This window comes from Klebsiella sp. SWET4 (assembly GCF_024296565.1).
Taxonomy (GTDB): Bacteria; Pseudomonadota; Gammaproteobacteria; order Enterobacterales; family Enterobacteriaceae; genus Klebsiella; species Klebsiella variicola.
The window spans coordinates 1,012,014-1,065,707 of record NZ_JANCOB010000001.1; the positions used below are offsets into that span (position 1 = coordinate 1,012,014).

Consider the following 53,694-nt stretch of genomic DNA (forward strand, 5'->3'; position numbering starts at 1 on the left):
GCAAACTCCTCTTGTTAGCAGACTGTACTGAGGCTAGCTGCTTTATGCGCAACGTGCTTTACCATTAAGAGCCGGATGGCGATTGATTAAGGCGAACCACCAGATAGACGCAGGTCTCCGCGGATTCATTGATAAAGCGACAATCGTTGGGCGGGCCAAGCTCCAGACAATCCCCCTTCTGCATCTCATGACGGGTAGTCCCTTCGACGAACACCAGCTCGCCCTGCTGCAGCCAGATCAGCTGGCGGGCGAGCGCATAGGAAGAGGCCGGCATGGGCACATCGCTGCCGGGCGGCAGCTCAATCTGCACCAGATCTATCGGCAGATCGCTGCGCGGCGAGACGTGGCGGCGGAGATAGTGGCTTTGCGGGTCGTGCCACACCGGCTGGCTGGCAAAGCGCAGCAGCTTACCCTCCTGCATTTCCGCCCGGGCGATCAGCGTCGACATACTGATGCCGAAGGCGCCGGAAAGACGGCCCAGCATCGAGGCCGTCGGGCTGCTTTCGCCGCGCTCGATTTTATGGATCATCGCCCGCGAGGCGCCAGCCCGTTCGGCGAGGTCGTTCAGCGACCAACCGCGGGACTCACGCTCAATGCGGATGCGCGCACTGATGCGCTGATTGAGGTTGTCTTCTATAGTATTCATAACGTAATACTATAGTGTGCACCCACCCATTACACAACTGCTCGTCGGGCCGCGTGCTTACCGGGTCATCCGTAAAAATTATGCGGAAAACGGATGACAGCGCGATGTTCATTATTGTAATAATATCGTACTACTATAGTGTACAAAAAACTGAGGTTTGCTATGTCCATCCGCCCTGCCATTAAAGACGACTGTGCAGCGATCGCCGAAATCTATAACCACGCCGTCGTGCATACCGCCGCCATCTGGAATGATAAAACCGTGGATACCGACAACCGTATCGCGTGGTTTGAAGCCCGCCAGCTGGCCGGCTTTCCGGTGCTGGTGAACGAGGAAAACGGCGTCATCACCGGCTATTCCTCGTTTGGCGACTGGCGCGCGTTTGACGGTTTCCGCCACACCGTGGAGCATTCGGTGTACGTTCACCCCGATCATCAGGGGAAAGGGCTGGGTCGCAAACTGCTGGTTGCGCTGATCGCCGAAGCGCGTCGGCTGAATAAACATGTGATGGTCGCCGGTATTGAATCGCAGAACCACGCTTCGCTGCATCTGCATGAAACGCTGGGCTTTATCACCACCGGGCAGATGCCGCAGGTAGGAACCAAATTTGGTCGCTGGCTGGATCTCACCTTTATGCAGCTGCAGCTGGATGAGCGTCAGGACCCGGACGGCAAGGCATGAATGCATCGCTCACCCTCGCCTGTCTGGTCGCCGCCGGCGTTGGTCTCGTGGTGCAGAATACCCTGATGGTGCGCATCACCCAGTCGGCGTCGACGATCCTTATCGCCATGCTGCTCAATTCGCTGGTGGGGATCGTTATTTTCGTGACGATGTTACTGCTGCGCCAGGGCGTCGCCGGCTTTCAGGAGCTGGCCCTGAGCGTGAAGTGGTGGACGCTGATCCCCGGCCTGCTGGGGTCCTTTTTCGTCTTCGCCAGCATCAGCGGCTATCAGACCGTGGGCGCGGCCACCACCATTGCGGTACTGGTCGCCAGCCAGCTGGTTGGCGGGTTGATCATGGATTTAGTTCGCGCCCACGGCGTGCCGGTGCGGGCGCTGATCGGGCCGGTATGCGGCGCGGTGATGCTGGTGGTGGGCGCCTGGCTGGTGGCCAGGCGCCAGTTCTGAGCGCATCTTCAGAGGATCGCGCCGCCTTTCGTCAGCTGCTCGCGGCGTGCGTCCTGCTCTTCCTGATGCTGTCGCCCATGGTGGGCGATGGCAGTGCGCAGGCGCTGCTGCTGGGTATAGCGTTCCTCACGACTGAGTTGTGGATCATCGCTCAGGGCGATCAGCAGCTCATTCATATGAGTGATAACGCCCTCGGCAAGGGTGTCATCGACTTTGACGATAACCTCATCCAGATGTGCCATCCGGTTCTCCTTTCGCTTAATTCAGCTTCGCTTTGGAAAAATCGCTCCCCATCATGCTCACGCGGTAGCCGCTGACGTTGCTACGGGTGGCATAGAAGGTCTTGCCGGTCGCCAGGGTGATCCACGGCGCCTGCTGGTAGAAGATCTCTTGCGCCTGTTCATAGAGTTTGGCACGCGCCTGCGGATCGCTCACCAGCAGCGCTTTCTTCACCAGCGCGTCATAGGACTTATCGCACCAGCGAGCGGCGTTGGAGCCGGTCTGGATATTATCACAGCTGAGCAGCGTGCCGGCAAAGTTGTCCGGGTCGCCGTTGTCCGACATCCAGCCATACAGGGCGCTGTCGTGCTCCCCTTTGCGCATACCGGCAAGGTATTCGCCCCATTCGTAGCTGACAATCTTCGCTTTGACGCCCACTTTAGCCCAGTCGTTTTGGATCATTTCGGCGATCCGCTTCGAGTTCGGGTTGTACGGACGCTGGACCGGCATCGACCACAGGGTTACTTCCGCTCCTTGCTCCAGACCCGCCTGCTTGAGCAGCGCTTTGGCTTTCTGCGGATCGTAATCATAGTCCGGGAGATCTTTCTTATACCCGAGCATCGTCGACGGGATCGGTGATTTCGCCACGCTGCCGGAATCAAGGAATACCGCCTTGACGATCGCCTGCTTGTCGGTGGCATAGTTTAATGCCTGGCGCACCAGCACATTATCAAACGGTTTTTTCTCCGTGTTGAACGCCAGATAGCCGACGTTCAGCGCCTCAACCGCATGCAGCGCCAGATCTTTATTGCCCTTAATCACCGGGAACTGAACCGGCGAAGGCGCAGGAATAATCTGGCACTCGTTGGTCTGCAGTTTCGCCAGACGGGTCTCGACGTTCGGCGTAATGGAGAAGATCAGGTGCTTAGTCGGCACCTCGCCTTCCCAGTAGTGGGGATTGGCGATATAGCGGATTTGGGAATCCACTTTATACTGCTGCAGGGCATACGGCCCGGTACCGACAGGCCAGTTATCAACATTCTCCGGCGTCCCTTTCTTCAGCATCGCCTCGCCATACTCCGCCGACAGAATAGAGGCGAAGTCCATGCCCCAGTCGGCAAGAAACGCCGCGTTCGGCTCGTTAAGCACGAACTGGACGTGATAGTCATCGACCTTTTTCACCGACTTAATCAACTTATCGAGGCCCACGTCGTGGAAGTACTCATAGTTCCCCTGCGACACCTTGTGATAGGGATGCTGAGGATCCATCTGGCGCAGCACGGAAAACAGGACGTCGTCGGCGTTAAAATCGCGGGTTGGTTTGAAGAATTTGTTGCTGTTGAACTTCACCCCCTGACGCAGAGTAAAGGTCCAGGTTTTGCCATCCTCAGAGACGTGCCACTCGGTGGCCAGCGACGGGATCGGCGTGTTCTTCACCGGGTCAAAGGTGACCAGGCGGTTATACAGCACCTGCGAGCTGGCGACGAACGACGGGCCGGAGCTGGCGATTTGCGGATTAAAGGACTCCGGAGAGGCTTCTGAGCAGTAGACCAGTGTGTCATTGCCTGCGGCCCAGGCGGTGCCGGCCGGCAGCAGTGCGCTCAGCAGCAGCGCCAGCGTGGTTTTCCCTGTAGACATGGTTATAAGTCCTGATTATTGATTATAAGAACCGTAATATCAGCACAGGCGCCCGCCCCCGGCAAATAATCAATGGCTATCACCTTATGCAAATCACGCTGAAATCGCTGGTTTAATCGGCGTAGCGCTGTTTTTTACGCCAGCAAGTGTCGGGATGTTGTGAGCCACACATAATTCCTGCAAAAAAATGTGCGATAACCGCCCTGCTCACGCTCACCATCAGTAGTGCCCGGTACACTGGGGGAACCGCAGAACAAGAGGTTTCCACCATGACAATCACCTGCAATCTGTACATTGACGGCCAGTGGCACGATGCCGAAGGCCGCCGCACCTTTACCCGACGCCACCCGGCCCACGACGACGTCGCCTCGGTGGCTGCGGCCGCCAGTCTCGCCGACAGCAAACGCTGCGTCGAAGCCGCGGCCAAAGCCTTCCCGCTGTGGCGTGATACCTCTCCGGCGGAACGACGCCGTTTACTGCTCGACGCGGCGGAACATATGCTGTTGCGGGAGGCTAAATTTATCGCCGCCATGGCGGCGGAGACCGGCGCGACTGCGCACTGGGCCGGCTTTAACGTTCATCTGGCGGCCGATATCCTGCGTGAAGCGGCGGCGCTGACCACCCAAATTGAAGGGCAAATTATTCCTTCCAACGTGCCGGGCAACCTGGCGATGGGCGTCCGCCAGGGGGCGGGGGTGGTACTGGGCATGGCGCCGTGGAACGCACCGCTGATTCTGGCTACCCGGGCGCTGGCAACGCCGCTGGCCTGCGGCAACGCAGTGATCCTCAAGGGCGCGGAGCTGTCGCCGGCCACTCAGGGACTGATTATCGACGCCCTTGACGCGGCGGGCTTCCCACCGGGGGTGGTGAACTATCTTACCTGTGCGCCTGAAGATGCGCCGGCGCTGGTGGAATCGCTGATCGCCCACCCGGCGGTGCGGCGCGTTAACTTTACCGGATCCACGCCGGTGGGGCGGATTATCGCCCGCACCTGCGGGCAATATCTTAAACCGGCGGTGCTGGAGCTCGGCGGTAAAGCGCCGCTGCTGGTGCTGGACGATGCTGATATCGAGCAAGCGGCGGCGGGCGCGGTTTTTGGCGCCTTCGCGAATGCCGGCCAGATCTGCATGTCCACCGAGCGCATTATTGTCGACAACGCCGTAGCGGAGGTGTTTATCCCGCTGCTGGCCAGGCGCGCCGCCGCCCTGCCCGCCAGCCTGACGGGGCCGGTGGTTGATATGAACACCATCACCCGCTGCAACGCCTTAATCGACGATGCGTTAGCCAAAGGCGCTCGCCTGCTAACCGGTGGTAAAGCCAGCGATACCCACATGGCGCCGACCTTGCTGGACGGCGTGACCCGCGAGATGCGGCTGTGGAACGAAGAGTCCTTCGGCCCGGTAAAAGCGATTATTCGGGTTAAGAATGAAGAAGAGGCGCTGACGGTGGCCAACGACAGTGAATACGGTCTTTCCGCTGCGGTCTACAGCCGCGACAGCGCCAGAGCGTGGAACGTGGCGCAACGTCTGCAAACGGGCATTTGCCATATCAATGGCCCAACGGTGCATGATGAAGCGCAAATGCCGTTTGGCGGCTGCAAATCCTCGGGCTATGGCCGCTTTGGGGGGCGGGCCGGCATCGCGGAATTCACCGAGCTGCGCTGGATAACACTCCAGACCCAGCCCCGCGAACTCCCTTTCTGAACCGGTATTCTTTTAACCCTGGCTGGCGATGATCTGCGCCAGCCCTTGCGGATTCTCCCACGCCATCGAGTGTCCCCCGCGGGGCACAATCCCGACCGGGATCCCTTGCGCCTCAGCCAGGTCAATATCGGCATAAGGCAGGGAGAGCTCACCGACGATGAGCCTTTTTTGACAGTGCAGCTGGCAGAGCTGACTAAACCAGGGGGTATCGCTGCCACGCATCAGGCTGCTGGCGGCCCGCCAGACGGCCCAGGGCGCGCTGTTTTGCAAACAGCCAGCCCATGGCGAGCGCTCCTCAGCCAGCATTCTGGCATAGCCTTCGGCAATAAAGGCCGCCTCTGTCTGCGCCGCAATGCGCCTGCTGTACTCACCGCCGCCGGCAAACAGATTGGGTTCAGAGACCAGCAGCGTGGTCACGCGCTCGCCCAACAGCCCCGCCGCTTCGATGGCGATGCTTCCTCCCATGCTATGACCGAACAGCGCGAAGCGCTGCAGACGCAGGTGGTTAAGTAGCTGCTCCACGACCCGCGCTTGAATATGTATGTTGTAACTAAAGTCGTGCGGTTTATCGCTGTAGCCGAAGCCTGGCAGATCGATGAGTATTTTACGCCGTCCGTTCAGCGCAGGATCGCTGGCGACGCGGGGATAATCGTAGGATGACGCACAGCCGAGACCGTGGATAAACACCACCGGGAGGCCATCTCCCGGAAGATCGAGCCAACGCAGCGTGGCGCCTGCGACGGAAGAAAAGAAACCGTTCACCTGTATGCCTCCATGATAAGGTTACTGGTTTTTTATACAGTAACCTTACCCTTTCCGCCACCCTTTTCTGCCGTCCGGCATCTGAGGGTTAAAACAGCGAGACGAGCAGCGCCATCGGAAAGCTGAACGGCCAGGTGGCGCCGATCAACAGGGCCGCCAGCAGGCGGATCACCCGGCTCTCTTTGGTCAAAAACCAGCTAATCACGGCGCATATCACGCCCATAATGGCGTAAAACACCAGCATTTTTTGATATAACGTCATTCTTACTCTTCCTTCCCTGAGGGGCGTTCCATGGTGGGATGATTATCTGCCATGACGTCGTGATTCAGAGATACCTGTATAACAAATTCTGAAACGGGCTGAATATTGAGAATAAAGCCTGATTCGTCTTAATCCGATAGCGCAACCGCAGGTGCCGTACTATACCTTTATGGACTTACTCATTAAGGTGGCGTTATGGATGTCTCCAGCAAAACCGTCATTCTGATTAATGTCTGCGCCGCGTGCGTACTTATCAGCCTGCTGTCCGTGAGATTTGGCTGGTTTTAATGATTTTACTCAGCAACGAAACCTAAAAAAGCAGCCCCCAGGGGCTGCTTTTTTACGCGCGAACACGGGCAATATTATAAAGGTTATAAGCGACAGGTGCTGCCTGGCCTGCCGCAATAACCTTATTAAGCTCCGGGTTATAGTGCGGCAGAAAATTCATCTGTTCGCTATCCCATTCGGCGGCAGCGCAGACGGCCTGCCCCACTCCCGCGCTCTCACAGCCCTGAATGCGTTTTGCCGGGGCGTTACCATAGCTCAGCGTCACAGCGCCGATAGCCAGCAGAATAAAAGCCAAAATTTTCACAACGACATCAACGTTAAAACCTAATATGCGCTAAATGATCGCATGAGCAGCGACGGAAAGTCAAACCCGGGAGCACCCGCAACCCGCCTGCAGCCCGCATTTTGGCCGGACTCACGGAATATTTAATATTCAGAACAAATATCATGCAATAACAGCAAATATTAAATCCTTATTTATAGTCGTGAAATAATTTCGGTTCAGGGCAATTCCATCGGTCTGATAAAGATAATATGTCTCCGTTCTCAGGGGGAAAAGATTGTCGCCGCATTCACCAAAAATGCGATATTCCGCGCAGGGCCTCCATCTTAATACGATAAAAGGCCGCTACAAGCCGTTGTTACATAACCCCTTCATTGTGGATCTCGCGGTTAATCGCCAAAAATAGCGCTAAATGACAACAAATATCATTTGCCTTCCATTCAGATAATACTTACATTCATAACTATTAGTAATGTTTTGGCGCCAGGGCGCTTTTTATATTTCGAGGTGGATATGTCCGGAATCATCACGCTGGTCATCGCGCTGATCCTGCTGGTCGCGGCGGTGTATAATCTTATTTCCTATATTCGTGACCGTCGTAGCGCCAGTTTACCGAGCAAAAAAACCAAGCGCTGAATGGCGGCCAGCGATGCGTTTCCTGATGGTCATTCGGTCTTCATCCCGCGATGCGGCGGGCATAAAAAAGCCCCTGCCAACAGGCAGAGGCCAGTATACGGTCGCGAACCGCGACGCTGTCGCCTCACCCGCCGGGCGCGACGCGCCCAGGGTGACTGGCGGACCCCATCCGGCGCTTATCTCCGGCACTCACATTGGCTTAGCTCTTGAAGGGGCATCAGAATAATCTCATATCCCCCTCGCAGAGTTTTGACAATTTTTGCCATTGTGACTATTAGCGAACTAACACAACCGTCGCGCAATCATCGCCAGCCACTAAAGGGTCAATGCTTTAGCCATGCTTAACCATGACATGGCGGACCACCGTGTAATCCTCAAGGCCATACATCGACATGTCCTTTCCGTAGCCCGACAGTTTCTGGCCGCCGTGCGGCATTTCGCTCACCAGCATAAAGTGGGTGTTGACCCAGGTGCAGCCATACTGCAGCCTGGCACTAAGCCGGTGGGCACGGCCTACATCTTTCGTCCATACTGAGGACGCCAGACCATACTGGGAATCATTCGCCCAGCTCAGGGCCTGCGCTTCATCGCTGAAAGGCGTCACACTGACCACCGGGCCAAACACTTCGCGCTGCACAATGGCGTCTTCCTGCCGGGCGCCGGCAAGCAGCGTCGGCTGGAAGTAATAGCCCGCGCCGTCAGCCCGGCGACCGCCGGTGACCACCTTAATATGCGGCAGTGCCTTTGCGGCTTCCACTGCGGCGCTAACCCTTTCAAGATGCGCCAGCGAGCTCAGCGGTCCCAGCTCGGTAGAGGCATCCTCTGGCGCGCCCATTTTCAGGCTGGCCACCGCCGCCCCAAGTTTCTCCACCAGTTGGTCGTAAATCCCCTGCTGAGCGTAGATCCGGCAGGCAGCCGTGCAGTCCTGGCCGGCGTTATAGAAACCGAAGGTTCGTACCCCATCGACTACCGCATCGATATCCGCGTCGTCAAACACAATCACCGGCGCCTTGCCGCCCAGCTCCATGTGGGTGCGTTTGATCGACGAGGCGGTATGGCTGATGATATGGGCCCCGGTGGCAATCGACCCGGTCAGCGACACCATTCGCACTTTGGCATGCGAGGTCAGCGGGTCGCCTACCGTTTTGCCGCGGCCAAACAGCACGTTGATCACCCCTTCGGGGAAGATATCTTTTGCCAGCTCCGCCAGCTTCAGCGCCGTCAGGGGGGTGATCTCCGAGGGTTTTATCACCACGCAATTGCCTGCCGCCAGCGCCGGGGCCAGCTTCCAGGCCGCCATCATCAGGGGATAATTCCAGGGGGCGATAGAGGCCACCACGCCCACCGGGTCGCGGCGGATCATTGAGGTATGCCCTTCGAGATACTCTCCGGCGGCCATTCCCGGCAGGCAGCGGGCGGCGCCGGCGAAGAAGCGGAAGACGTCCGCAATGGCCGGCATCTCATCGTTAATCACGCAGTGCAACGGCTTGCCACAGTTCAGCGACTCCAGCTGCGCCAGGGTCTCCGCCTGCGCCGCGATGGCGTCCGCCAGCTTCAGCAAGCATTCCGAGCGCGTTTTCGGCGTTGTCTGGCTCCAGGCATCGAACGCCCGATCCGCCGCCTCAACGGCGGCATCGACCTGGGCCGCTGTCGCTTCGGCAATCTCCAGGATCACATCGCCGGTCGCAGGGTTGTATACCGGCACCTTTTCGCCTTCACCTGCCACTAACTTACCGTTTATCAAAAGGTTGTGTTGCATAGCATTATCCTGTTTCATGGTTTTATTTCCCGTTTCCGGCGTCGTTATCGCCGTCGCGGGTGAGCCACCAGGCCCCTAAGATTGGTATCGTCGTTACCAGCATCACCAACAGCGCGACAACGTTGGTGACGGGCACATCGCGCGGCCGCCCCAGCTGATTCAGTAACCACAGCGGCAATGTTCGCTCATGCCCCGCGGTAAAAGTGGTGACGATAATTTCATCAAACGACAGGGCGAAGGCCAGCATTCCCCCCGCCAGCAGCGCCGATCCCAGATTGGGCAACACCACGTAGCGAAAGGTCTGCCAGCCGGTCGCGCCCAGGTCCATCGAGGCTTCCACCAGGCTCCACGAGGTCCGACGAAAGCGGGCAATGACGTTGTTAAAGACCACCACCACACAAAAGGTCGCGTGCCCCACCACAATGGTCAGTAGCCCCGGCTCGAGACCGACGGCTTTAAACGCCGTCAGCAGCGCCAGGCCGGTAATGATCCCCGGCAGGGCGATCGGTAACAGCAGCAGTAGCGATACCGCATTCTTACCAAAAAAAGTGCTGCGCCACAGGGCACCTGCAGCCAGCGTGCCAAGTACTAAGGCAATGGCCGTCGACAGGGCGGCAATTTTAAGTGACAACGTCACGGATTCGAGAATATCGCTACGCCCTGCTGCCTCGCTAAACCAGCGTAGCGTCAGCCCCTGCGGCGGAAAGCTGAAGGCCGCATCCTCCGTATTAAAAGCATAGATGGCAATGATCAGCAGCGGGAAGTGGAGGAACACCACGCCGCCCCAGGTCGCCAGTTGCAGATACCAGGGTGCGCGTTCAGAGTGCATCGAAGGCTCCCAGACGTTTCACGAACGCCAGATAAAGGGCAATCAGCACGATCGGCACGAGGGTGAACGCCGCCGCCATCGGCATATTGCCTATCGCCCCCTGCTGCGAGTAGACCATGTTGCCGATAAAGTACCCCGGCGGCCCGACCAGCTGCGGCACGATAAAGTCGCCCAGCGTCAGCGAGAAGGTGAAAATCGATCCGGCGGCAATACCAGGGATAGCCAGCGGCAGAACCACATAGCGGAAGGTCTGTCGTGGCCCGGCGCCAAGATCGGCCGACGCCTGCAGCAAGGAGCCCGGAATGCGCTCCAGCGCCGCCTGCACCGGCAGGATCATAAACGGCAGCCAGATGTAGACGAACACCAGAAAGCGTCCCAGCCCGGAGGTGGACAAGGTGTTGCCGCCGATCGCCGGGACGGTCAGAAGCGCATTCAGCGCCCCTTCCAGTCCAAGATGGCCCAGAAACCACTGCGCCACACCATCTTTGGCCAGCAGCAGTACCCACGCGTAGGCTTTGACGATATAGCTGGCCCACATCGGCAGCATCACCGCGATATAAAAGAAAGCCTTCATTTTGCCGCTGGTATAGCGAGCCATGTACCAGGCCATCGGCAGCGCCAGCATGGCGCTGGCGAGCGTCACACTCAGGGCCATTACCAGGGTACGGACAATAATGTCGTAATTGGCGGGATTGAACAGCGCCCGCAGGTTGGCCAGCGTAAAGTCGCTGGTCACCGACATGGTGAAGTCGTCAAAGGTATAAATACTCTGCCACAGCAGGGTCAGGAGCGATCCCAGATAGACGATACCAAACCACATCAGCGGCCCGATCAGCAGTAAAAACAGGCCCAATGCTGGCCGACGCCAGAAGATCCCGGATACGCGCCCGGCCTGCGCAGGAATCATCGCCATGGTCATCTCAGCCTCCGCTTTCCAGCGGGGTCATCGCCGACCGCGACCATGACGCCAGTACCGTTTGCCCCATTCGCGGGGCGCTGGCTGCCGCCGTGCCATCGATATTCGCCTGGCTGACCAGCAGCTTGTCCCCCTCCGCCAGCCTGAGCTCAATCCGCGTCGCCGCCCCCTGATACTGTACCGCCTGCACTACGCCCTGAACCTGAACCTCGCCGCCGCCCTGCAGGCGAACATGCTCCGGACGCAGCGACCAGCTGCCCGGCATGCCGCACAATCGCCGGGCCGCCTCGGCTTCAAAAACGTTGGCGGTGCCGACAAAGCCAGCGACAAACGCGGTCTTCGGATGCAGATAGAGATCCTGCGGCGCATCCACCTGTTCGATGCGCCCATTGTTAAACACCGCCACGCGGTCTGACATCGACAACGCTTCGCTCTGGTCGTGGGTCACGAAGATAAAAGTTATCCCCAGCGACTGCTGCAGCTTTTTCAGCTCCACCTGCATCTGCTCGCGCAGCTTCAAATCCAGCGCACCCAGCGGCTCATCGAGCAGCAGCACCCGCGGCTGGTTCACCAGCGCCCGGGCAATAGCGACCCGCTGCCGCTGGCCGCCGGAGAGCTGAGAAGGCTTACGATGATGAGCAAAGCCAAGGGCCACCTTTTCCAGCGCTTCCTGGGCGCGGGCATGGCGCGCTTTCTTCGCCATGCCTTTGACCATCAGACCGTAGGCGACGTTGTCGAGGATCGACATATGGGGAAACAGCGCATAGTCCTGGAACACCGTATTCACATCCCGCTGCCAGGGCGGCAGTTCGCTGGCCGGCTGACCGAAAATACGAATGGTGCCGCCGGAGAGCTGCTCGAAACCGGCAATCAGCCGCAGGCAGGTGGTCTTGCCCGAGCCGGATGGCCCCAGCATTGAGAAAAATTCCCCATCGCGAATGCCTATGCTAACCCCATCTACGGCCCGCACATCGCCGTACAGGCGCGATACATTCTGAAACTCGACCGCGTACGTCATTGTCTGCCTCCCGTCCTTAGCGGCCGCCCATTATCGCAATATAGTCCTGAGTCCATCTGCTGTAGGGTACGTATTTCCCGCCTTCGGCAACCGGCGTTTTCCAGAAATGGATCCGGGTAAACTGGTCATAGCCGTTGGTTTCACAGCCTTTGTCACCGAGCAGCGCGCTGGCTTTACACCCCTCTGGCACCACCGGGAGCGAGCCGAACCACGCCGCCACATCGCCCTGCACCTTCGGCGTGAGCGACCAGTTCATCCATTTGTAGGCGCAGACCGGATGCTTCGCTTCGCTGTGCAACATGGTGGTATCCGCCCAGCCGGTCACCCCCTCCTTCGGAAACACGGTGGCGATGGGCTGGCCTTCAGCCTTCAGGCCGTTGGCCTGATAGGGCCACGAGCTGGAGGCGGCCACCCCTTCGTTTTTGAAGTCGTTCATCTGTACGGTGGCGTCATGCCAGTAGCGATGGATCAGCGGCTGCTGGTCGCGCAGTACTTTCAGCACCGCGTTATACTGGGTTTCGGTCAGTTGATAGGGATCTTCGATCCCCAGCTGCGGCTGGGTGGCTTTGACAAACAGCGCGGCGTCAGCGATATAGATCGGGCCATCATAGGCCTGCACGCGTCCCTGATTGGTTTTGCCGTCCGGCAGGTTCTGTTTAACGAAGACCACGCCCCAGCTGTCCGGCGGCGTCGGGAATACGCGGGTGTTGTACATCAGCAGGTTCGGCCCCCACTGATACGGCGTGCCGTAGGCTTTACCGCCGACGTTAAACCATGCCCCTTGCGCAATGCGTGGGTCGAGGGTGCGCCAGCCGGCAATCAGCGCGGTGTTAATCGGCTGAACGCGTTTGCCCATGATCAGACGCAGCGAGGCATCGCCCGACGCGGTCACCAGATCGTAGCCCCCCTTGGCCATCAGGCTGACCATCTCGTCAGAGGTAGCGGCGGTTTTGACATTAACCTGACACCCGGTCTCTTTTTCAAACTGGGTGACCCAGTCGTACTGCTTGTCAGTCTGGCCGCGTTCGATATACCCCGGCCAGGCAATAATATCGAGCCGCCCTTCCGGTTTATCCAGCGAGGTGAGTGGCTCCGCCGCCTGCACGGTCAAACAGGCCATACTCAGCACATAAAGGCTGCAACGGGCAAATTTTTTGCTCATCAGGTGTTACTCCTGTCACAAGGTAATTAGCGGCAGCCGTGCCGTAAAAATATCTCCTGAAATAAGGGTAGTCAGCGGATTAACGCCCCCTGGGGAATTTATTCAGGTTGTGACCCGGGACGCATTACGCAAAAATCGCCAACACAAGCAGGACTTTATGGATTATAGACAACGAGTTAGAGAAAAAGGAGGGGTATGCGTATTTCCTATGATGAGCGCCGGTAAAATAATGACCGGCCTCAATAAAAACTCACCCGCGTTTATTTTTGTCGAGAGTTTATGGCGACGGAAAATAGCCTGAGTCGTCAGGTAAGCTGCTCACGAATAAGTTCACCCAACCGCCTCACCCCCTGCTCTTCGCGTTCCCCCCAGCCCCAGGCGGTATTAAAACGGAAAAACGAGGTCCAGCTGGCGGAGGTGGAGAACATTTTTCCTGGGGCAATGCTGATGTGAGAGGCCAGCGCCCGGGCGCTTAGCTCACTGGCGTCGGCCCCTTCCGGCAGTTCAATCCACAGAAAGTAGCCGCTGTCGCTGTGGTGGACGATAACCTCCGGCGGCAGATGGCGCAGCAGCGCCTGCCAGGCCAGCTGTTTACGCTCCGCCAGCTGGCGGCGCAAACGGCGCAGGTGGGCGTCATAGCGCTTGGTGGACAGATAATCCACCAGGGCTAGCTGCATCGGCGAGCTGGTGGAGAGCGTACTCATCAGCTGCAGTTGCTGGATCCGCCGCGCCTGTTTGCCGGCCGCCACCCAGCCGATACGAAACCCGGGCACCAGACATTTTGAAAACGAGCTGCAGTGCAGCGTCATATCCTGATGGTCCCAGTATTTCGCCGGGAGCGGTTTCTCGCGACCAAAGTAAAGCTCGCTGTAGACATCATCTTCTATCAGCATCACGTTATAGCGCGCCAGCAGCGCCACCAGCGCCGCTTTTTTTTCGGGGCTAAGGGTGAAGCCGAGCGGGTTTTGTCCGTTAGTCATTAGCCAGCAGGCCTTGACCGGGTAATTTTGCAGGGCCGCTTCCAGCGCCGTCAGGTCAATGCCCTCTTTGACGTCGGTCGCCACCGACAGCGCCTTCAGGCGCAGCCTCTCCAGCGCCTGCAGGGCGCCGTAGAAACAGGGGTTTTCCACCACCACCCAGTCGCCCGGCTCGGTCACCGCCTGCAGACTGAGGTTAAGCGCCTCCAGCGCCCCGGCGGTAATCACTATCTCATCCGGCGAGATGTTCATCCCCTGCAAGGCATAGCGTCGGGCAATGGCATGCCGCAGCTCGGCATTGCCCGGCGGCAGGTTCTCAATGACGCTCATGGCGGTGGCGGTTTTGCTCACCTGCGCCAGCGAGCGGTTAAGTTGCTGCAGCGGGAAGAGACGCGGGTCCGGAAAGGCCGAGGCAAAGGGCAGCATCGACGCCTGGCGGCTGGCCTGTAGCACCTCAAAGATATAGGTATTGATATCGACAGCTTCATCGCGGGTCACCTGGGCAGGCGGCGCCGGCTGTCTAAGCTTCACCGGCTGAGGGGCGACATAATAACCCGACTGCGGACGGGCGACGATGCGCCCCTGGCTTTCCAGCAGCTGATAGGCATGGCTGACGGTCATAAAGCTCATGCCGCTGCTGATCACCTGCTCGCGCAGCGACGGCAGCCGATCGCCAGGCAACCAGACGCCAAGCGCGATCTGTTCGGTCAGCTGTTGCGCCAGCTGTTGATACTTTTTCATTGCGGCCGTCCCCGTACGATAACCTCCCATTATCATATATCAGTTATAAAAAAATCATAGTTTGCTGTAACTGTTATATCTGCAGCGGCAGTCGCGTCCCGTCACAGCACGGGATAGGTTTAAAATATCACCACCCAGAATAGTGAGATTAACGCAAACCAGAAGATAATCATCACGCCGAGCGTAATGCACAAACTCTGTAATCCTTTTTCAGACATGGGCATTCCTTTTTATTTATTCCCGAGCGCATACAGTACAAATTACCCACGGAGTCGACAATTTATTATTATTTAATTTACGATTAACCCGCTCAGCGTTTTTACTTATTCTCATACTAATGCGTGAGAATAAATGACGCTAAAACTCGTTGTGCATTTTCGCAAGAATTAATACAGCACCGTGTGATATTCGGGATATATTATTCCGGCCAGAAACAGTGCCGTGCCGGCGGCCGAGTCCGCCGATCAACCGCTCCCGGGATAACGGCCAAATCTCCGCTGGTCTGTTGGTTAAGCGACCCACCCCATCGGTATTTATTCGTGCCGGCCGATGATTGGGACGCGAGGTGAAAAATCATAACAGCGGCCAACTGTTATGATAAAAAATGGCGCGACTGCCTCTGCCCCCCAGCCACCACCCTGCCTAAAATTGCGCTGAATCAATTTTGTAGTGGAGTCCTGCATGTTCGGTCTTGATGCATTCCATCTTGCGCGAATTCAATTCGCCTTTACGGTCTCATTTCATATTATCTTTCCCGCCATTACTATTGGGCTGGCCAGCTACCTGGCGGTACTCGAAGGTCTGTGGCTAAAAAGCAAAAATCCCACCTGGCGTTCGCTGTACCACTTCTGGTCGAAAATCTTCGCCGTCAACTTCGGCATGGGGGTGGTTTCCGGGCTGGTGATGGCCTATCAGTTCGGCACCAACTGGAGCGGTTTCTCTCAGTTCGCGGGGAGCATTACCGGCCCCCTGCTGACCTATGAAGTCCTGACAGCGTTCTTTCTGGAAGCGGGCTTTCTCGGGGTGATGCTCTTCGGCTGGAACCGCGTAGGGCCGGGGCTGCATTTTTTCGCCACCTGCATGGTGGCGCTGGGCACCATCATCTCGACCTTCTGGATCCTCGCCTCCAACAGCTGGATGCAGACCCCGCAGGGGTTTGAGATCGTTGACGGCCAGGTGGTGCCCGTCGACTGGCTGGCAGTGATCTTTAACCCGTCGTTCCCCTACCGCTTACTGCATATGACAGTGGCGGCGTTTCTCAGTAGCGCGCTGTTTGTCGGCGCCTCGGCGGCCTGGCATCTGCTGCGCGGCAATCAGTCGCCGGCGATCCGTAAGATGTTCTCGATGGCGCTCTGGATGACGCTGCTGGTCGCCCCCGTCCAGGCGCTGATCGGCGATATGCATGGTCTGAATACCCTGAAACACCAGCCGGCGAAAATAGCCGCCATTGAGGGCCACTGGGAAAACCCGCCGGGCGAGGCAACGCCGTTGCTGCTGTTTGGCTGGCCTGATATGGCGCAGGAGCGCACCCGCTACGGGCTTGAGATCCCGGCCCTGGGCAGCCTGATCCTCACCCACAGCCTTGATAAACAGGTGCCGGCGTTGAAGGAGTTCGCTCCTGAGGATCGCCCGAACGCTACCGTGGTGTTCTGGTCGTTTCGCCTGATGGCCGGTCTTGGCATGCTAATGCTCCTGCTCGGCGTACTGGCCCTGTGGCTGCGTCGCGGCGGCCGACTGTACCATTCCCGGCCATTTCTGCGCTTTGCGCTATGGATGGGCCCTTCAGGACTGATTGCTATTCTCGCTGGCTGGGTAACCACCGAAGTGGGCCGTCAGCCATGGGTGGTGTATGGCGTTCAGCGCACTGCAGACGCCGTTTCCGCCCACGGCGATCTGCATATGTCGGTCAGTTTATTGACCTTTATCGTGGTCTACAGCGCCGTCTTCGGCGTCGGCTACAGCTATATGCTGCGCCTGATTCGCAAGGGGCCGCAGGAGGTGCAGCCCGCGACAACCGGTACGCCAGCCCGCCCGCTGTCCGCCGCCACTGAAGGTTATCTGCAGAAGGAGTCCCGCTAATGGGTATCGAATTATCGGTGATCTGGTTCGTGATTATCGTCTTTGCCACGCTGATGTACATTGTCATGGATGGCTTTGATCTGGGCATCGGGATGTTGTTCGGCACAGTACGGGGCAGCACCGAGCGCGACGTAATGGTCAACAGCGTCGCCCCGGTGTGGGATGGCAATGAGACCTGGCTGGTACTGGGCGGCGCTGGTCTGTTTGGCGCTTTTCCCCTCGCCTACGCGGTGATAATCGACGCCCTGTCGATCCCCCTGACCCTGATGCTGATCGGCCTGATTTTTCGCGGCGTCGCCTTTGAGTTTCGCTTCCAGGCCACCCCGTCGCACCGACCCTTCTGGGACCGTGCCTTTTTTGGCGGTTCCTTGCTGGCGACCTTCAGCCAGGGCGTGGTGGTCGGGGCGGTGATCAACGGTTTCACCGTCAGCGGTCGCGCCTTCAGCGGCGGCATGTTTGACTGGCTGACCCCGTTCAGCCTGTTTTGCGGACTCGGGCTGTGCGTGGCCTATGCGCTGCTCGGCGCCACCTGGCTGGTGATGAAAAGCGAAGGCGCGCTGCAGCAGCGCATGCGAAGCGCATCGCGGCAGCTGCTGGTTGCCCTGCTGGCGGTGTTTGCCGTCATCAGCCTGTGGACTCCGCTGGCGCACCCGGCAATTGCCGCCCGCTGGTTCAGCCTGCCGAATCTCTATTTCCTGTTACCGGTGCCGCTGCTGGTGATCCTCATCAGCGGCTGGCTGTGGGGCACGCTGCATCAGCGCGACCGCCATGTTTCGCCCTTCACGCTGACGCTGGGCCTGGTCTTTCTCGGCTTTAGCGGACTGGGGATCAGCATCTGGCCGCATATTATCCCGCCGGCCATCACGCTGTGGCAGGCTGCCGCTCCCCCGCAAAGCCAGGGCTTTATGCTGGTGGGCGCACTGCTGATTATTCCGGTCATTCTTGGCTACACCTGCTGGAGCTATTACGTGTTCCGCGGCAAAGTTCAGCCCGGGGAGGGATATCACTGATGCATACTGCCTGGCCTAAACGTCTGCTGTGGCTGATCGCGCTCTGGGGAGGCAGCGTACTGACGCTGGCCGCCATCAGCCTGCTGTTTCGCCTGCTGATGACGGCAGCAGGCCTTAAAGTTTGAACCAGGATGCAGAGCAATCCGAATCTGGACTTCTCCATCTTGTCTTCACTTTTGCCTGCTGAAATACGCGGACACATCAGAAGAAAGGATATTGCTATGAAGAAGTTAGCTTTACTGTCCGCCGTGATGACGCTGGGAATATCGTCATGGGCGTTCGCTGCCGACAACCCGCCACCGCCGCCAGAAAAAGGCGCGCAGCATCAGGGTAAACCGCTGGCGAAAAACGGCCAACACGATGGTAAGCAAGCGCAACACAACGGCAAGCAGCCACAACGAGATGGCAAACAGCCGCAGCATGATGGCAAACAGCCGCAGCATGATGGCAAACAGCCGCAGCATGGTGGCAAGCAGCCGCAGCGTGACGGCAAGCAGCCGCCAAAAGGCGGCGAGCACAGCGGGAAACCGCTGCCGCCAAAAGCATAACCCCTCAGGCCTGGCCTTCTGCGCCAGGCTTTTTTTCACCTTCTTTCAGCTGACATTGACAAACTCTTGCCCTTCTTTGAGAAGCCGAGAAAAAAACCTGCACAACGCCTGGCATAGTAAGCCCACCCCATTGATTCGCAGAGTAAAGGTATGTTGAGGAGAAGCATGAGCGCGCTGCTGTTGCTGTGCGCGCTGTTTTCAGGACATCTGCTGGCCCACCGCCAGGGGCACGATTACTTTCCTGTGCAGAGCCTCGAACAGCAGCTGCTGCACGAGGCGGACAGCGACGAGCTTCGCAGCCAGTGCGAGGAGGCCGCCGCCGATCTGAACGAGCATCACCGCTGGCAGGATGCCCGCAAACCGCGGGCGCCGCATTGCCCGTAGCGTCGCGCTGGATCAGGCTCCTTTCCGTTTCGGCAGGGTCTTCATCAGCTCATCCGGGCTGACGGAGGCGACGATGCTCCCGGGAAGCGGCATTTTGAGGATGTGGTTTTTAATCTTCCCGACGACATGCATTTCGCACGGGCGACAGTCAAACTTCAGGGTCAGCACTTCATCGCCGTGGATCAGCTGCATCGGCGTGGCTTTCCAGCTCTTGATGGAGCCTTTCGCCTGTTTCGGACAAAGATTAAACGCAAACCGCAGGCAGTGTTTGGTGATCATCACCGGCACATCGCCCTTCTCTTCGTGCGCTTCATAGGCGGCGTCAATCAGCTGCACGCCATAGCGCTGGTAAAAGGCCCGCGCCTTATGGTTATAGACGTTGGCGAGGAAGGAGAGATGGGTCTCCGGATAGACCGGCGGCGGTACGGAGACCGGCTTGCGGGTGCCGCGTTGCCAGGCGTTGAGGCGCGCTTCGTCCAGCATTTCAGCCGTTTCACGACGCAGCTGGTTGAGCAGGCTGTTGGGGATAAACAGCGGCGGCAGGTTGACCTGCACGTCGCGTGGGTAGTAAATGGTCTGCCCCAGTTTTGTGACACCGTCACGCAAATTGGCCAGCGCTTTTTCTGCCTGATTGGCTTCGGCGAACGCTCCGTCGAGAGTATGGGTCACGCTGACGCCATCTTCACAGGTCATGGTCAGAACCAGCTGTTCCTGCCAGCCGCTCAGCGTAACGTCCACGGCGATGCGGCGTTCGCTGGAGGTCTTCAGCAGCGCCTGCTGCCAGTTGTGATCGAGGTTACGGTTGAGCGCCTGGTGCGGACGCGCTTTGTGCAGATCCGCCGGCATCTCGTTCGGCCACACCCGATAGCGATTTTCGCCGGTTTTCTCCACCGTATTGGCACGGAAGCCCACCACTTCACGCTTGATCATCACGTTAAGGCCATCGCCGTTGGTTAACGGTTCGCTCACTTCGACATCAAGATGGTCTTTCCCCACCTTCAAGACTTCGCCCACCGGCAGCCCGATAAATTTCGGCGAATCAAACGCGCCGATATCGCCTTTGCGGGCATTGACGAAGTAGTCGGTACTGCCGCGGTGGAAGGTTTTATCGGTAGACGGAATAAAAAAGTGCTCGGTGCGCCCTGCCGAGGCGCGCGCCAGGTCGCCGCGGTCTTCGATAATGGCATCCAGCATTTGACGGTAGTGCGCAGTGATGTTTTTCACATAACTCATGTCTTTGTAACGGCCTTCAATTTTGAAGGAACGTACCCCGGCGTCGATCAGCGCCGCCAGGTTGGCGGTCTGATCGTTGTCCTTCATCGACAGGAGATGTTTTTCATAGGCCACCACCCGTCCCTGATCGTCTTTCAGGGTATACGGCAGGCGGCAAGCCTGCGAGCAGTCGCCCCGGTTGGCGCTACGTCCGGTCTGGGCGTGCGAAATGTTGCACTGCCCGGAATAGGCCACGCACAGCGCGCCATGAATAAAGAATTCAATGGTGGCGTCGGTATGCTCGTAAATGGCTTTGATCTGACTGAGATTCAGTTCACGCGCCAGCACAATCTGGCTGAAGCCGGCGTCGGAGAGAAATTTTGCTTTTTCCACGCTGCGGATATCACACTGGGTGCTGGCGTGCAGCTCAATCGGCGGCAGATCCAGCTCCATGATCCCCATATCCTGCACAATCAGCGCGTCAACGCCCGCCTCATAAAGATCGGTAATCAGCCGCTGCGCCGGCTCCAGCTCATCATCATGCAGAATGGTGTTCAGCGTGACAAAGATTTTGGCGCCATAGCGATGGGCAAAAGGCACCAGACCGGCGATGTCGCTCAGGCTGTTGCTGGCATTGTGACGAGCGCCAAAGTCAGGCCCACCGATATAAACGGCGTCGGCGCCGTGGAGGATCGCTTCGCGAGCGATACCGGCGTCGCGGGCAGGACTAAGAAGTTCAAGACGATGATTGTGCAGGCGCATACGCGTGTTGTTATCCAGTATAAGGGGGTCGAAATGGCGGCTATTGTAGTCAGAACCGGGCACAGACGAAAACCTTTTCCACCGTCGCGCGACGACGAATTTTCATTTTTCAGCAAAGTATTGACGGAAAAGATAGTTCCTTCACATCCTCGCGCAGCGTACTGTCATCTCGTATTCCGGATTTTCCTCGTCACGTTGTGAGTGGTTATCATCAGTCATCTTGTCTGGCCGCGGGTTCGCCCGCGGTTTTTTCTTTTGGATAATGGATAAGAGAATGGAAATGGGCCGCCTGAACGCCGCGGTTACGATACGCATGCGCCTCATCGCCGGCGAAGCGCCGTCCCTCCCCTGGCTGCAGTAAATGCCACTCCCCCTGTAAACAGAGATCCAGGGCACCGCTAATCACCACCACATGTTCAATCACCCCTTTCTCATGCGGCGTCGATTCGCTCAACGCACCGGGGGCAAGGGTTATCGAAAAATGGTCAAAGCGCAGCTCCGGGTCCCACGGGAAGACCGGGGTCACCACCATCGCCTGCTGCTGCGGATCAAAAGCGGAAGGCGCTGCGCTGGCGTCCGGAACGATAAACGCCGAAAACGGCACGTTCAGTCCGGTGGCAATCTTCCACAGCGTCGCCACCGTCGGGCTCGATTCATTACGCTCAATCTGCCCCAGCATGGCTTTCGACACCCCCGTCTCTTCTGCCAGACGCGAGAGACTCCAGCCACGCTGCTGGCGCAGGGTTTTGAGCGTTGCCGCCAGATGTTGCGCAATATTCATCCTACCTCCTGACTTGTACAGGCAAGAGTATATCCCCATTTGCCTGATTCTACAGGGCGTTTCTCGGCATATCACCGTGAGAACAGGTGTCTTACGCTCTCCACATCCGCACCTTGTACGCTATAACGCACAGTGATAGAGTATTTGTATGTTATAACGCACAAGAGAATCCTATGCGCTCGTTTACCCTTCCTCTTCCCACTCTGTTGGCGGGTTTCGTCGCTGTACTGGTGGGCTACGCCAGTTCAGCCGCCATTATCTGGCAGGCTGCTGCGTCTGCTGGCGCTACCCCCGGGCAGATCGCCGGCTGGATGACGGCCCTTGGCCTCGCCATGGGTATCAGCACCCTTGCGCTGAGCGGCTGGCGTAAAGTTCCTGTGCTCACCGCCTGGTCAACGCCGGGCGCCGCGCTGCTGGTCAGCGGTCTACAGGGAGTCACCCTCGCCGAGGCCGTGGGGGTGTTTATCTTCGCCAACGCGCTGATCGTCCTTTGCGGCGTGACGGGCCTGTTTGCCCGGCTGATGAAGATCATTCCCCATTCACTGGCCGCCGCGATGCTGGCCGGGATCCTGCTGCGTTTCGGTTTGCAGGCCTTCGCCGGCTTGCAGGACCATCTGCTGCTGTGCGGCGGCATGCTCGCCGCCTGGCTTCTCTGTAAAGCGCTGTGGCCCCGCTTCGCGGTAGTCGCCGCGCTGGTGGTGGGGGCGCTGATCGCGGCTGCCGCCGGGGACGTCGCCAGGACGGCCGTACCGCTGGCCTTCGCGGCACCGGAGTGGATCGCGCCGCAGTTTACCCCGGCGCTGCTGCTCAGTGTCGGCCTGCCGTTTTTCCTCGTCACCATGGCCTCGCAGAACGCCCCCGGGTTCGCCACGCTGCAGGCATCCGGCTACACCGTACCGGTATCGGCGCTGCTCGTCGCCTGTGGAGGTCTGGCGTTGGTGCTGGCGCCGTTTGGGGTCTACTCCATCTGCATCGCGGCGATCACCGCTGCGATTTGCCAGAGTCCGGAGGCGCACCCGGATCCGCAACAGCGCTGGCTGGCGGCCATGGCCGCAGGCGGTTTTTATCTGCTGGCAGGTCTGTTCGGCGGATCGATCACCGCCCTGATGTCGGCTTTACCCGCGGCGTGGATCCAGATGCTGGCCGGCCTGGCGCTGCTTGGCACCATCGGCGGCAGCCTGTTTCAGGCGGTACATCAGGCCAGTGAGCGCGATGCGGCGGTGCTGACCTTCCTGGTCACCGCCAGCGGCGTGACGCTGGCGGGAATTGGTTCGGCCTTCTGGGGCGTGGTGCTTGGTGGGGTAAGCTATGGCGTGTTATCCGCGCTGCGCCGCCCTTAGCTGGGACGGCGTCAGGCCGGTGGCCGCTTTCACCCGATGGCTGAAATGGCTGGCGGAGCTGAAGCCGCAGGCCAGCGCAATCTCCGTTAACGGCAGCGCGCTGTGGCAGAGCAGATTTTGCGCCCTGGCCATTCGCTGCTGCATCACATATTGATGCGGGGCCATATTCAACGACTGGCGGAACATGCGGGCAAAATGGAACTCACTGAGTCCCGCCTGCTGCGCCAGGTCGGCCAGGGTCAGCGGCTGATCGAGGTGGGCATCGATCCAGGCCAGCACGTGACGCTTCACGCCCGGCGCCAGCCCTCCGGTGACCGTCGGCAAACGCCACTGCACGGTGGAATAGTGCTGGATCAGATGGGTGAGCAGTAAGCTGCTGGCGGCGCTGAGGGTCAACTGGTTCGCCGGCTGTCGCCAGTCATTGGCCAGTAAAAACTGGCGGTACACCGCGGTGATTTTGTCATCGCTGGCGAAGGTTTTTTCCTGCAGGGTGAAGTTTGCCGGGCTACGATCCCACACCTCTTCGCCGACGCGGCGCAGGTGCTCATCGGTACAGTAGAGATGCACAAAAGACAGATCGCCGCGGATATCCCAGACGCTCTCATCGCCTTTCGGCATCAGACAAAAGCGATCCGGGCCGCCGCCATTTTTCCAGCCGTGCGGCGTCTTTTGATAGCTTTCATAGCCATCGGCGACGTACAGGCTCAACGTATGGTGATCGCTGCGCACCGTCACGGTATCGCAATTGTTGTACCAGGCGGCCAGTTGAATTCCGGAATTCAGCTCCACCGTGCCCCGCAGCACCGCGTTCTGTCGCCGTAATGTTTCAAACGTCCCGTAACCCATTGCCTTCACGCATCTGCCCGTAAAAGCTCTAGTCTAGGGAGACTCCGGCGCGGTTTCCAGTCCTCACCGCAGGCGAATGACAAATAAGCGCAAGAATTTGCAAGCCGACAACAAGCGGGTGAAAGCTGCCGGTTGCGACAGGCGGCATACTCCTCCCTTCAACAAGCAGAGGAGAGTCAGGGTGAACGCATTACTTTATGCACTCGTTGTCGTGATCTGGGGTACAACGTGGATTGCGATTTTTTTACAACAAGGGCCGGTGGCGGCGCCGGTATCCATTTTTTGGCGCTTTGCCGTGGCCAGCATCACGATGCTGACGATTCTGCTTGTCACGCGACGGCTACGGCCGCTGGGCGCGAAAGATCACTTTTGCTGCCTGCTGCAGGGCTGCTGCGTCTTCTGCTTTAATTTCTGGTGTTTTTATACCGCCGCGGCCTGGATCAACACCGGTCTGGAATCGGTGATCTTTTCCATGGCCGTACTGTTTAACGCCATTAACAGCTTTCTTTTTTTTCGCCAGCAGCCGCCGGGCCGCTTCTGGGCCGCCGCCGCGCTGGGCCTCGCCGGTATCGTCACCCTGTTCTGGGATGACCTGCTGGCCAATGGGCTAAACGCCTCGCTGCTGTGGGGGATCGGTCTGAGCGCCCTGGGCACCTACGGCTTTTCACTGGGCAATATGTTCAGCATTCGCCACCAGCGGCGAGGGCTGGAAACCCTCACCACCAACAGTTGGGCGATGCTCTACGGGACGCTGGTGATGGGCGCGATCGCCCTGCTACGTGGCGATAATTTTATGCCGGAGTGGACCGTCAGCTACCTCGGCGCCCTGCTTTACCTGGCGCTGTTCGGCTCGGTCATTGCCTTTGGGGCCTATTTCACTCTTGTGGGGCGCATTGGCGCCAGCAAAGCCGCCTACAGTACGCTGCTGTTTCCGCTGGTCGCATTATCCATTTCCACCGTCTATGAAGGGTATGTCTGGCACAGCAACGCCGTGATCGGGCTGGCGCTGATCCTGCTGGGTAACCTGGTGATGTTTGCCAAACCGGAACAGCTGCTGCTGCGCCGAAGGCTGGCCTGAGGAGACAGAAGAGAAACAGCGCCGTCGTCAGACGGCGCTGGCACGATTAACGCTGAGAGGGATCGAATTTGACGGCGTCGACCGCCATATCATCGATCACCTGCTTCAGGGTATCGACGGTCAGCGGCGTATTCTCATTCGCCAGGGTTTTGCCTTCCCCTTTACGAACGACCTTGATGACCGGCTTATTGGTGCTGGCGTCAATGACCTCCGCCTCAAAGTACAGATCGGTGTCCATGGTACGATGGCCGGTGGCGGCCTGGGTGCCGGCGACAATCATAGCGACCGGGATCACTTCATAGAACTGCAGCCCCTCTTTGCTGGAATCCACCCCGGTGATCGCCCCGCGGAAGATGAGGCTGCGCTTGCCGGCGGTAGTGGCCAGCGGTTTACGCTCGGAAATAGCCTGTTTCAGCTCTTTGTTGGTGTAGTTAAGAATATCCTGCAGCGCCTTTTCCCCTACCTGGGTGGTCGGCTTCGGTACCGGATAGTAGGTCACCGGGTGATAAACGATATTGTCATAGTTGGCTGGATTGAAGTTCGGATCGATCCAGCGCAGCTCCGGCTTGCCGGAGGCAGAGGTCGTTTCTTTCAGGTTGGAATAATCTTTTAAGAAGCCCGAATACTGATTCGGTTGCGCCACTTTCGCCGCACAGCCGGTCAACGCCAATATTCCCGCCAGAGCGGCGACTTTCAGTAAAACGCGAGTACGCATAGAGAGATCCCTGTAAATGCAGTTTTTTTTCGGCAGACGTTATAGCAAATAGGACCCACTAGTTTTGTGACAAAAAAAGGGCTTCGTCAAGGAAGATTTATAAATATTGATAGGATGAACATTACGTTATTAAATAATCACTTAAAAAGCGTATTGCGCGGTTTTCCAGGCTCATTTTCGCCGCAACGGATCTCTGTCTTGCCCACGCTTTGGCGGGGAATGCGGCGCGGGCCATGCTCAGCTTCCCACGCCGCCGCGTATCAGGCAGGCTTGCGCGCCAACAGGGTGGCGAAGCGCAATTTGATGCGATTGCCGTTGGCGTCGGTGCGATGCAGCTCGCCGACGTCCTCATTGTATTTCAGCAGCTCCCAGCCCTGGTAATAATCACGAAGCTCATCGGGTTTAAAGGCAAACGGGAAGCCGACGGTGCAGGGATAATCTTCGGTATCCATTGCCGCCACAATCAGGTTATAGCCGCCGGCGGCGGTGCAGCGCTGCATATTGGCGATCAGGCCCGGGATGGTGTCAGGCTCCAGGAACATCATCACCACGGTGGAGAGGATCAGGTCATATTCCCCATCAAAGGTCAGGCTATTGAGGTCTGTTACCGCGGTGCGGAGATTTTCCAGCGCCTCGGCAGCGCGAATACTTTCCAGATTATTGATGCTCACCGGATTTTTATCCCACGCCGTCACCGTGAATCCGTTCGCCGCCAGATAAAGGCTGTTACGCCCGTTGCCACAGCCCAAATCCAGCGCCCGCCCCGGCGGCACCACTGTCGCAGCATGCAGCACCTCGGAATGGGTGCGTGTCAGGCCATATTTATCACTAAAATAATCCGCGTCACGCGTTGTCATGATCCTTCCTTCTTATTCAGGAGTGTTTCCCGGTCGACCTGTACCAGCAGTTTCCCGCTCACCAACAGCAAAATTGTGCGCAGTAACAGCAGGCCGACAACCAGATTGCTAAAAATAAACAGCGGCATTGCCAGATGGTGAAAAAAGCCGTCCGCCCTGGCCTGGCCGAGATGCAGGCCGGTGGTGGCCAGTGCGGAAATACCGAACGAGAAGCTCCAGAAGGAAGCATTGAACGGCTGGCGAAGATACCAGGGCATCAGGCGCAGCATGAACAGTAGCTGCAGCAGGCCGTAACCAAACAGCAGCTTCGCGAAGGTATCCGCTTCCCCACCGTTGACGCTGAGCCAGGCGCTGCAGGCCACCAGCGCAGGCGCCAGTTGGATCCCCAGCGAGGTGCGCAACGGCGTCGGCAGCTCGCCCGCGCTGCGCAGACGCTGGAGGATCGCCGGCTCGAGGCTCAGCCAGGAGAAGACCCCGGCGCCGAGGAACACCAGCCCGGCGTCGGTAAATCCCAGCGCGCCGCAGGCCATCGCGCTAATGAAATTATTGGCCACCGTGGGCAGATAGAGCCCCGGCGTGGTGGCCTCGTGAGGATGCGTCCCCCGCCACAAGCCGCCACTTTGCCAGGCGGCATAGGCAAGCTGCAGCGCCACCCCCGGCACAAACAATCCCAGCGCCAGCGGTCGCCACCAGGGCACCAGCCCGATCGCCACCAGCAGCGTAGTGGCCGGAAACAGGCTGACAAAGCTGCTGCTGACCGGATGACGCATCTCCCGTAGCACGCTCGCCGGAAAGCGAATTGCCCGGCTGATAAACGCCATGCTGAGCAGCGCCCACATCGCAATCGCCAGCATCACCAGACCATCGCCGATACTGCGGCTAACCGGCCAGAGCGTGCTGGCGTAGCGCCAGGCGAAGCCCATTCCGATGGTGCCGAGCACCATACCAAAATAGCCTGCCGGCAGGTTCAGCGTCTGCCGCGGCGTTTGCTTACTCTTCATTTTGTTGATGATATCAATTTAATTTGAAGTTGCATTTTAAAGGAACCTTATCCCGCGCGCTACGGCGATCTTTGCTATGTTTATGTTAACCATAAGTAATGAGGATCGGGAATGCGTAAATACCGTCTCAGCGAACAGACCCGGCAGTATTGTTACCAGGAAGAGGCTGGCAAACAGAGCGTGACCCTGCGCCAGATAGTGGCGCTTATCGATTTCGCTGACGTCAAAGCAGGCAGCGAAGGCGGTTGGGTGGACGCGGAAAGCGCTCTCAGCCAACAGGGAGAGTGCTGGATCTACGATGCCAACAGCGTGGTTTTCGCCGGGGCAAGTATCCGCGACGACGCTCGCTTAACCGGGCCCTGCGTGGTCAGCCACGAGGCCGCCATCGGCGGACGGGCATGCATTCATGCCTCGCACATTAGCCATCACGCGCAGATAAGTGACAACGTCACGGTTAATCATAGTCTGGTGCGCGGTTACTGTCGCCTCGCCGACGAGGCGCGTCTCCTGCCGCACTGCCAGGTGATTGCCGCCCGCGGTCTGACCGCCGATCGTGACAAAGTCCTGCAGATTTATCAGCGAGCCACCGTTAGCGCCTCGCGTATTCTTCATCAGGCGCAAATCTACGGCGATGCCTTTGTCGAGCACGCTTTTGTCGAACATCGGGCAGAAGTGTTCGACCAGGCAAGACTGGAGGGGAACGAAGAAAACGACGTCTGGGTGTGCGATAACGCCCGGGTTTATGGTCATGCGCGACTGATCGCCGGTCGCGGAGAGGATGCCATTCCCACCGTGCGCTACAGTTCGCAGGTGGCGGAGAATGCGGTAATTGAAGGCAACTGCCTGTTAAAGCACCGGGCGATGGTCGGGGGCGAGGCGCAGCTGCGCGGTGGTCCGATTCTGCTCGACGACGATGTGCTGATCCAGGGGCGGACAGTCATCATCGGCGATGTGATCGTTGAGCACCAGGTCTCCATCAATGACGAGGTGCAGATTGCCGCACAGGAGGGAGAGGCCATTCATCTGCGCGGCCCGAAAACGCTTGACGGCCAGCAGCACATCACCCGCACGCCGCTGTTAGGCGCCCTCTAGCGCCTCGTCGCGGTCAATAATGCGCGCGTAAATATTCTGATCGTCATAGCTGCCGTTCAGATACTCAGCCTGCCTGAGGCAACCTTCAAGAACGAACCCATTGCGCAACGCCACCTGGTTACTGCGGGTATTGGCCACCCGGCATTTGATCACAAGCCGGCGCACCAGCCCGCTGCGGGCATAATGGTGGATAAAGGCCTGCAGGGAGCGGGAAAGCAGCCCCTGCCCCTGGTGATCTTCATCGATCCAGTAGCCGATATAGGCCGTTTTGTTCTGCGGCTCGATCTGGTTGAACGACAGGACGCCCACGAGTCGATGGTCGAGAAACAGCAAAAACATTTTGGCGTAATCCCGCTGATGCAGAATCACGTTACCCTGCACATGGCGGCGGGTCTCCTCTTCGCTGTTTACTTCGGCGGGCCAGTTGAGCGATTGCTGCAGCCAGTGGCGGTTTTTCACCACCAGCTGGTGCAGATCGCTGACGTAGCGCTCATCAATCGCGATAAGCGTCAGTGCGTCGGTCACCGGGATCGTCTCAGGTACTGCGGGAATGTCTGTAGTCATGGGGCTCTCTACTGGCCCGCAGGCGTTGCCTGCGGGCCGCGGCTGTCACGGGATTATTTCATGATCCGGTCGTCAACGTAGTTACGTTTATCCGGCGCCGGCGGGAAGTACTGATAGAGCCAGGTTTCGCTGATGGCTTCGCCCTGACAGCGCAGGAACAGGCGCATCTCCACCGGGTCGGTCGAGTCGGAGGTCGGATACCAGTCGAAGAGGATCCGGTAGCCATCGAACGGCTCGACGTAGAGGATCTCAATCTGCTTCGCTTCCCCGCTGGAGAGGGTGATCACCGGTTCAATACCGCGCGGCGCGGCGGCCTTCAGATCGCCGCCGACAAAATCGATGGCAAAACGACGCGCCCACTTATCCGGATAGTGCTCGCCCGGCGCCCAGCCTTCCGGGAAGCCCCCCATCCCGGTGCGGGTGGCGAGCACACGCGCCAGCGGGGTGCTCACCGGCGGCTGCGCGCTCCAGTAGAGACGGTAGCGGAAGTCCAGTTCGTCGCCCGCCTTCACCGCTTTTTCCGGCTGCCAGAAGCAGACGATATTATCCAGCGTTTCGCCGGTGGTCGGGATCTCCATCAGGCTGACCGCCCCTTTCCCCCACTGGTTACGCGGCTCAACCCACAGGCTGGGGCGCTTGTTATACCAGCCCATCACGTCCTGGTAATGGGAGAAATCGCGGTCCAGCTGCAGCAGACCGAAGCCGCGCGGGTTCTTGTCCTGGAAGGCGTTGAACTGCAGCTTCTGCGGGTTATTCAGCGGCCGGCAGACCCATTCGCCGTTCCCCAGCCACATCGACAGCCGATCGGAGTCGTGGATCTGCGGGTGGATGGTATCGCACATCCGGCGCTCGTTGTTGCCGCAGCTGAACATACTGGTCATCGGCGCGATACCCAGCTGTTTGATGTCCTTGCGGGCATAAAGGTGATTTTCCACGTCCATGATGACCTGGGTATCCTGGCAATGGATGGTGAACTTGTAGGCCCCGGTGATGCTCGGGCTATCCAGCAGCGCATAAACGGTAAAGACCGTGGCGTCCCCTTTAACCGTTTCGAACCAGAAGGAGGTGAAATCAGGGAACTCTTCCGGGGTATCGGTAAAGGTGTCTATCGCCAGCCCACGAGCCGACAAGCCGTACTGGTAGGTGCTGTCTACCGCGCGGAAATAACTGGCGCCAAGGAACGCCACGATATCGCGGCGCGCCAGCTCCGGCGCTTTAAACACCCGGAATCCGGCGAAGCCGAGGTCGGACTGCCCTTCCAGCTGGCGGGTGTCGACCCCGGCGTCATTGTACTTAAACAGCTCAGGGCGGAAATGGATCTCGCGCGCCTGCTGAGTGGCGGCGTCAAGAGAGAACATCCGCACGCGGCGACGGAACCCCATCCCGACATGGAAAAACTGGATGTCCAGTTTGCGTTCTTCGATGTTGTTCCATAGCGAGTGGTTGGCGTCATACTGGATGCTGTTATAAGCCTGCGGAGTCAGATTGGCCAGCGTCGGCGGCAGATCGCGCGGGGCGCCGCCCCATGGCTGGCGCGCCAGATCGTGGGCCATCGCCTGCAGCACGGTGTAATCGAAACGACGCGTTTGCCCGTCGGCAATACCCGCGTCTTCGGCAAAAGCGGCCTGACTGAATAAGGAAGCGACTCCTGACGTCCCGCATACGGCGGCAACAGCCATGGAAGATTTAAGAAAACGTCTGCGGTTCATGCCTGAGAAAGCGTCCTTCTGCACGGGTGAATTGATTCGCAACGCGTCATCACGCTGCGTGATAAATTCCGCCCACTCTAGACAAAAACGATTAATAATCCAATTGTTGCCCGCAGAAAAAAGGTAAAAAAGCCCTGTCTACCGGAACAACCCGTTTTTTTACTTTTCCTTCGACGTGCGGCCGGGGAAAGAACAGACTGCCGGCCGCATTTTCGCCTGACCATTGAGCGGATAGCTCTTCCTCGCTGCGGTATATTCATCACACCTATGCCCCGCCCCCTGCGTTTTTTTTAGGCACGATTAGCGCAAATTTCCGCCACATCCGGTGCTAACTTTTCACCGGTAACCGCTATATTTCTTCATGTTAGCGGCCAACACGGGAGAGCCGTTCGGGCTGTCCCGCCACGCTCTCCAGGGAATTCATTCAGGAGTCATGCCATGCAAGTGAAAGCAGCCGTCACGCTGGGCTACCAGCAACCTTTCGTCATCAAGGATGTCGACGTCTCCCTTCCGGGGAAGGATGAGATATTAGTGAAAATTGTCGCCACCGGGGTCTGTCATACCGACGCGGTGATGCGCGATAACCCGGGAGTGGTGCCTATGCCTGCCATCCTCGGCCATGAAGGCGCCGGGATCGTCGCCAGCGTCGGGGAGGCAGTCAGCGGTATCAGAGTCGGAGACCACGTGGTGCTCAGCTATGCCGCCTGCCACCATTGCGAAAATTGTTTAAGCAACCACCCTTCAGCTTGCGAAGATTTTAATACGCTTAATTTTGGCGGCCGACGCGAGGATGGCACCACCCCCTATCGGCTGGGCGATCAGGATCTGTCCCTGTTCTTTGGCCAGTCGTCCTTCAGCCAGTATGTGGTCACCCGCGCCAGCAACGCCGTGGTGGTCGACCCGGAGGTCGATCTCACCCTGCTCGGCCCGCTGGGCTGCGGCATCCAGACCGGCAGCGGGACGGTGCTCAACCGCCTGAAACCGGTGATTGGGGAATCGATTGTGGTTTTTGGCTGCGGCGCCGTGGGGCTCAGCGCCATCATGGCGGCGAAATTAACCGGCTGCTCTCAGATCATCGCTGTCGATATTCATGCCAGTCGCCTCGCCCTGGCGGGCGAACTGGGCGCCACCCATCAGATCAATGGCAAGGAACAGGATGCCGTGGCCCTGATCAAACAGATCACCGGCAAAGGCGCTCACTACGCGGTGGAAACCACCGGCGTATCGGCCATCGTGCTGCAGGCCGTGCACGCGGTGAAACCATTAGGTACGGTGGCCATCGTCGGCTTTACCGGGGATATCACCTTTAACGTGCAGAACGATCTGATGGCGGAGGGCAAGTCGCTGGTCGGGGTGATTGAAGGCGATGCCGTCCCGGCGCTGTTTATTCCACTGCTGGTGCAGCAGTACAAGCAGGGGAAATTCCCTATCGATAAGCTTATCGTTCGCTATCCGCTGGCCGATATCAACCAGGCTTTCGCCGATTCGGCGTCTGGCAAGGTGATAAAGCCCGTGGTTGTGATGTGAGTGAATGCCGCCACCAACCGGTGGCGGCAGTTGCTCAGCCGCACCTCAGCGCATTTACTCCAGCGTCACGTGATGCTTCATCACCCGGCGAAACAGCGCCAGCCGGGCGCGCATAAAGCGATTTTCCACTTTAAAGCCGGCACGCTTATGCAGGCCAATGCGCAACAGACGATCCCGTCCGCGCAGGCACGCTGGCCAGCGTACCGCGCCGGCAAGCGCCTGGTCGCCGCTGGCGACGCGGGCAAACTGGGCCCAATAGTCAGCCACCTGAGCGGCGAAGGCCAGATCCGCTTCGCTGGCATACTGACACACCGGGTCGGTCAACCGCAGGTTATCAAACACGTAGGGCACCTCGTTGCCATGCCAGGCGCCGTGCGGATAGGTGTCATGCTCCGCCTCCGCAACATAATCAAACCAGTAGCGCCAGCACGGCTGCCCCACGCGCTGCTGCGCCTGCATCACCACATAGCCGAGGGTGGTGAAGGCCATGTCGCGGCACACTTCCCGCCCCAGCGCCTCATCGCCCTTCACGCCGGGATAAAGGAGTTTGATCAGCCCCAGTCCCAGGCGGCGCTCACGGCGCAGCTTCTGGATCTGCCCGGCGATATCGACGCCAAACACTGCCATCACGCTGGCTTCATCGCTGTTGGAGCCGATCATCACCGGCATTGGATGCTGGCGCCCGGCAAAAAAGGTCTCCAGCATCGGTTGCGGCAGCACCGCGTCGCCGACGATGGGGGCCGGCCCTGTGTTCAGCGGCGCGGTGAGCGACCAGAAGGCCTCCGCCGGGATCGCCCGCAATTCCTCAGCGCTGGCTTGCGGTAAGGCAAAGTGTTCCGCCAGCAGGCGGCCTTTCTCCAGCGCCTTCTCTCGCGGCAGGTCGGGTAACGTATACCCGCTCTGAATAATCGCTTTATGGAACAACCCTTTCGCTTTCGGCGAGGCCATCAGCGACAGCACGCTGCGCGCCCCGGCGGATTCGCCAAACAGCGTGACGTTGGCGGCATCCCCGCCGAAGGCGTGGATATTCTCCTGAACCCACTGCAGGGCGGCAATCTGATCGAGCAGCGCGAAATTATAGAGACGTTCGCCCGCCTCTTCTTCCAGCGCCGGATGGGCGAAAAAGCCGAGATGGCCCAGCCGGTAGTTGACCGTCACCACCACCACATCGCGGCTGGCTAACGCTTTGCCATCGTAAGGCGGCAGGCTGCCGGCGCCGATGGTAAACCCGCCGCCGTGCAGCCAGACCATCACCGGCAGCGGCTGCGCCGCAGCAGCAGGTGCCCAGATATTGAGATATAAGCAGTCTTCGCTGAAAGCGCCGGGATCGCCGCCGCCGAGCTCACGGCAGTAGTCAATGTCCTGCCAGCTGGCGGCGGAAAAGGCGTCGGCCTGGCGGACGCCCTGCCAGCGGGCAGGAGGCTGCGGCGCGCGCCAGCGCAGCGGGCCCACAGGCGGCGCGGCATACGGAATGCCGCGCCAGATATGGATCCCCTGCTCTGCGCTCCCGGATACGGTTCCCTGGCGGGTTTTCGCCAACGGTTTCGACGGATGTTGCATAACCTGCTCCCTGTAAGGCTGATGCCAGCAGGGTACTGATTTTACAGCAGACCGCAACGTCGTTTGCTGCGCTCCTCCGCCTGTCGGTACAGGGCAAACTCATCCTCCACCGGGCAGCCCAGCGCCGTCTCAAAGGCTTCGCGGCTGGCATTCCCGTGGCTGCGCGCCTGCGTTTCGTTGCCCAGATTAGACTGAAAAATGCCCGCCGCGCTGACCGGTAAAAAATCTTCATAAATAATCGGCTGGGCGACCACCCACCCGCGCTCAATCAGCGGCTGCGGATCGTCCCCCGGGCGAAACGCCTGGCGATGCGCCTCGCCGGCGGGCGTCAGGCGGTAGCGAAACCAGGCCAACCCCTGCTGACGGAGCAGAAATTCGCTGTCGGGGAATTCGCGGAATACCTCCTGCAGATGCAGCTGATGGCTGAGATTGTCCTTTCCTGTCCCTGCCGCCTGCAGCAGTCGGTCGTACAGTGCGCGTCCTTTTGGCGTTAGCGCAATGCCGCGTTGCTCAATTTCGCCAAAGCGGGCGCTGTGGGTGCCTTTATGCTCACCGGCGAACATCACCGGCTCCTCAAGCGCCTTAAAGCTGGTCTGCCGCAGGAGGATCGGGACCTCCCGGCGCGGTGGCCCTTCAATCAGCGCTTTGGGTTCAATACCACACTCGGGCATCAGGGCCTGGGCGCGGTCAATATCCAGCGTCCGCGGCGTGAGGTGATTGATATGGCATCCCGGAAAGCAGACCACATCGGCAATCAGGCGGTGCTCGCGATGCAGAGCATGGTAGGTCTCCTCATCGACGGTGGCATGCCGGTGCCAGCGGAAGGTCTCCAGCGCCTCCTGCACAAACTCGCGCGCGTCGGCAGAGGTGAATTCGCCCTCAGCTTCATACTGCGCAATCAGCGCCAGACAGCGGGGGGTAAAGATTTTGCGCCGGGCAAGGATGGCCTCGGCCAGCTCGCGCAGGGCGCGATTTTCAATCAGCTCCAGGCGCAGCAGGGAGGTGAAAACCCGAAACGGATTGCGCGCCAGCGCGGCATCGTCGATGGGACGAAAGGCCGTGGAATGGACCGGCACGCCGGCCTGTGAGAGATCGTAATAGCTGACGGGATACATCCCCATGATGGCAAACATGCGACGCAGCGTCGCCAGTTCCTCCGCTGTGCCCACGCGGATTGCGCCGTGGCGCTCCACGTTTAAGCGCGCCAGCTCGTCGGCATTGGCCAGTTGTTCATGCAGCTGCGGATTATTTTCCAGTACCGCGAGATTGACGTCAGCCACCAGCTCCAGCAGCGTCCCGTATTGCGGAACTTCCTGCTGGTACATAGCCGACATGGCCTGCGAAAACTGCTCCCGAATCTCATCAGCCGTGATGGTGTTCGCCATGATGTGTTACCTCCAGTGAATACTTCCTGGAGTGTAGGAAAGCTGCCTCCTGGCGGGGGGAAGAATTTACAAACTGTGATGGCGATAACCTGCTTCCGCTAGCAGTCATTGCACAAAACATAACCCAAGGTTATGAAAAACACCCGGTAATTTCACTTTAAATTAACAATACATTTACACAGACTGTTTCTGGCGACATTACAACAACATGCCCCTCTACCGTCTACACGGAGTACCCGATGAACGACAAATGGTCCCCGCGCGAGGTTATCCATCGCGATTACAGTAGCCACCCGCCCGCTTACGCGCCGGGCTATAAAACCAGCGTCCTGCGCTCACCGAAGAATGCCCTGATCTCCCTGCAGAACTCGCTGTCAGAGATCACCGGGCCGGTCTTTAGCCGTGACGATCTGGGCCCTCTGGATAACGATCTTATCCTTAATTACGCCAAAGAAGGCCTGCCGATTGGCGAGCGGATCATTGTCCACGGTTACGTGCGCGATGGTTTTGGCCGACCGATGAAAAACACCCTGGTGGAAGTCTGGCAGGCCAATGCCGGCGGCCGCTACCGACATAAAAAAGATCAGTATCTGGCCCCGATTGACCCGAACTTCGGCGGCTGCGGCCGGGTGCTGACCGATGAAAACGGCTATTACTGTTTTCGCACTATCAAGCCCGGCCCCTACCCGTGGCGTAACCAGGCCAGCGACTGGCGTCCGGCGCATATTCATTTCTCGCTCTCGGGTGAAGCCTGGGCGCAGCGCCTGATCACTCAGATGTATTTCGAAGGCGATCCGCTGATCAAACAGTGTCCGATCGTCCGAACCATTAATAATGACGACGCCGTGCGCACGCTGATCGCCGAGCTGGACATGCACGCCGCCGTACCGCTGGATTGTCTGGCCTACCGCTTTGACCTTGTTCTGCGCGGCCATCGCGCCACGCTGTTTGAAAATCGCACTCAGGGGGCCGCCCGATGAAAGAGTATCTGCCTGAAACCGCCTCGCAGACGGCGGGACCCTATGTTCATATCGGTCTGGCGCCTGACGCCGCGGGCTTTCATATTTTTGAGAAAAACTTTGGCCCGGTCCTCACCACCGCGGATACCACCGGGGAGCGGATCACCATTGAAGGCCGGGTTATCGACGGCTCCGGAACACCGGTCCGTGATGTGCTGCTGGAGATCTGGCAGGCCAACGCCGCAGGACGCTATAACCATCCTGACGACCGTCAGCAGCAGAAAGCTGTCGACCCGGGCTTCCGCGGCTGGGGGCGTACCTGCTCTGATTTCACCTCCGGCGTCTGGCGCTTTGACACCATTAAGCCGGGCCCGGTTGTCGGCCGCGATGGCCGCCTGATGGCGCCGCACGTCAACCTGTGGGTGGTCGCCCGGGGGATCAACATCGGCCTGAACACACGGATGTATTTCGCCGATGAACATGAGGCCAACGCCAGCGACCCGGTGCTGAATCTGATCGAGTGGGAAGTGAGACGCAAAACCTTAATCGCCGAACGCGAGGTTCGTGGTTCGGAAGTGGTCTATCGCTTCGATATTTATCTGCAGGGCGAAAACGAAACCGTCTTTTTCGATATCTAGCGGCCACGCCGATAAACGCCTTCCCCTCGTCCTGCGGGGGGAAGGCGTTTTAAACCGTGGGGAAAGATCTTGTAATGTAATCAGGTCAAATGTTAATAATATTTTGCTATCTGGTTATCAAATTTAAACAAGGCCGCTTGTCTCTTTCACCGCTGTGTTTTTAACATCATCTACTATGGAAAAAAATGGTCTCTTCAGTCAGCGCATTCGCTTGCGCCATCTACACACCTTCGTGGCCGTCGCTCAACAGGGAACGCTGGGGCGCGCGGCTGAAACTTTAAATCTGAGCCAGCCGGCACTCTCGAAAACGCTTAACGAGCTTGAACAGCTAACCGGTACCCGGCTGTTCGAGCGTGGCCGCCTGGGGGCGCAACTCACCCTGGTCGGCGAACAGTTTCTGACTCATGCCGTTAAGGTACTTGATGCCCTTAACTCAGCGGGTCAGGCGCTGAACCGTAAAGAGGGGCTGAATAACGACATTGTGCGTATCGGCGCGCTGCCTACCGCCGCGCTGGGGATCCTGCCAACGGTGATCGGCCAGTTCCATAAGCAGCAAAAAGACATCACGCTGCAGGTCGCCACCATGAACAACACCATGCTGCTGGCGGGGTTAAAATCCGGGGAGATCGATATCGGTATCGGACGCATGTCCGACCCGGATCTGATGAGTGGACTCAACTATGAACTGCTGTTCCTCGAATCCCTGAAACTGGTGGTTCGCCCGGGACACCCCCTGCTTCAGGAGACCGTGACCCTGAGCCGGGTAATGGAGTGGCCCGTCGTCGTTTCGCCGAAGGGCACCGTACCGCGGCAAAACGCCGAAACGCTGCTCCAGAGCCAGGGCTGTAAAATGCCCGCGGGCTGTATCGAGACCCTCTCGGCTTCGCTGTCACGCCAGCTGACGGTCGATTTTGACTATGTGTGGTTCGTACCTTCCGGGGCGGTGAAAGACGATCTTCGCCGGGGTGTGCTGAGCGCCCTGCCGATTGCCACCCAGGGCGCCGGAGAGCCCATCGGCATTCTGACCCGCGTCGATGCGACGCTCACGCCAGGTACGCAAACCTTGCTCAGCGCCATCCGCAAGTCAATGCCTGCCTGACCCCGCTTTCTCCCCGGTAGCCCTGCCGGGGAGCCTACGTACGTCGATGTGGTGCGACGGACGGCGCAACACATTTAGCAAAATAATCATTTAGTGCGAAATCATTCATTAACAATTGCGTAAATTTCTTTAACAGATCTATCATATCGCGATTTCACCAAATGGTTCATTTGAAATCACATCAAGCAATAAACCTGCGTTTATGAAGGTACAAACCTCTTCATTCAAAAATAAAACAGAAAACACCTGTTTCATTTGGTTCATGATGAAGTGGCGGGAGTGGTTAAGGAGATTACATGGCAACTGGCAACGCGCCGCGCGGATTCCCCCGGATCCTGCAGTGGCTTCTCGCCGGACTGATGCTCATCATCGGTCTGGCTGTGGGTATTCTTGGGGCAAAACTGGCCCTCGTCGGCGGTACACTGTACTTCGCGCTGATGGGCGTGGTCATGGTCATCGCGGCGGTGTTGATTTTCCGCAACCGCCGCGGCGGTATTCTGTTATACGCCGTGGCGTTTATCGCCTCGGTGATCTGGGCGATTAGTGACGCTGGCTGGAGCTACTGGCCGCTCTTCTCGCGCCTGTTTGCGCTCGGCGTCCTGGCCTTCCTTGCCGCCCTGGTCTGGCCTTTCCTCGCCAGCCCACCGGCAAAAAAAGGCCCGGCATATGGCGTCGCCGCCGTTCTCGCCGTGGCGCTGGCGGTGAGCTTTGGCTGGATGTTCAAATCCGAACCACTGGTTAGCGCCACTGAAGCGGTGCCAGTGAAGCCCGTCGCGCCGGGCGAACAGCAGAAAAACTGGGCGCACTGGGGTAACACCACCCACGGCGACCGTTTCGCCGCGCTGGACCAAATCAACAAACAGAACGTCAACCAGTTGCAGGTGGCCTGGGTGGCGCATACTGGCGATATCCCGCAGAGCAATGGCTCCGGGGCGGAAGATCAAAACACCCCGCTGCAGATTGGCGATACTCTGTACGTCTGCACCCCTTACAGCAAAGTGCTGGCGCTGGATGTGGACAGCGGAAAAGAGAAATGGCGTTATGACTCCAAATCCTCTTCGCCCAACTGGCAGCGCTGCCGCGGCTTAGGCTATTACGAAGAGAGCCAGGCGCAAACCGCGCCAGCGTCAGGCACGCAGCCTGCCGCCTGTTCCCGTCGTCTGTTCCTGCCGACGATCGACGCCCGCCTGATCGCCATTGATGCCGATACCGGCAAACTGTGCGAAAGCTTCGGCGATGGCGGTATTGTCGACCTCAGCGTCGGCATGGGTGAAGTGAAAGCGGGCTACTATCAGCAGACCTCCACCCCGCTGGTAGCGGGCAATGTGGTAGTGGTGGGCGGTCGCGTCGCGGATAACTACTCCACCGGCGAACCGCCGGGCGTGGTCCGCGCGTTTGACGTCCACACCGGCAAACTGGCGTGGGCGTGGGATCCCGGCAATCCAGCGCTGACCGGTGTTCCGCCGGAAGGCCAGACCTATACGCGCGGTACGCCAAACGTCTGGTCGGCGATGTCCTACGACGCGAAGCTGAATCTGATCTATCTGCCAACCGGCAACGCCACGCCAGATTTCTTTGGCGGCGAACGTACCGCGCTGGACGATAAATACAGCTCCTCTATCGTGGCTGTGGATGCCACCACCGGCCAGGTGCGCTGGCACTTCCAGACCACGCACCACGATCTGTGGGACTTTGACCTGCCGTCTCAGCCGCTGCTGTACGATCTGCCTGACGGCAAGGGTGGTACCACCCCGGTGCTGGTTCAAACCAGCAAGCAGGGCATGATCTTTATGCTTAACCGCGAGACCGGCGAGCCGGTGGCCAAAGTGGAAGAGCGTCCGGTACCGGCGGGCAACGTCAAAGGTGAACGCTACTCTCCGACGCAACCTTACTCGGTAGGGATGCCGATGATCGGCAACCAGACGTTGACCGAATCCGATATGTGGGGGGCGACACCGATCGACCTGCTGCTGTGCCGTATTCAGTTCAAAGAGATGCGCCATCAGGGCGTCTTTACCCCGCCAGGTGAAGACCGTTCTCTGCAGTTCCCGGGCTCGCTCGGCGGCATGAACTGGGGCAGCGTTTCGGTGGATCCGAACAACAGCCTGATGTTCGTCAACGATATGCGTCTGGGCCTCGCCAACTATATGGTGCCGCGCGCGAAGGTGGCGAAAGACGCCAGCGGGATCGAGATGGGCATCGTGCCGATGGAAGGTACGCCGTTTGGCGCCATGCGCGAACGTTTCCTGTCGCCGCTGGGCATTCCGTGCCAGAAACCGCCGTTCGGCACCATGTCCGCGGTGGATCTGAAAACCGGCAAACTGGTGTGGCAGGTACCGGTTGGCACCGTAGAAGATACCGGGCCGCTGGGGATCCGGATGCACATGCCCATTCCGATCGGCATGCCGACCCTTGGCGCGTCGCTGTCGACGCAGTCCGGACTGCTGTTCTTCGCCGGTACCCAGGATTTCTACCTGCGCGCCTTTGATACCGCGAACGGGAAAGAGATCTGGAAATCGCGTCTGCCGGTCGGTAGCCAGTCCGGCCCGATGACCTACGTCTCACCGAAAACCGGTAAGCAGTACATTATTATCAATGCTGGCGGCGCCCGTCAGTCACCGGATCGCGGTGATTACATCATCGCCTACGCGCTCCCGGATCATCACTGATCGACCTAAGCAAAAGGGCCCATCCGGGCCCTTTTTTTATCGGTGACGATACGCCATCAGCGTTAGCGATTACTGGTCGCCAAAGTGGATCACGGTGCGAATCGATTTGCCTTCATGCATCAGATCAAAGGCCTCGTTAATCTGCTCCAGCGGCAGGCGATGGGTAATAAACGGGTCGAGGCGAATTTTACCAGCCATGGCGTCCTCCACCATTCCCGGCAGCTGACTGCGCCCTTTCACGCCGCCGAAGGCGGAACCGCGCCACACGCGGCCGGTCACCAGCTGGAACGGACGGGTCTTGATCTCCTGGCCCGCACCGGCTACACCGATGATCACGCTCTCACCCCAGCCTTTATGGCAGCACTCCAGCGCGGCGCGCATCACGTTGACATTGCCGATGCACTCGAAGCTGAAATCCACCCCGCCGTCGGTCAACTCGACAATCACATCCTGAATCGGCTTATCGTAGTCGTTCGGGTTGATAAAGTCGGTTGCGCCCATCTCTTTTGCCAGGGTGAACTTATCCGGGTTGGTATCGACCGCCAGAATGCGTCCGGCCTGCGCCTGCACCGCGCCCTGGATCACCGCCAGGCCAATGCCGCCCAGACCAAAGACCGCGACGCTATCCCCGGGCTTGACCTTCGCCGTGTTGTGCACCGCGCCGATACCGGTGGTGACACCGCAGCCCAGCAGGCACACTTTATCCAGCGGCGCCTGCGGATTGACTTTCGCCAGCGAGATCTCGGCGCAAACCGTATATTCGCTGAAGGTGCTGGTGCCCATATAGTGATAAATCGGTTCGCCGTTATAGGAGAAACGGGTGGTGCCGTCCGGCATCAACCCTTTGCCCTGGGTGGCACGCACCGCCTGACAGAGATTGGTTTTACCCGACTTACAGAACTTGCACTCGCCGCATTCGGCGGTATACAGCGGGATCACGTGGTCGCCCGGCTTAAGGCTGGTAACGCCCTCGCCCACTTCCACGACAACCCCGCCGCCTTCATGGCCCAGTACCGCCGGGAAAACACCCTCTGGATCGTCGCCGGAGAGGGTAAAGGCATCGGTGTGACACACGCCGGTGTGGGTGATTTTCACCAGAACTTCGCCTTTCTTCGGCGGCGCGACGTCAATCTCAACGATTTTTAACGGCTGGCCAGGACCAAAGGCAACTGCTGCGCGTGATTTCATAACTGTCTCTTCCTCGTCGTGATGTTATTTTAAATAGGATCGTAGCAGATGACCGACCTCTGCCATTCTCGCGGCCCGCTGGTCCGGGGTGGTCTCGCCGCTAACCAGCTCGTCCTGCAGGTGGATCTCCACCATTTCGCCCATCAGGCCATTTGCCGCACCGCGAATCGAGGCAATCTGCTGCAGGATTGTCATGCAGGGTTCGCCGGACTCCAGCGCGCGCTCGAGGGCCTCGACCTGGCCGCGGATGCGGCGTACGCGACTGAGCGCCCGTTTTTTATCTTCAGGTGAATGTGGCACGATTACGCCTCCGTATCATATAGGGGGGTATACTATATTTTATTACCCATAAAGGCAAAAAAAACCCCGTCGCGGGACGGGGTCAGGCAAAAAGGGTAACGATCATTTAGCGCTTACGAGGCATCATCCGCAGCAGGGTATTATCTTTCCACCAGTAATGATGGACCAGCGCGGCAAGGGCATGCAGGCCAATGACGAAGTACCCGGCGTTGGCTAACCATTCATGGATCGCCTTCAGGGTATCCACCCGCTCAAAATCGCTCTGTGGGGCATACGGCATGGTCAGGCCAAAGGCGTACCAGGGATTTCCGCGCCAGTACATCATCACCATCCCGATCAGCGGCAAGGCAATAAATAGCAGATAGATAACCAGATGGCCGAGATGAGCAAAACCGGTCATCATCGGCGACGGTTTCGGCACGATCGGCGGCGCTGGCGACTTCAGCCGCACCAGCAAACGCGCCACCATCAGCGCGCAGATGGTGATCCCGCAGGAGACATGAATCATATTAATCAGCGGCCGGTCACTACGGGGAAAAAATCCACGTAGCTCCATTGCCGCATAAGCCACCACCACCAGCAAAAAGACCAACCAGTGAATACCGATCTGCAGGCCCGAATATTTATCGCGCATGGAATTTCCTTAATGGAAAGAATGATATCGCCAACATAGCGGCCTTCTCTTAAATTTTCATTAACCTTTACGTTGAATTAACAATTGATTACCGCACTGCGCCGACCCGGGAAGGCGCAGCATGCCCCGACGTGCTGAAGCGAACAGGCAACCGGCAGTCGGTACGCTATTACAAAATTAAACAGTTTTGTCACCTTCCACCGCCCTGTCCTTCTCTATAGTAGAGAGCATCTGTCGAGCCACGTTGCGCATGGAGATGAGAATGAAGAAAATCGGCTTACCGCTATTGTTGCTGGCGTCGCTGGCTGTCCCGGCTTTCGCTGCGGACTGCCAGCCTAACGGCATTGGCGGATCATTTTGCATAAACGATGATGGCACCACCACCGACACGGTACCGAATGAAGTGAATGGTATGGATACTTACTCAAACAATGGCGGGTATACCAGCTCCCTGCCCGATCAGTCGGGGGCCGATGAAGCGCTGGAAGGCTCGACGATGTCGACGCAACAGGATACGGTCGCCAGCAGCGGCCAGGGCGATAGCGCACTGGCTGGCCGCGACTGGCATGCACCGTCCAATCTCAATGATGGCGCCGCCACCTCCAGCATGAGTCTGCTGGATAAACCCTGAGATCGGATGCTAAGCGAGGCTCCAGCCTGCGGCGCCGATAGCGACGGCGAACAGCAGGCAGGCCAGCGCCGTTTTGCGTAACAGCATGGTATAGAATGAAATCGCAACGCCAATAAAGACCACAATCAGAATCGGCCACATGCTTAATAGCAGCAGCAGAAAACCCTCAATATTGTTATGGATTACGCTCTCCACATCCGCATCCTTGCCTCATCGTCGATAAAGTAAGCAGAATTTAATATGTAACATGAATACATTCAAATAAAATATAAATGCAAATGATTATGCACAGCATTCTGCGGCGGACGGAGGCTCGCCTGTCTCGGCGTCCTGGGGGTGCCATCAGGAGCCGCCACGAAAAGAGACGTCAGGATGGTTCCAGGACCACTTAGTGGTACGCTCGTACTCTTGCTGGGATCGCGCTCCCCTTCAGACCTTCATTCGCCGCTGATATCCGACACTACGCGCCGGCGATGGCAGTCGCCTGGTTGCAGTTTATCCCCCTGAGCGGAACGCACATCCAGATACTGAAGCGGCTGACCGTGTTCGTTATCCAGCAGGACAGAATAGGTTTCCCCCTGATCAAACATATAACGCTCTCCCCATTGCCGCATCGCCACAACAATGGGAAACACAGATCTCCCCTTTTCAGTCAGGACGTATTCCTTGTAGGCGCTGCCATCCGATGCCGGTAAAATCGCGAAAATACCGATATCGACCAGGTGCTTCAGCCGCGAGGCAAGGATATTTTTGGCCAGCCCTAGATTCTTTTGAAACTCGCTGAATCGCCGCACATCGTCAAATGCCTCGCGAATAATCATCAGGCACCAGCGTTCTCCAATTGATTCCAGCGTTCTTGCCACCGGACATTCACTGGTTCTGAGTGATTCCTGTTTCGCCATCTGCGTGCTCTCCGTCTATCAGTCTGCTGTTGCCAGCTTAATCTCCCCTCGTAGCAGTTGCAAAAGAAAACCACTATGGCTAGTTTTATAAGCATACTAGTTTTAAAAAGCAACCAGAGTGCAGGCCTCTTATGAAATGCAAGGCAAGTTTGTGTACCGAGCACGAGATCCCGACCGCGTCCGCCCCTGTCACGATGCTGACCGCGGGGATAACGGCGCTGTTTTCATTGACCTGCGCGCTGGCGGTAGCCAACGTTTATTCAGCTCAGCCTTTACTCGACTCGATGGCGGTCAGCCTGAAGGTGTCGCCCGGTATGATTGGCAGCGTCGTCACGGCAACGCAGGCGGGCTATGCCATTGGTTTGCTGTTCCTGGTTCCGCTCGGGGACGGGTTGAACCGTAAATACGTGGTGTTGACTCAGCTGTTGCTGTCAGTGGCGGCGTTAGTCGTGGCAGGGTTATCCCCTAATATCGCGATCCTGCTGGGGGCCATGCTGATCGTCGGGCTGATGGCCGTGGTGGTGCAGTTGATGGTGGCGTGGGTGGCGATATTGGCGACGCCGCAGAAACGAGGCCAGGCGGTAGGTACCCTGACCAGCGGCATTGTTTCAGGCATTCTGTTATCTCGTTTTATATCAGGGGCGATCGCTGATATCGCCGGCTGGCGAGCCGTTTATCTCACGGCTGCCTGTCTGATGTTGTTGATTGCCGGCGTCGTCTGGAAAGTCATGCCTTCGCCCCCGCCGCAGCCGCAAAAGCCCACTTATCTATCCTTACTGAAGTCAGTTTTTCAGCTGTATCTCACTGAACCGCAACTGAGAAAGCGCGGGATCCTGGCGCTACTGATCTTCGCCGCTTTCAGCATGCTGTGGACGACCATGGTCATGCCGCTCACCGCTCTTTCCCTGTCGCACACCCAGACAGGGATGTTTGGCTTAGCCGGCATCGCTGGCGTGCTGGCCGCCTCAAGGGCGGGCAGATGGGCTGACCAGGGATGGGCGCAGCGCACGACCGGCCTGGCGCTGGTGCTGCTGGCGCTCTCCTGGCTGCCTATCGCCTGTGCCGAAACCTCTCTGCTCTGGCTGATAGCGGGCGTTATCGCACTGGACTTTGCGGTGCAGGCCGTTCATGTCACCAACCAGAGTCTGATTATTGCCGCCAGGCCTGCAGCGGCAAGCCGCCTGGTTGGGGCTTACATGTGTTTTTATTCGCTGGGCAGCGCGGCAGGCGCTATCGTCGCCACCCAGCTCTATTCTCACTGGGGATGGCAGGCGGTTTGCCTTGCCGGCGCCGCGGTCAGCGCCTGTGCTTTTCTGGTCTGGTCAGGATCGCGTCAATCATGAACGTCGTGCTCGCTGTAAAATGGCGCAGCGAAAAAGAGCGGAAAAGTGACCAGAGAAGCCCCAGCTGTTTGTATCGAATGGATTTTTTCAATGCTTTTAAACAGTTATGTACATGTTGTATAATGACGTGCACTTTAACTAAAAAAAGAGTGCGACCATGATTGATTCTTCATTGCCATTAACCGACATTCACCGCCACCTTGACGGTAACATCCGGGCCCAAACCATCCTCGATCTTGGCCGCGAGTTTAATATCGCCCTTCCCGCTTCCACCCTCGACACGCTGCGTCCCCACGTCCAGGTCACCAGCCTTGAGCCCGATCTGGTCAGTTTTCTTGCCAAGCTCGACTGGGGGGTAAAAGTCCTTGCCTCACTGGAAGCCTGCCGTCGCGTGGCATACGAGAACGTCGAAGACGCCGCGCGCAATGGCCTGCACTACGTTGAGCTGCGCTTCTCTCCCCGCTATATGGCGATGACCCACCAGCTTCCTGTCGACGGCGTAGTAGAGGCGGTGATCGCGGGCGTACGTGAAGGCAGCCGCGATTTTCAGGTCGACGCCCGCCTGATCGGCATTCTGAGCCGCACCTTCGGTGAAGCGGCCTGTCAGGAAGAGCTGGCGGCGCTGCTCGCCCACCGCGAGGGCATCACCGCGCTGGATCTGGCCGGTGATGAGCTGGGCTTCCCGGGCGCGCTGTTCCTCAACCATTTTAATCAGGCCCGCGACGCTGGCTGGCATATTACCGTCCACGCTGGCGAAGCGACCGGACCGGAAAGTATCTGGCAGGCCATCCGCGAGCTGGGCGCGGAGCGCATCGGTCATGGGGTCAAAGCGGTAGAGGATCCGGCCCTGATGGACTACCTGGCCGAACATCAGATCGGCATTGAATCGTGCCTGACCTCGAATGTGCAAACCAGCACCGTGGCTTCGCTGGCCCAGCATCCGCTGAAGCAGTTCCTTGAGCACGGCGTGCTGGCGAGCCTCAACACTGACGATCCGGCGGTGCAGGGCGTTGATATCATTCACGAGTACACCGTGGCGGCGCCGGCGGCGGGCCTGAGCCGGGAGCAGATCCGTCAGGCACAGATCAACGGTCTGACCCAGGCGTTTCTGAGCGAACAGGAAAAAGCCGCTCTCATTCAGCGGGTGGCGAAAGGTTGATCACCGGCCCGGCGGCAGCGCTGCCGGGCTCCCCCTCACACCAGGCTGAGCGTGGCGCGATGTCTGGCAGACTCGATACCCAGCTCAATCAACGTCATGATCTGAATCGCCTCGCTGGCCGGGACCGGGTTTTCTCCCTCCCCGTTAAGCGCATCGCGAATGGCGGCATAGTAGGCGGGATAGTTGCCCGGCAGCGTCAGCCATGTCTCCTCGCTTCGTTCGTCGCCTTCGGCGCGGGTCAGAGTACCGTCGCGCATATCATACCCCCAGTCCTCCTGCGGCAGTCGTTCACCGTTTTTTAGCCGTTCCTCCTGAGGATCAAGGCCGAACTTAATATAGCTGGCCCGCGAGCCGTGGACGATAAAGCGCGCGCTCTCCGCCGCAGCGAGCAATGTGCCATGCAGCACCACCCGCCGCAGGGGATAGGTCAGCACGGCATGAAAATAGTCGGTGGATTGCGCGCCGGGGCGAAGTTGAGCGAGATCGACTGTGATACTCACCGGCAGGCCAAAGAGCACCACCGCTTGATCGAGCAGATGTGGCCCCAGATCGTACCAAATGCCACTTCCGGGACCACCCTGCTCACGCCAGCGCTGACGCACCTGGGGGCGGAAGCGATCGAAATGCGACTCAAAGTAACACACTTCCCCCAGCTGACCTTCGTTAATTAACGCCCTGACGGTTAAGAAGTCACTGTCCCAGCGGCGGTTATGAAACACCGACAGCACCCGGCCGCAATGCTTCGCCAGACTCTCCAGCTCGCGTGCTTGTGACAGTGTCACGGTAAAGGGTTTATCCACCACCACATGTTTGCCCGCTTCCAGCGCCGCTTTCGCCAGCGGAAAGTGGGTATCGTTCGGGGTGGCGATGACGACCAGATCAATATCAGGATCGTTGAGCAAGTCTTTTGCCGCACTCACCACCCTGACCCCCGGCCAGTCGGCATGGACTTTGCCGGCCTCGCTGCTGGAGACCCTCGTCAGCGCCATGCCCGGCGTGCCGCCGATCAGCGGCGCGTGAAACGTTTTGCTGGCGTAACCGTAGCCTATCAGCCCTACCCGGATCGCGTCACTCATGTTACCGCCTCACTTATTCAGCTAATGTCAATATCGCGTAGATGAGAATAATCTTACAAACAATGAGCAAAATTTATCATTTGATTCACAGCTGTTTTCCCGCATGCGTGCAAAATCAGACAGATACCCCTTGTGATCTGCTGACCATGGAGTAACATTTCCCACTGTGTTCAAAGGATACTGAAGTGTTATGACGACTGTTTTTACCCGTATTGTAGAACTTATTGGCTGGATTGTTTTTGGGATTTCCGCACTGCTTTTGGTTATCGCCCACCATATTGATAACTACCAGTCGCCACCGCCAGCGGATGTGGTGCAGACAAAGTAGCGCCGCCGTGAAACAGTGACCCGCCTCGCAACTGTGCAACCGGTTTCAGAAACCGGTTGCACAGCTATCCTTGCTTTGATTACACTCCCTCTATCATCAGACTGGGAGCTTTTTCATGGCCGCTTTTCCGCACAATTTTTTATGGGGTGCCGCTACCGCAGCGTATCAGGTTGAAGGTGGGCACGACGCAGACGGTAAAGGACCGTCAATCTGGGACATCTACTCTCACCTGCCGGGTACCACCTTTGAAGGCACCACCGGCGATGTCGCGGTCGACCACTATCACCGTTTTCGCGAAGACGTTGCGTTAATGGCCGAAATGGGCCTGCAAAGTTATCGATTCTCCATCTCCTGGCCCCGGCTGCTGCCCGCCGGGCGCGGCGAAGTGAATGAAGCCGGCGTACAGTTTTACAGCGATCTGATCGACGAACTGCTGGCGCACAATATTGAGCCGATGATCACCCTCTATCACTGGGACCTGCCGCAGGCCCTGCAGGATGAGGGTGGCTGGGAAGCACGCAGTACCGCCGAGGCCTTCGCCGAGTACGCCCGCCTGTGCTATGCGCGCTTTGGTTCACGGGTGAAGCTGTGGGCGACCTTTAACGAAACCATCGTGTTCATTGGCCACGGCTACATTAACGGTCTGCATCCCCCGGCGGTGCGCGATCCGGCGCGTGCCATTCAGGCGTGTCATCACGTGTTTATCGCCCATGCGCTGGCGGTCAAGGCATTCCGCGAGATGAACGTGGCGGGCGAGATTGGCTTCGTCAATGTGCTACAGCCGCATACTCCGCTCACCGACAGTGAGGCGGACAAAAAAGCCACCGAACTGGCTGACGCCATCCACACCCACTGGCTTTACGACCCGGTACTGAAAGGCACCTATCCTGCCGCCCTGCTGGCGCAGACCCAGGCGCTGTGGGGGGTACCACGCTTTGCCCCGGACGATGACACACTACTGCGCGAGAATCGCTGTGACTTTATCGGGCTGAATTACTATCGCCGGGAAACGGTGTCCGCCCAGCCGCCCAACATCCCCACCGGTGGCGAACCTGGCGTGGAGGGGTTGTTCTATTTCGTGCGTAATCCGCAGAGCACCTATACCGAATGGGGATGGGAAATCTGGCCGCAGGGGCTGACGGACGGCATTATGATGATCAAGGAACGCTATGGCGATATCCCGATCTATATCACCGAAAATGGCCTGGGAGCGAAAGACCCGATAATTGCCGGAGAAGTGGTCGACGATCCGCGAATCGACTACCTGAGCAGCCATATTGGCGCCCTGGAAAAGGCACTGGCGCTGGGGGCGGATGTGCGCGGCTATTATCCCTGGTCGTTTATCGATCTGCTGAGCTGGCTCAACGGATATCAAAAGCAGTACGGCTTTGTCTATGTCGATCACCAGCAAAATCTGGCACGCAAACGAAAGAAGAGTTTTTATTGGTACAAATCTGTTATTGCCAGTCACGGCGAACAGCGTTAATCTTCTCTTGCGGGCGCCATTCGGCGCCCGGTCTGGTTTTAGAATATTCTTAAACTTCTCCCTGCTCTTCAAGGTCGGCTCTCGCCCCTTGTCATGGGTTTATATAACCTGAATCATTCCACCCGGCCCCATTCAGAAGGCGCCGTTGGTTGAGAGTAGGTTTAGTGAATGCTGATAATATTCAACATAATTATTCCGATTATAAAATGGATACGAAAATGACCGTTCTGGACTATTTATTAAAATTCCGCAAAATCAGTTCGCTCGAAAGTCTTGAAAAACTATTTGATCACCTTAACTACTCCCTGACCGACACCGAAGAGATCGTGAATATGTATCGTGCGGCCGACCACCGCCGGGCAGAGCTGGTCTCCGGTGGTAAATTGTTCGATGTGGGCCAGGTGCCTAAATCCGTTTGGCGATTCGTGCAGTAAGGCTGTCATCCTTCACGCCAGTTGCTTATACTTCCCGGCCTGATTTTCATTACTGGCGTTGAATAGGGGAGTAACATGACGTCTCAATCTGCAGAACGCATTGGCGGATGGCTGCTGGCACCGCTGGCCTGGTTGCTGGTGGCGCTGCTGAGCGCCTCCTTATCGCTGCTGTTTTTTGCTAATGCTCTCATGTCGACGCAGACGTATGCCCTGCTCCGCGCCATGAGCACCGGACATCTGGCGCTGTGGCTCGCTTCGCTGCTGTTTGCCGTCGCCATGTGGTATTACACGCTCTGGCTGACCATCGCGTTCTTTAAGCGGCGCTCGCTGGTCCCTAAGCACTATATTATCTGGCTGCTCATCACCCTGCTGCTGGCGATAAAGGCATTTGCCTTCTCTCCCGTCTCGGATGTCCTTGCTTTGCGCCAGCTGCTGTTTCCACTCTTGGCTGCCGCGCTCCTGGCGCCCTATTTTCGCCGTTCCCAGCGGGTAAAACGGACCTTTGTTCATCCGTAATAACCCCACACTTAACCTGTTGTCGCCGGTATCGTTTTATTCGATAATAAGCGGCTTTTTTTCGTTTCAGGTCGCATGATGGCTGATTATTTACTGCTCTTTATTGGTACAGTCCTGGTCAATAACTTCGTTCTGGTGAAGTTTCTTGGTCTGTGCCCGTTTATGGGGGTTTCCAAAAAGCTGGAAACCGCAATGGGGATGGGGCTTGCCACCACCTTCGTGATGACGCTGGCCTCTATTTGCGCCTGGCTGATTGATACCTGGATCCTTATCCCCTTAAATCTGGTCTATTTACGCACGCTGGCCTTTATTCTGGTCATCGCCGTGGTGGTTCAGTTCACTGAAATGGTCGTGCGTAAAACCAGCCCGGCGCTCTATCGCCTGCTGGGTATCTTTCTGCCGCTGATCACCACCAACTGTGCCGTACTCGGGGTGGCGCTGCTGAATATTAATCTGGGGCACAATTTCCTGCAGTCCGCGCTGTACGGCTTTGCCGCCGCCGTCGGTTTCTCGCTGGTGATGGTGCTGTTCGCGGCGATCCGCGAACGCCTGGTGGTGGCCGATGTGCCCGCGCCGTTTCGCGGTAATGCCATCGCATTGATTACCGCCGGTTTAATGTCTCTGGCTTTTATGGGCTTTAGTGGTTTGGTGAAGTTGTAATGAGCGCAGTCTGGATAGCCGTGATCGCCATCAGCCTGTTAGGGCTGATTTTCGGCTTAATACTGGGGTATGCCTCCCGCCGTTTTGCGGTGCAGGACGACCCGGTGGTGGAAAAAATTGATGAACTGTTGCCGCAGAGCCAGTGCGGGCAGTGCGGCTACCCCGGCTGTCGTCCCTATGCGGAAGCTGTTGGTGCCCAGGGTGAAAAAATTAACCGCTGTGCGCCGGGTGGCGAAGCCGTAATGTTAAAAATCGCCGCCTTACTGAACGTCGACCCGCAGCCGGTCGATGGCGATGAACAGGAGGCGGAGCCAGTTCGTATGCTCGCGGTAATCGACGAGCCGAACTGCATTGGCTGCACCAAATGCATCCAGGCGTGTCCGGTGGATGCGATTGTCGGGGCAACCCGCGCCATGCATACCGTGATGAACGACCTGTGCACCGGTTGTAATCTGTGCGTTGCCCCCTGCCCGACCCAGTGCATTTCGCTCGTTCCGGTGGCGACCACCCCGGAAACCTGGAAATGGGATCTCCATGCGATCCCGGTGCGCAATATTCCTGTGGAACAACATGTTTAAGTTATTTTCCGCTTTCCGAAAAGATAAAGTCTGGGATTTTAACGGCGGTATTCATCCGCCCGAAATGAAAACCCAGTCTAACGGTACCCCACTGCGCCAGGTGTCCCTGCCGCAGCGCCTTATCATTCCGCTCAAGCAGCATATTGGCGCCGAAGGCGAACTGTGCGTCAAGGTGGGCGATCGGGTGCTGCGCGGCCAGCCGTTGACCCGCGGATGGGGAAGAATGCTGCCCGTACACGCCCCGACCTCCGGTACCGTTACCGCCATCGCCCCGCACACCACCGCTCATCCGTCGGGGCTGGCGGAGATGAGCGTGATCATTGACGCCGACGGCGAAGACCGCTGGATTGAGCGCGATGGCTGGAGTGATTATCAGGTCCGCACGCGCGAAGCGCTTATCGAACGCATTCATCAGTTTGGCGTCGCGGGCCTCGGCGGCGCCGGTTTCCCCACCGGCAGCAAACTGCGCGGCGGCGGCGATAAAATTAAGACGCTGATTATTAACGCCGCCGAATGCGAACCCTATATCACGGCGGACGACCGCCTGATGCAGGACTGCGCCGCGCAGATTGTCGACGGGATCCGCATCCTCGCGCATATTCTGCAGCCTGACGAAGTGCTGATCGGCATTGAAGACAATAAACCGCAGGCCATTTCGATGCTGCGGGCGGTGCTCTGCGACGCCCATGGCATCTCGCTGCGCGTGATCCCCACTAAATACCCCTCCGGTGGGGCCAAGCAGCTTACCCAAATTCTCACCGGCAAGCAGGTGCCTCATGGCGGTCGTTCGTCGGATATTGGCGTGCTGATGCAGAACGTGGGGACGGCCTATGCGATAAAACGCGCGGTGATTGACGGCGAGCCGTTAACGGAGCGCGTGGTCACCCTGACCGGCGAGGCGGTCTCGCGGCCGGGCAACGTCTGGGCGCGCCTTGGTACCCCGGTACGCCATCTGCTTAACGACGCCGGCTTCTGCGCCAGCGCCGAGCCAATGGTGATCATGGGCGGCCCGCTGATGGGCTTTACCCTGCAGGGGCTGGATGTCCCGGTGGTGAAGATCACCAACTGTCTGCTGGCGCCTTCCGCCAGCGAGATGGGCGAGCCGCAGGAAGAGAAAGGCTGCATTCGCTGCAGCGCCTGCGCCGACGCCTGTCCGGCCGATCTGCTGCCGCAGCAGCTGTACTGGTTCAGCAAAGGCCAGCAGCACGATAAAGCCACCGCGCACAATCTGGCGGACTGCATAGAATGCGGCGCCTGCGCGTGGGTTTGCCCAAGCAATATTCCGCTGGTGCAGTACTTCCGTCAGGAGAAAGCGGAGATCAGCGCGATTCGCCAGGAAGAGCAGCGCGCCGCAGACGCTAAAGCGCGATTCGAAGCCCGACAAGCGCGCCTGGAGCGTGAAAAAGCCGCCCGCGCCGAACGGCATAAAAAAGCTGCCGTTCAGCCTGCCGCCAAAGATCAGGATGCGATTAACGCCGCCCTCGCCCGGGTACGCGACAAACAGCGTGATGCCGCGCAACCGATCGTGATTCAGTCTGGCGCCAAACCGGATAACAGCGAGGCGATTGCCGCCCGCGAAGCGCGGAAGGCCGAAGCCCGGGCACGCAAGGCACAGCAGCAGGCCGCGCCGGTGGAAGCCCCGGTAGCCGAGCCGGTCGACCCGCGTAAAGCCGCGGTG

57 protein-coding genes are annotated in these 53,694 nt (G+C 58.5%); 29 read left to right on the top strand and 28 right to left on the bottom strand.

Going from position 1 to position 53,694, the window contains the following annotated elements:
* Positions 1 to 64 precede the first annotated feature (64 nt).
* Complete coding sequence (locus NKJ21_RS05200; RefSeq protein ID WP_008804693.1) at positions 65 to 646, bottom strand: XRE family transcriptional regulator; 582 nt, start codon at positions 644 to 646, stop codon at positions 65 to 67.
* 162 nt (positions 647 to 808) lie between these two features.
* On the opposite strand from NKJ21_RS05200, the gene NKJ21_RS05205 reads away from it, so the two are divergent.
* Together NKJ21_RS05205 and NKJ21_RS05210 are read left to right on the top strand one after the other, a co-directional pair.
* Positions 809 to 1,327, top strand: a complete 519-nt coding sequence (locus NKJ21_RS05205; RefSeq protein ID WP_012541564.1) for a GNAT family N-acetyltransferase — start codon at positions 809 to 811, stop codon at positions 1,325 to 1,327.
* Positions 1,324 to 1,773 carry a DMT family transporter gene (locus NKJ21_RS05210; protein ID WP_008804691.1) on the top strand — a complete coding sequence of 150 codons (450 nt, stop codon included), beginning with the start codon at positions 1,324 to 1,326 and terminating at the stop codon, positions 1,771 to 1,773. The genes NKJ21_RS05205 and NKJ21_RS05210 overlap by 4 nt, the downstream gene beginning before the upstream one ends.
* An 8-nt stretch (positions 1,774 to 1,781) precedes the next feature.
* On the opposite strand, the gene NKJ21_RS05215 is transcribed toward NKJ21_RS05210, so the two are convergent.
* On the bottom strand, positions 1,782 to 2,015 hold the full coding sequence (locus NKJ21_RS05215; RefSeq protein ID WP_008804690.1) for a YdcY family protein: 234 nt from the start codon (positions 2,013 to 2,015) through the stop codon (positions 1,782 to 1,784).
* 16 nt (positions 2,016 to 2,031) lie between these two features.
* On the bottom strand, positions 2,032 to 3,630 hold the full coding sequence (locus NKJ21_RS05220; RefSeq protein WP_012541563.1) for an ABC transporter substrate-binding protein: 1,599 nt from the start codon (positions 3,628 to 3,630) through the stop codon (positions 2,032 to 2,034).
* 269 nt (positions 3,631 to 3,899) lie between these two features.
* On the opposite strand from NKJ21_RS05220, the gene NKJ21_RS05230 reads away from it, so the two are divergent.
* Positions 3,900 to 5,333: an aldehyde dehydrogenase gene (locus NKJ21_RS05230; protein WP_117108397.1), complete on the top strand. Its 1,434-nt coding sequence runs from the start codon at positions 3,900 to 3,902 to the stop codon at positions 5,331 to 5,333.
* Positions 5,334 to 5,345: 12 nt separating this feature from the next.
* Here the strand turns inward: NKJ21_RS05230 and NKJ21_RS05235 are convergent, their stop codons facing one another.
* Positions 5,346 to 6,095: an alpha/beta fold hydrolase gene (locus NKJ21_RS05235; RefSeq protein ID WP_117108398.1), complete on the bottom strand. Its 750-nt coding sequence runs from the start codon at positions 6,093 to 6,095 to the stop codon at positions 5,346 to 5,348.
* Between the two features lie 88 nt (positions 6,096 to 6,183).
* Positions 6,184 to 6,357 carry a GhoT/OrtT family toxin gene (locus NKJ21_RS05240; protein WP_008804686.1) on the bottom strand — a complete coding sequence of 58 codons (174 nt, stop codon included), beginning with the start codon at positions 6,355 to 6,357 and terminating at the stop codon, positions 6,184 to 6,186.
* A 195-nt stretch (positions 6,358 to 6,552) separates the two neighbouring features.
* Between NKJ21_RS05240 and yncL the strand changes: the two genes are divergently transcribed.
* On the top strand, positions 6,553 to 6,645 hold the full coding sequence (gene yncL / locus NKJ21_RS05245) for a stress response membrane protein YncL (protein WP_012968073.1): 93 nt from the start codon (positions 6,553 to 6,555) through the stop codon (positions 6,643 to 6,645).
* Between the two features lie 52 nt (positions 6,646 to 6,697).
* Here the strand turns inward: yncL and NKJ21_RS05250 are convergent, their stop codons facing one another.
* On the bottom strand, positions 6,698 to 6,949 hold the full coding sequence (locus NKJ21_RS05250; protein WP_016161176.1) for a hypothetical protein: 252 nt from the start codon (positions 6,947 to 6,949) through the stop codon (positions 6,698 to 6,700).
* A gap of 492 nt (positions 6,950 to 7,441) precedes the next feature.
* On the opposite strand from NKJ21_RS05250, the gene NKJ21_RS05255 reads away from it, so the two are divergent.
* Positions 7,442 to 7,564, top strand: a complete 123-nt coding sequence (locus tag NKJ21_RS05255) for a small membrane protein (RefSeq protein WP_004175940.1) — start codon at positions 7,442 to 7,444, stop codon at positions 7,562 to 7,564.
* Between the two features lie 331 nt (positions 7,565 to 7,895).
* Here the strand turns inward: NKJ21_RS05255 and patD are convergent, their stop codons facing one another.
* The 6 genes from patD to NKJ21_RS05285 form a co-directional block, all read right to left on the bottom strand.
* A complete protein-coding gene (gene patD / locus NKJ21_RS05260) occupies positions 7,896 to 9,323 on the bottom strand; it encodes an aminobutyraldehyde dehydrogenase (RefSeq protein WP_012541560.1) in 1,428 nt (475 codons plus the stop codon).
* A gap of 22 nt (positions 9,324 to 9,345) precedes the next feature.
* Positions 9,346 to 10,152 carry an ABC transporter permease gene (locus NKJ21_RS05265; RefSeq protein WP_008804683.1) on the bottom strand — a complete coding sequence of 269 codons (807 nt, stop codon included), beginning with the start codon at positions 10,150 to 10,152 and terminating at the stop codon, positions 9,346 to 9,348.
* A complete protein-coding gene (locus tag NKJ21_RS05270) occupies positions 10,142 to 11,071 on the bottom strand; it encodes an ABC transporter permease (RefSeq protein ID WP_012968070.1) in 930 nt (309 codons plus the stop codon). The genes NKJ21_RS05265 and NKJ21_RS05270 overlap by 11 nt, the downstream gene beginning before the upstream one ends.
* A gap of 1 nt (position 11,072) precedes the next feature.
* Positions 11,073 to 12,086: an ABC transporter ATP-binding protein gene (locus tag NKJ21_RS05275; RefSeq protein WP_023322724.1), complete on the bottom strand. Its 1,014-nt coding sequence runs from the start codon at positions 12,084 to 12,086 to the stop codon at positions 11,073 to 11,075.
* Positions 12,087 to 12,102: 16 nt separating this feature from the next.
* Positions 12,103 to 13,248 carry a putative ABC transporter substrate-binding protein YdcS gene (gene ydcS / locus NKJ21_RS05280; RefSeq protein WP_023322725.1) on the bottom strand — a complete coding sequence of 382 codons (1,146 nt, stop codon included), beginning with the start codon at positions 13,246 to 13,248 and terminating at the stop codon, positions 12,103 to 12,105.
* Between the two features lie 305 nt (positions 13,249 to 13,553).
* Positions 13,554 to 14,966 carry a PLP-dependent aminotransferase family protein gene (locus NKJ21_RS05285; protein WP_022065566.1) on the bottom strand — a complete coding sequence of 471 codons (1,413 nt, stop codon included), beginning with the start codon at positions 14,964 to 14,966 and terminating at the stop codon, positions 13,554 to 13,556.
* A 681-nt stretch (positions 14,967 to 15,647) separates the two neighbouring features.
* Between NKJ21_RS05285 and NKJ21_RS05290 the strand changes: the two genes are divergently transcribed.
* The 5 genes from NKJ21_RS05290 (at position 15,648) to NKJ21_RS05310 (ending at position 18,987) form a co-directional block, all read left to right on the top strand.
* Complete coding sequence (locus NKJ21_RS05290) at positions 15,648 to 17,045, top strand: cytochrome ubiquinol oxidase subunit I (protein WP_008804678.1); 1,398 nt, start codon at positions 15,648 to 15,650, stop codon at positions 17,043 to 17,045.
* On the top strand, positions 17,045 to 18,055 hold the full coding sequence (cydB, locus tag NKJ21_RS05295) for a cytochrome d ubiquinol oxidase subunit II (RefSeq protein ID WP_088717268.1): 1,011 nt from the start codon (positions 17,045 to 17,047) through the stop codon (positions 18,053 to 18,055). Before NKJ21_RS05290 ends, cydB begins: the two co-directional genes overlap by 1 nt.
* Positions 18,055 to 18,180 (top strand): DUF2474 domain-containing protein, encoded by a 126-nt coding sequence (locus NKJ21_RS05300; RefSeq protein ID WP_002907461.1) that lies wholly within the window; start codon positions 18,055 to 18,057, stop codon positions 18,178 to 18,180. The genes cydB and NKJ21_RS05300 overlap by 1 nt, the downstream gene beginning before the upstream one ends.
* A 96-nt stretch (positions 18,181 to 18,276) precedes the next feature.
* Positions 18,277 to 18,603 carry a hypothetical protein gene (locus NKJ21_RS05305; protein ID WP_049138806.1) on the top strand — a complete coding sequence of 109 codons (327 nt, stop codon included), beginning with the start codon at positions 18,277 to 18,279 and terminating at the stop codon, positions 18,601 to 18,603.
* Between the two features lie 150 nt (positions 18,604 to 18,753).
* Positions 18,754 to 18,987: a DUF2554 family protein gene (locus NKJ21_RS05310; RefSeq protein ID WP_012541554.1), complete on the top strand. Its 234-nt coding sequence runs from the start codon at positions 18,754 to 18,756 to the stop codon at positions 18,985 to 18,987.
* A 12-nt stretch (positions 18,988 to 18,999) separates the two neighbouring features.
* Here the strand turns inward: NKJ21_RS05310 and NKJ21_RS05315 are convergent, their stop codons facing one another.
* Positions 19,000 to 20,961, bottom strand: a complete 1,962-nt coding sequence (locus tag NKJ21_RS05315) for a U32 family peptidase (protein WP_109910156.1) — start codon at positions 20,959 to 20,961, stop codon at positions 19,000 to 19,002.
* 33 nt (positions 20,962 to 20,994) lie between these two features.
* Between NKJ21_RS05315 and NKJ21_RS05320 the strand changes: the two genes are divergently transcribed.
* On the top strand, positions 20,995 to 21,162 hold the full coding sequence (locus NKJ21_RS05320; RefSeq protein ID WP_012541552.1) for a hypothetical protein: 168 nt from the start codon (positions 20,995 to 20,997) through the stop codon (positions 21,160 to 21,162).
* Between the two features lie 10 nt (positions 21,163 to 21,172).
* On the opposite strand, the gene NKJ21_RS05325 is transcribed toward NKJ21_RS05320, so the two are convergent.
* Complete coding sequence (locus tag NKJ21_RS05325; RefSeq protein WP_008804673.1) at positions 21,173 to 21,742, bottom strand: helix-turn-helix domain-containing protein; 570 nt, start codon at positions 21,740 to 21,742, stop codon at positions 21,173 to 21,175.
* A gap of 173 nt (positions 21,743 to 21,915) precedes the next feature.
* On the opposite strand from NKJ21_RS05325, the gene NKJ21_RS05330 reads away from it, so the two are divergent.
* Positions 21,916 to 23,082: a benzoate/H(+) symporter BenE family transporter gene (locus NKJ21_RS05330; protein ID WP_060619612.1), complete on the top strand. Its 1,167-nt coding sequence runs from the start codon at positions 21,916 to 21,918 to the stop codon at positions 23,080 to 23,082.
* Here NKJ21_RS05330 and NKJ21_RS05335 read toward each other — a convergent pair.
* Complete coding sequence (locus tag NKJ21_RS05335) at positions 23,059 to 23,928, bottom strand: helix-turn-helix domain-containing protein (protein WP_008804671.1); 870 nt, start codon at positions 23,926 to 23,928, stop codon at positions 23,059 to 23,061. The genes NKJ21_RS05330 and NKJ21_RS05335 overlap by 24 nt on opposite strands.
* A gap of 181 nt (positions 23,929 to 24,109) precedes the next feature.
* On the opposite strand from NKJ21_RS05335, the gene NKJ21_RS05340 reads away from it, so the two are divergent.
* Entirely contained in the window at positions 24,110 to 25,006 is an 897-nt protein-coding gene (locus tag NKJ21_RS05340; protein WP_016161183.1) for a DMT family transporter, read from the top strand.
* A gap of 46 nt (positions 25,007 to 25,052) precedes the next feature.
* Here NKJ21_RS05340 and NKJ21_RS05345 read toward each other — a convergent pair whose 3' ends face one another.
* From NKJ21_RS05345 to tehA, 3 genes are all read right to left on the bottom strand, one after another.
* Positions 25,053 to 25,721, bottom strand: coding sequence for a DUF3313 domain-containing protein (locus NKJ21_RS05345; RefSeq protein WP_008804669.1), 669 nt, complete (start codon positions 25,719 to 25,721; stop codon positions 25,053 to 25,055).
* A gap of 260 nt (positions 25,722 to 25,981) precedes the next feature.
* Entirely contained in the window at positions 25,982 to 26,578 is a 597-nt protein-coding gene (tehB, locus tag NKJ21_RS05350) for a tellurite resistance methyltransferase TehB (RefSeq protein WP_110223846.1), read from the bottom strand.
* Positions 26,575 to 27,579 carry a dicarboxylate transporter/tellurite-resistance protein TehA gene (gene tehA, locus NKJ21_RS05355; protein WP_032730515.1) on the bottom strand — a complete coding sequence of 335 codons (1,005 nt, stop codon included), beginning with the start codon at positions 27,577 to 27,579 and terminating at the stop codon, positions 26,575 to 26,577. The genes tehB and tehA overlap by 4 nt, the downstream gene beginning before the upstream one ends.
* A gap of 111 nt (positions 27,580 to 27,690) precedes the next feature.
* Between tehA and ydcK the strand changes: the two genes are divergently transcribed.
* The gene (gene ydcK, locus NKJ21_RS05360) at positions 27,691 to 28,671 is read left to right on the top strand and encodes a YdcK family protein (RefSeq protein WP_039103664.1); all 981 of its coding nucleotides are present in this window, start codon (positions 27,691 to 27,693) and stop codon (positions 28,669 to 28,671) included.
* Here the strand turns inward: ydcK and rimL are convergent.
* Positions 28,657 to 29,235 carry a 50S ribosomal protein L7/L12-serine acetyltransferase gene (gene rimL, locus NKJ21_RS05365; protein ID WP_239270413.1) on the bottom strand — a complete coding sequence of 193 codons (579 nt, stop codon included), beginning with the start codon at positions 29,233 to 29,235 and terminating at the stop codon, positions 28,657 to 28,659. The two genes, ydcK and rimL, sit on opposite strands and share 15 nt — an antisense overlap.
* A gap of 53 nt (positions 29,236 to 29,288) precedes the next feature.
* Positions 29,289 to 30,944: a glucan biosynthesis protein D gene (locus tag NKJ21_RS05370; protein WP_064170902.1), complete on the bottom strand. Its 1,656-nt coding sequence runs from the start codon at positions 30,942 to 30,944 to the stop codon at positions 29,289 to 29,291.
* Positions 30,945 to 31,382: 438 nt separating this feature from the next.
* Here NKJ21_RS05370 and NKJ21_RS05375 point away from each other — a divergent pair, with 438 nt between their 5' ends.
* Positions 31,383 to 32,471 carry an NAD(P)-dependent alcohol dehydrogenase gene (locus NKJ21_RS05375; RefSeq protein ID WP_023322729.1) on the top strand — a complete coding sequence of 363 codons (1,089 nt, stop codon included), beginning with the start codon at positions 31,383 to 31,385 and terminating at the stop codon, positions 32,469 to 32,471.
* Positions 32,472 to 32,525: 54 nt separating this feature from the next.
* Here NKJ21_RS05375 and NKJ21_RS05380 read toward each other — a convergent pair whose 3' ends face one another.
* Together NKJ21_RS05380 and NKJ21_RS05385 are read right to left on the bottom strand one after the other, a co-directional pair.
* Positions 32,526 to 34,031: a carboxylesterase/lipase family protein gene (locus NKJ21_RS05380; RefSeq protein ID WP_032730519.1), complete on the bottom strand. Its 1,506-nt coding sequence runs from the start codon at positions 34,029 to 34,031 to the stop codon at positions 32,526 to 32,528.
* Positions 34,032 to 34,072: 41 nt separating this feature from the next.
* Positions 34,073 to 35,416 (bottom strand): VOC family protein, encoded by a 1,344-nt coding sequence (locus tag NKJ21_RS05385; RefSeq protein ID WP_038422647.1) that lies wholly within the window; start codon positions 35,414 to 35,416, stop codon positions 34,073 to 34,075.
* 239 nt (positions 35,417 to 35,655) lie between these two features.
* Here NKJ21_RS05385 and pcaH point away from each other — a divergent pair, with 239 nt between their 5' ends.
* The 4 genes from pcaH (at position 35,656) to NKJ21_RS05405 (ending at position 40,781) form a co-directional block, all read left to right on the top strand.
* Positions 35,656 to 36,396, top strand: a complete 741-nt coding sequence (pcaH, locus tag NKJ21_RS05390) for a protocatechuate 3,4-dioxygenase subunit beta (protein ID WP_008804660.1) — start codon at positions 35,656 to 35,658, stop codon at positions 36,394 to 36,396.
* Entirely contained in the window at positions 36,393 to 37,013 is a 621-nt protein-coding gene (pcaG, locus tag NKJ21_RS05395; protein ID WP_008804659.1) for a protocatechuate 3,4-dioxygenase subunit alpha, read from the top strand. The genes pcaH and pcaG overlap by 4 nt, the downstream gene beginning before the upstream one ends.
* Before the next feature lie 175 nt (positions 37,014 to 37,188).
* Entirely contained in the window at positions 37,189 to 38,112 is a 924-nt protein-coding gene (locus NKJ21_RS05400) for a LysR substrate-binding domain-containing protein (protein ID WP_012541541.1), read from the top strand.
* Between the two features lie 296 nt (positions 38,113 to 38,408).
* Entirely contained in the window at positions 38,409 to 40,781 is a 2,373-nt protein-coding gene (locus NKJ21_RS05405) for a glucose/quinate/shikimate family membrane-bound PQQ-dependent dehydrogenase (protein WP_008804657.1), read from the top strand.
* 69 nt (positions 40,782 to 40,850) lie between these two features.
* On the opposite strand, the gene NKJ21_RS05410 is transcribed toward NKJ21_RS05405, so the two are convergent.
* The 3 genes from NKJ21_RS05410 to cybB all read right to left on the bottom strand — a co-directional run bounded on the left by NKJ21_RS05410 (position 40,851) and on the right by cybB (position 42,903).
* The gene (locus NKJ21_RS05410) at positions 40,851 to 41,969 is read right to left on the bottom strand and encodes an S-(hydroxymethyl)glutathione dehydrogenase/class III alcohol dehydrogenase (protein WP_012968056.1); all 1,119 of its coding nucleotides are present in this window, start codon (positions 41,967 to 41,969) and stop codon (positions 40,851 to 40,853) included.
* A gap of 24 nt (positions 41,970 to 41,993) precedes the next feature.
* Positions 41,994 to 42,269, bottom strand: a complete 276-nt coding sequence (locus tag NKJ21_RS05415) for a metal/formaldehyde-sensitive transcriptional repressor (RefSeq protein WP_004101746.1) — start codon at positions 42,267 to 42,269, stop codon at positions 41,994 to 41,996.
* Between the two features lie 106 nt (positions 42,270 to 42,375).
* A complete protein-coding gene (gene cybB, locus NKJ21_RS05420) occupies positions 42,376 to 42,903 on the bottom strand; it encodes a cytochrome b561 (protein ID WP_008804655.1) in 528 nt (175 codons plus the stop codon).
* Positions 42,904 to 43,165: 262 nt separating this feature from the next.
* On the opposite strand from cybB, the gene NKJ21_RS05425 reads away from it, so the two are divergent.
* On the top strand, positions 43,166 to 43,534 hold the full coding sequence (locus NKJ21_RS05425; RefSeq protein WP_012968055.1) for a hypothetical protein: 369 nt from the start codon (positions 43,166 to 43,168) through the stop codon (positions 43,532 to 43,534).
* Between the two features lie 9 nt (positions 43,535 to 43,543).
* On the opposite strand, the gene NKJ21_RS05430 is transcribed toward NKJ21_RS05425, so the two are convergent.
* Positions 43,544 to 43,729, bottom strand: a complete 186-nt coding sequence (locus tag NKJ21_RS05430; protein ID WP_008804653.1) for a hypothetical protein — start codon at positions 43,727 to 43,729, stop codon at positions 43,544 to 43,546.
* 242 nt (positions 43,730 to 43,971) lie between these two features.
* Complete coding sequence (locus NKJ21_RS05435) at positions 43,972 to 44,436, bottom strand: helix-turn-helix domain-containing protein (RefSeq protein ID WP_012968054.1); 465 nt, start codon at positions 44,434 to 44,436, stop codon at positions 43,972 to 43,974.
* A 194-nt stretch (positions 44,437 to 44,630) separates the two neighbouring features.
* Here NKJ21_RS05435 and NKJ21_RS05440 point away from each other — a divergent pair, with 194 nt between their 5' ends.
* Positions 44,631 to 45,779 (top strand): MFS transporter, encoded by a 1,149-nt coding sequence (locus NKJ21_RS05440; RefSeq protein ID WP_239270423.1) that lies wholly within the window; start codon positions 44,631 to 44,633, stop codon positions 45,777 to 45,779.
* Between the two features lie 157 nt (positions 45,780 to 45,936).
* The gene (gene add, locus NKJ21_RS05445) at positions 45,937 to 46,938 is read left to right on the top strand and encodes an adenosine deaminase (RefSeq protein WP_218809638.1); all 1,002 of its coding nucleotides are present in this window, start codon (positions 45,937 to 45,939) and stop codon (positions 46,936 to 46,938) included.
* A 35-nt stretch (positions 46,939 to 46,973) separates the two neighbouring features.
* Here the strand turns inward: add and NKJ21_RS05450 are convergent, their stop codons facing one another.
* On the bottom strand, positions 46,974 to 48,014 hold the full coding sequence (locus NKJ21_RS05450) for an oxidoreductase (protein ID WP_254732751.1): 1,041 nt from the start codon (positions 48,012 to 48,014) through the stop codon (positions 46,974 to 46,976).
* Positions 48,015 to 48,204: 190 nt separating this feature from the next.
* Here NKJ21_RS05450 and blr point away from each other — a divergent pair, with 190 nt between their 5' ends.
* The 7 genes from blr to rsxC all read left to right on the top strand — a co-directional run.
* The gene (gene blr, locus NKJ21_RS05455) at positions 48,205 to 48,342 is read left to right on the top strand and encodes a division septum protein Blr (protein WP_012541534.1); all 138 of its coding nucleotides are present in this window, start codon (positions 48,205 to 48,207) and stop codon (positions 48,340 to 48,342) included.
* A 115-nt stretch (positions 48,343 to 48,457) separates the two neighbouring features.
* Entirely contained in the window at positions 48,458 to 49,828 is a 1,371-nt protein-coding gene (locus tag NKJ21_RS05460; protein ID WP_012541533.1) for a GH1 family beta-glucosidase, read from the top strand.
* 218 nt (positions 49,829 to 50,046) lie between these two features.
* Positions 50,047 to 50,262, top strand: coding sequence for a transcription modulator YdgT (gene ydgT / locus NKJ21_RS05465; RefSeq protein ID WP_004202843.1), 216 nt, complete (start codon positions 50,047 to 50,049; stop codon positions 50,260 to 50,262).
* Between the two features lie 75 nt (positions 50,263 to 50,337).
* Positions 50,338 to 50,778 (top strand): DUF2569 domain-containing protein, encoded by a 441-nt coding sequence (locus NKJ21_RS05470; RefSeq protein ID WP_008804647.1) that lies wholly within the window; start codon positions 50,338 to 50,340, stop codon positions 50,776 to 50,778.
* Between the two features lie 78 nt (positions 50,779 to 50,856).
* The gene (gene rsxA / locus NKJ21_RS05475; RefSeq protein ID WP_002907658.1) at positions 50,857 to 51,438 is read left to right on the top strand and encodes an electron transport complex subunit RsxA; all 582 of its coding nucleotides are present in this window, start codon (positions 50,857 to 50,859) and stop codon (positions 51,436 to 51,438) included.
* Positions 51,438 to 52,016, top strand: a complete 579-nt coding sequence (rsxB, locus tag NKJ21_RS05480) for an electron transport complex subunit RsxB (protein ID WP_008804646.1) — start codon at positions 51,438 to 51,440, stop codon at positions 52,014 to 52,016. The genes rsxA and rsxB overlap by 1 nt, the downstream gene beginning before the upstream one ends.
* Positions 52,009 to 53,694 (top strand): electron transport complex subunit RsxC (rsxC, locus tag NKJ21_RS05485; protein ID WP_254732753.1); only part of this gene is annotated, 1,686 nt, incomplete at its 3' end. The genes rsxB and rsxC, both read left to right, overlap by 8 nt.

Excerpts from the sequence above, each read along its gene's own strand:
- NKJ21_RS05200 (WP_008804693.1), bottom strand. The coding sequence starts at position 646 with ATGAATACTATAGAAGACAACCTCAATCAGCGCATCAGTGCGCGCATC.
- NKJ21_RS05205 (WP_012541564.1), top strand. The coding sequence starts at position 809 with ATGTCCATCCGCCCTGCCATTAAAGACGACTGTGCAGCGATCGCCGAA.
- NKJ21_RS05210 (WP_008804691.1), top strand. The coding sequence starts at position 1,324 with ATGAATGCATCGCTCACCCTCGCCTGTCTGGTCGCCGCCGGCGTTGGT.
- NKJ21_RS05215 (WP_008804690.1), bottom strand. The coding sequence starts at position 2,015 with ATGGCACATCTGGATGAGGTTATCGTCAAAGTCGATGACACCCTTGCC.
- NKJ21_RS05220 (WP_012541563.1), bottom strand. The coding sequence starts at position 3,630 with ATGTCTACAGGGAAAACCACGCTGGCGCTGCTGCTGAGCGCACTGCTG.
- NKJ21_RS05230 (WP_117108397.1), top strand. The coding sequence starts at position 3,900 with ATGACAATCACCTGCAATCTGTACATTGACGGCCAGTGGCACGATGCC.
- NKJ21_RS05240 (WP_008804686.1), bottom strand. The coding sequence starts at position 6,357 with ATGACGTTATATCAAAAAATGCTGGTGTTTTACGCCATTATGGGCGTG.
- yncL (WP_012968073.1), top strand. The coding sequence starts at position 6,553 with ATGGATGTCTCCAGCAAAACCGTCATTCTGATTAATGTCTGCGCCGCG.
- NKJ21_RS05255 (WP_004175940.1), top strand. The coding sequence starts at position 7,442 with ATGTCCGGAATCATCACGCTGGTCATCGCGCTGATCCTGCTGGTCGCG.
- patD (WP_012541560.1), bottom strand. The coding sequence starts at position 9,323 with ATGCAACACAACCTTTTGATAAACGGTAAGTTAGTGGCAGGTGAAGGC.
- NKJ21_RS05265 (WP_008804683.1), bottom strand. The coding sequence starts at position 10,152 with ATGCACTCTGAACGCGCACCCTGGTATCTGCAACTGGCGACCTGGGGC.
- NKJ21_RS05270 (WP_012968070.1), bottom strand. The coding sequence starts at position 11,071 with ATGACCATGGCGATGATTCCTGCGCAGGCCGGGCGCGTATCCGGGATC.
- NKJ21_RS05275 (WP_023322724.1), bottom strand. The coding sequence starts at position 12,086 with ATGACGTACGCGGTCGAGTTTCAGAATGTATCGCGCCTGTACGGCGAT.
- ydcS (WP_023322725.1), bottom strand. The coding sequence starts at position 13,248 with ATGAGCAAAAAATTTGCCCGTTGCAGCCTTTATGTGCTGAGTATGGCC.
- NKJ21_RS05285 (WP_022065566.1), bottom strand. The coding sequence starts at position 14,966 with ATGAAAAAGTATCAACAGCTGGCGCAACAGCTGACCGAACAGATCGCG.
- NKJ21_RS05290 (WP_008804678.1), top strand. The coding sequence starts at position 15,648 with ATGTTCGGTCTTGATGCATTCCATCTTGCGCGAATTCAATTCGCCTTT.
- cydB (WP_088717268.1), top strand. The coding sequence starts at position 17,045 with ATGGGTATCGAATTATCGGTGATCTGGTTCGTGATTATCGTCTTTGCC.
- NKJ21_RS05300 (WP_002907461.1), top strand. The coding sequence starts at position 18,055 with ATGCATACTGCCTGGCCTAAACGTCTGCTGTGGCTGATCGCGCTCTGG.
- NKJ21_RS05305 (WP_049138806.1), top strand. The coding sequence starts at position 18,277 with ATGAAGAAGTTAGCTTTACTGTCCGCCGTGATGACGCTGGGAATATCG.
- NKJ21_RS05310 (WP_012541554.1), top strand. The coding sequence starts at position 18,754 with ATGTTGAGGAGAAGCATGAGCGCGCTGCTGTTGCTGTGCGCGCTGTTT.
- NKJ21_RS05315 (WP_109910156.1), bottom strand. The coding sequence starts at position 20,961 with ATGCGCCTGCACAATCATCGTCTTGAACTTCTTAGTCCTGCCCGCGAC.
- NKJ21_RS05320 (WP_012541552.1), top strand. The coding sequence starts at position 20,995 with ATGGCGGCTATTGTAGTCAGAACCGGGCACAGACGAAAACCTTTTCCA.
- NKJ21_RS05325 (WP_008804673.1), bottom strand. The coding sequence starts at position 21,742 with ATGAATATTGCGCAACATCTGGCGGCAACGCTCAAAACCCTGCGCCAG.
- NKJ21_RS05330 (WP_060619612.1), top strand. The coding sequence starts at position 21,916 with ATGCGCTCGTTTACCCTTCCTCTTCCCACTCTGTTGGCGGGTTTCGTC.
- NKJ21_RS05335 (WP_008804671.1), bottom strand. The coding sequence starts at position 23,928 with ATGGGTTACGGGACGTTTGAAACATTACGGCGACAGAACGCGGTGCTG.
- NKJ21_RS05345 (WP_008804669.1), bottom strand. The coding sequence starts at position 25,721 with ATGCGTACTCGCGTTTTACTGAAAGTCGCCGCTCTGGCGGGAATATTG.
- tehB (WP_110223846.1), bottom strand. The coding sequence starts at position 26,578 with ATGACAACGCGTGACGCGGATTATTTTAGTGATAAATATGGCCTGACA.
- tehA (WP_032730515.1), bottom strand. The coding sequence starts at position 27,579 with ATGAAGAGTAAGCAAACGCCGCGGCAGACGCTGAACCTGCCGGCAGGC.
- ydcK (WP_039103664.1), top strand. The coding sequence starts at position 27,691 with ATGCGTAAATACCGTCTCAGCGAACAGACCCGGCAGTATTGTTACCAG.
- rimL (WP_239270413.1), bottom strand. The coding sequence starts at position 29,235 with ATGACTACAGACATTCCCGCAGTACCTGAGACGATCCCGGTGACCGAC.
- NKJ21_RS05370 (WP_064170902.1), bottom strand. The coding sequence starts at position 30,944 with ATGAACCGCAGACGTTTTCTTAAATCTTCCATGGCTGTTGCCGCCGTA.
- NKJ21_RS05375 (WP_023322729.1), top strand. The coding sequence starts at position 31,383 with ATGCAAGTGAAAGCAGCCGTCACGCTGGGCTACCAGCAACCTTTCGTC.
- NKJ21_RS05380 (WP_032730519.1), bottom strand. The coding sequence starts at position 34,031 with ATGCAACATCCGTCGAAACCGTTGGCGAAAACCCGCCAGGGAACCGTA.
- NKJ21_RS05385 (WP_038422647.1), bottom strand. The coding sequence starts at position 35,416 with ATGGCGAACACCATCACGGCTGATGAGATTCGGGAGCAGTTTTCGCAG.
- pcaH (WP_008804660.1), top strand. The coding sequence starts at position 35,656 with ATGAACGACAAATGGTCCCCGCGCGAGGTTATCCATCGCGATTACAGT.
- pcaG (WP_008804659.1), top strand. The coding sequence starts at position 36,393 with ATGAAAGAGTATCTGCCTGAAACCGCCTCGCAGACGGCGGGACCCTAT.
- NKJ21_RS05400 (WP_012541541.1), top strand. The coding sequence starts at position 37,189 with ATGGAAAAAAATGGTCTCTTCAGTCAGCGCATTCGCTTGCGCCATCTA.
- NKJ21_RS05405 (WP_008804657.1), top strand. The coding sequence starts at position 38,409 with ATGGCAACTGGCAACGCGCCGCGCGGATTCCCCCGGATCCTGCAGTGG.
- NKJ21_RS05410 (WP_012968056.1), bottom strand. The coding sequence starts at position 41,969 with ATGAAATCACGCGCAGCAGTTGCCTTTGGTCCTGGCCAGCCGTTAAAA.
- cybB (WP_008804655.1), bottom strand. The coding sequence starts at position 42,903 with ATGCGCGATAAATATTCGGGCCTGCAGATCGGTATTCACTGGTTGGTC.
- NKJ21_RS05425 (WP_012968055.1), top strand. The coding sequence starts at position 43,166 with ATGAAGAAAATCGGCTTACCGCTATTGTTGCTGGCGTCGCTGGCTGTC.
- NKJ21_RS05435 (WP_012968054.1), bottom strand. The coding sequence starts at position 44,436 with ATGGCGAAACAGGAATCACTCAGAACCAGTGAATGTCCGGTGGCAAGA.
- NKJ21_RS05440 (WP_239270423.1), top strand. The coding sequence starts at position 44,631 with ATGCTGACCGCGGGGATAACGGCGCTGTTTTCATTGACCTGCGCGCTG.
- add (WP_218809638.1), top strand. The coding sequence starts at position 45,937 with ATGATTGATTCTTCATTGCCATTAACCGACATTCACCGCCACCTTGAC.
- NKJ21_RS05450 (WP_254732751.1), bottom strand. The coding sequence starts at position 48,014 with ATGAGTGACGCGATCCGGGTAGGGCTGATAGGCTACGGTTACGCCAGC.
- blr (WP_012541534.1), top strand. The coding sequence starts at position 48,205 with ATGACGACTGTTTTTACCCGTATTGTAGAACTTATTGGCTGGATTGTT.
- NKJ21_RS05460 (WP_012541533.1), top strand. The coding sequence starts at position 48,458 with ATGGCCGCTTTTCCGCACAATTTTTTATGGGGTGCCGCTACCGCAGCG.
- ydgT (WP_004202843.1), top strand. The coding sequence starts at position 50,047 with ATGACCGTTCTGGACTATTTATTAAAATTCCGCAAAATCAGTTCGCTC.
- NKJ21_RS05470 (WP_008804647.1), top strand. The coding sequence starts at position 50,338 with ATGACGTCTCAATCTGCAGAACGCATTGGCGGATGGCTGCTGGCACCG.
- rsxA (WP_002907658.1), top strand. The coding sequence starts at position 50,857 with ATGGCTGATTATTTACTGCTCTTTATTGGTACAGTCCTGGTCAATAAC.
- rsxB (WP_008804646.1), top strand. The coding sequence starts at position 51,438 with ATGAGCGCAGTCTGGATAGCCGTGATCGCCATCAGCCTGTTAGGGCTG.